Annotated in this window: 55 protein-coding genes (2 of these 55 running past the window's edge); 17 read left to right on the top strand and 38 right to left on the bottom strand. The window is 48.4% G+C overall.

Translation table 11 applies throughout. The annotated features are described in order from the left end of the window. The 4 genes from tsaB to ispD form a co-directional block, all read right to left on the bottom strand. A protein-coding gene (tsaB, locus tag RBH92_RS13360; RefSeq protein ID WP_307932493.1) for a tRNA (adenosine(37)-N6)-threonylcarbamoyltransferase complex dimerization subunit type 1 TsaB crosses the window boundary here: on the bottom strand, positions 1 to 409 show its 5' portion. Its footprint begins 272 nt before the window's first position; the window shows 409 of its 681 coding nt (coding positions 1–409); it begins with the start codon at positions 407 to 409; the stop codon falls past the left edge of the window. A gap of 50 nt (positions 410 to 459) precedes the next feature. After that, on the bottom strand, positions 460 to 939 hold the full coding sequence (thpR, locus tag RBH92_RS13355; protein WP_307932492.1) for an RNA 2',3'-cyclic phosphodiesterase: 480 nt from the start codon (positions 937 to 939) through the stop codon (positions 460 to 462). A gap of 74 nt (positions 940 to 1,013) precedes the next feature. Beyond that, positions 1,014 to 1,499 carry a 2-C-methyl-D-erythritol 2,4-cyclodiphosphate synthase gene (ispF, locus tag RBH92_RS13350; protein WP_307932491.1) on the bottom strand — a complete coding sequence of 162 codons (486 nt, stop codon included), beginning with the start codon at positions 1,497 to 1,499 and terminating at the stop codon, positions 1,014 to 1,016. Then, positions 1,496 to 2,200, bottom strand: a complete 705-nt coding sequence (ispD, locus tag RBH92_RS13345) for a 2-C-methyl-D-erythritol 4-phosphate cytidylyltransferase (protein ID WP_307932490.1) — start codon at positions 2,198 to 2,200, stop codon at positions 1,496 to 1,498. Before ispD ends, ispF begins: the two co-directional genes overlap by 4 nt. A gap of 209 nt (positions 2,201 to 2,409) precedes the next feature. Between ispD and prfB the strand changes: the two genes are divergently transcribed. The 4 genes from prfB (at position 2,410) to RBH92_RS13325 (ending at position 6,751) form a co-directional block, all read left to right on the top strand. Then, a protein-coding gene (gene prfB / locus RBH92_RS13340) for a peptide chain release factor 2 (RefSeq protein ID WP_307932489.1) occupies positions 2,410 to 3,514 on the top strand; the annotation gives its coding sequence in 2 pieces (ribosomal slippage) (positions 2,410 to 2,490 and positions 2,492 to 3,514; 1,104 coding nt in all). Positions 3,515 to 3,637: 123 nt separating this feature from the next. Further along, positions 3,638 to 4,861: a bifunctional glutamate N-acetyltransferase/amino-acid acetyltransferase ArgJ gene (gene argJ, locus RBH92_RS13335; RefSeq protein WP_307932488.1), complete on the top strand. Its 1,224-nt coding sequence runs from the start codon at positions 3,638 to 3,640 to the stop codon at positions 4,859 to 4,861. A gap of 18 nt (positions 4,862 to 4,879) precedes the next feature. Continuing rightward, positions 4,880 to 5,746 (top strand): ATP-binding protein, encoded by an 867-nt coding sequence (locus tag RBH92_RS13330; RefSeq protein ID WP_307932487.1) that lies wholly within the window; start codon positions 4,880 to 4,882, stop codon positions 5,744 to 5,746. 12 nt (positions 5,747 to 5,758) lie between these two features. Then, a complete protein-coding gene (locus RBH92_RS13325) occupies positions 5,759 to 6,751 on the top strand; it encodes a Nudix family hydrolase (protein WP_307932486.1) in 993 nt (330 codons plus the stop codon). A gap of 143 nt (positions 6,752 to 6,894) precedes the next feature. Here RBH92_RS13325 and RBH92_RS13320 read toward each other — a convergent pair whose 3' ends face one another. Continuing rightward, positions 6,895 to 8,019, bottom strand: coding sequence for a DUF484 family protein (locus RBH92_RS13320; RefSeq protein ID WP_307932485.1), 1,125 nt, complete (start codon positions 8,017 to 8,019; stop codon positions 6,895 to 6,897). After that, a complete protein-coding gene (locus RBH92_RS13315) occupies positions 8,016 to 8,204 on the bottom strand; it encodes a DNA gyrase inhibitor YacG (protein WP_307932484.1) in 189 nt (62 codons plus the stop codon). Before RBH92_RS13315 ends, RBH92_RS13320 begins: the two co-directional genes overlap by 4 nt. Positions 8,205 to 8,559: 355 nt before the next feature. Between RBH92_RS13315 and RBH92_RS13310 the strand changes: the two genes are divergently transcribed. From RBH92_RS13310 to RBH92_RS13300, 3 genes are read left to right on the top strand one after another with little or no spacing between them, the layout of a single operon-like run. Continuing rightward, entirely contained in the window at positions 8,560 to 9,126 is a 567-nt protein-coding gene (locus RBH92_RS13310; RefSeq protein ID WP_307933974.1) for an RNA polymerase sigma factor, read from the top strand. Continuing rightward, positions 9,123 to 9,494, top strand: coding sequence for a DUF3619 family protein (locus tag RBH92_RS13305; protein ID WP_307932483.1), 372 nt, complete (start codon positions 9,123 to 9,125; stop codon positions 9,492 to 9,494). The genes RBH92_RS13310 and RBH92_RS13305 overlap by 4 nt, the downstream gene beginning before the upstream one ends. Then, positions 9,476 to 9,847 carry a DUF3106 domain-containing protein gene (locus tag RBH92_RS13300; protein ID WP_307932482.1) on the top strand — a complete coding sequence of 124 codons (372 nt, stop codon included), beginning with the start codon at positions 9,476 to 9,478 and terminating at the stop codon, positions 9,845 to 9,847. Before RBH92_RS13305 ends, RBH92_RS13300 begins: the two co-directional genes overlap by 19 nt. 55 nt (positions 9,848 to 9,902) lie before the next feature. On the opposite strand, the gene mnmE is transcribed toward RBH92_RS13300, so the two are convergent. From mnmE to rpmH, 5 genes are all read right to left on the bottom strand, one after another. Next, positions 9,903 to 11,258: a tRNA uridine-5-carboxymethylaminomethyl(34) synthesis GTPase MnmE gene (gene mnmE, locus RBH92_RS13295; protein WP_307933973.1), complete on the bottom strand. Its 1,356-nt coding sequence runs from the start codon at positions 11,256 to 11,258 to the stop codon at positions 9,903 to 9,905. Positions 11,259 to 11,331: 73 nt separating this feature from the next. Continuing rightward, positions 11,332 to 13,239, bottom strand: coding sequence for a membrane protein insertase YidC (yidC, locus tag RBH92_RS13290; protein WP_307932481.1), 1,908 nt, complete (start codon positions 13,237 to 13,239; stop codon positions 11,332 to 11,334). A gap of 129 nt (positions 13,240 to 13,368) precedes the next feature. Further along, positions 13,369 to 13,578, bottom strand: coding sequence for a membrane protein insertion efficiency factor YidD (yidD, locus tag RBH92_RS13285; protein WP_307932480.1), 210 nt, complete (start codon positions 13,576 to 13,578; stop codon positions 13,369 to 13,371). Further along, entirely contained in the window at positions 13,566 to 13,862 is a 297-nt protein-coding gene (gene rnpA, locus RBH92_RS13280; RefSeq protein WP_307933972.1) for a ribonuclease P protein component, read from the bottom strand. Before rnpA ends, yidD begins: the two co-directional genes overlap by 13 nt. A gap of 92 nt (positions 13,863 to 13,954) precedes the next feature. Further along, complete coding sequence (gene rpmH / locus RBH92_RS13275) at positions 13,955 to 14,089, bottom strand: 50S ribosomal protein L34 (protein ID WP_090721140.1); 135 nt, start codon at positions 14,087 to 14,089, stop codon at positions 13,955 to 13,957. Positions 14,090 to 14,323: 234 nt separating this feature from the next. Between rpmH and RBH92_RS13270 the strand changes: the two genes are divergently transcribed. Continuing rightward, entirely contained in the window at positions 14,324 to 14,800 is a 477-nt protein-coding gene (locus RBH92_RS13270; RefSeq protein ID WP_307932479.1) for a DUF5658 family protein, read from the top strand. A 21-nt stretch (positions 14,801 to 14,821) separates the two neighbouring features. Here the strand turns inward: RBH92_RS13270 and RBH92_RS13265 are convergent, their stop codons facing one another. The 17 genes from RBH92_RS13265 to RBH92_RS13185 form a co-directional block, all read right to left on the bottom strand. Next, the gene (locus RBH92_RS13265; RefSeq protein WP_307932478.1) at positions 14,822 to 16,159 is read right to left on the bottom strand and encodes a TolC family outer membrane protein; all 1,338 of its coding nucleotides are present in this window, start codon (positions 16,157 to 16,159) and stop codon (positions 14,822 to 14,824) included. 5 nt (positions 16,160 to 16,164) lie between these two features. Then, on the bottom strand, positions 16,165 to 17,517 hold the full coding sequence (locus RBH92_RS13260) for an HlyD family type I secretion periplasmic adaptor subunit (protein WP_307932477.1): 1,353 nt from the start codon (positions 17,515 to 17,517) through the stop codon (positions 16,165 to 16,167). A 64-nt stretch (positions 17,518 to 17,581) separates the two neighbouring features. Further along, positions 17,582 to 19,345 carry a type I secretion system permease/ATPase gene (locus RBH92_RS13255; protein WP_307932476.1) on the bottom strand — a complete coding sequence of 588 codons (1,764 nt, stop codon included), beginning with the start codon at positions 19,343 to 19,345 and terminating at the stop codon, positions 17,582 to 17,584. Between the two features lie 72 nt (positions 19,346 to 19,417). Continuing rightward, on the bottom strand, positions 19,418 to 20,308 hold the full coding sequence (locus RBH92_RS13250; RefSeq protein ID WP_307932475.1) for an NAD-dependent epimerase/dehydratase family protein: 891 nt from the start codon (positions 20,306 to 20,308) through the stop codon (positions 19,418 to 19,420). Further along, positions 20,301 to 21,218, bottom strand: a complete 918-nt coding sequence (locus RBH92_RS13245) for a glycosyltransferase family 2 protein (protein WP_307932474.1) — start codon at positions 21,216 to 21,218, stop codon at positions 20,301 to 20,303. The genes RBH92_RS13250 and RBH92_RS13245 overlap by 8 nt, the downstream gene beginning before the upstream one ends. Next, a complete protein-coding gene (locus RBH92_RS13240; protein ID WP_307932473.1) occupies positions 21,208 to 22,161 on the bottom strand; it encodes a glycosyltransferase family 2 protein in 954 nt (317 codons plus the stop codon). The genes RBH92_RS13245 and RBH92_RS13240 overlap by 11 nt, the downstream gene beginning before the upstream one ends. A 37-nt stretch (positions 22,162 to 22,198) precedes the next feature. Next, positions 22,199 to 22,444: a hypothetical protein gene (locus tag RBH92_RS13235; protein ID WP_307932472.1), complete on the bottom strand. Its 246-nt coding sequence runs from the start codon at positions 22,442 to 22,444 to the stop codon at positions 22,199 to 22,201. Further along, positions 22,441 to 24,531: a hypothetical protein gene (locus tag RBH92_RS13230; protein ID WP_307932471.1), complete on the bottom strand. Its 2,091-nt coding sequence runs from the start codon at positions 24,529 to 24,531 to the stop codon at positions 22,441 to 22,443. The genes RBH92_RS13235 and RBH92_RS13230 overlap by 4 nt, the downstream gene beginning before the upstream one ends. Next, positions 24,528 to 25,541: a glycosyltransferase family 2 protein gene (locus RBH92_RS13225; protein ID WP_307932470.1), complete on the bottom strand. Its 1,014-nt coding sequence runs from the start codon at positions 25,539 to 25,541 to the stop codon at positions 24,528 to 24,530. The genes RBH92_RS13230 and RBH92_RS13225 overlap by 4 nt, the downstream gene beginning before the upstream one ends. A 9-nt stretch (positions 25,542 to 25,550) precedes the next feature. After that, positions 25,551 to 27,551, bottom strand: a complete 2,001-nt coding sequence (locus tag RBH92_RS13220) for an HAD family hydrolase (RefSeq protein WP_307932469.1) — start codon at positions 27,549 to 27,551, stop codon at positions 25,551 to 25,553. Next, entirely contained in the window at positions 27,524 to 28,576 is a 1,053-nt protein-coding gene (locus tag RBH92_RS13215) for a glycosyltransferase family 2 protein (protein WP_307932468.1), read from the bottom strand. Before RBH92_RS13215 ends, RBH92_RS13220 begins: the two co-directional genes overlap by 28 nt. 83 nt (positions 28,577 to 28,659) lie before the next feature. Then, positions 28,660 to 29,556 carry a glycosyltransferase family 2 protein gene (locus RBH92_RS13210; protein ID WP_307932467.1) on the bottom strand — a complete coding sequence of 299 codons (897 nt, stop codon included), beginning with the start codon at positions 29,554 to 29,556 and terminating at the stop codon, positions 28,660 to 28,662. 58 nt (positions 29,557 to 29,614) lie between these two features. Further along, positions 29,615 to 30,394 carry a PIG-L deacetylase family protein gene (locus RBH92_RS13205; RefSeq protein WP_307932466.1) on the bottom strand — a complete coding sequence of 260 codons (780 nt, stop codon included), beginning with the start codon at positions 30,392 to 30,394 and terminating at the stop codon, positions 29,615 to 29,617. Next, on the bottom strand, positions 30,360 to 31,541 hold the full coding sequence (locus RBH92_RS13200) for a glycosyltransferase family 4 protein (protein WP_307932465.1): 1,182 nt from the start codon (positions 31,539 to 31,541) through the stop codon (positions 30,360 to 30,362). Before RBH92_RS13200 ends, RBH92_RS13205 begins: the two co-directional genes overlap by 35 nt. A 13-nt stretch (positions 31,542 to 31,554) precedes the next feature. After that, positions 31,555 to 33,384 (bottom strand): GNAT family N-acetyltransferase, encoded by a 1,830-nt coding sequence (locus tag RBH92_RS13195; protein ID WP_307932464.1) that lies wholly within the window; start codon positions 33,382 to 33,384, stop codon positions 31,555 to 31,557. Between the two features lie 3 nt (positions 33,385 to 33,387). Then, positions 33,388 to 34,662 (bottom strand): ABC transporter ATP-binding protein, encoded by a 1,275-nt coding sequence (locus RBH92_RS13190; protein ID WP_307933971.1) that lies wholly within the window; start codon positions 34,660 to 34,662, stop codon positions 33,388 to 33,390. Continuing rightward, a complete protein-coding gene (locus RBH92_RS13185; RefSeq protein WP_307932463.1) occupies positions 34,652 to 35,482 on the bottom strand; it encodes an ABC transporter permease in 831 nt (276 codons plus the stop codon). The genes RBH92_RS13190 and RBH92_RS13185 overlap by 11 nt, the downstream gene beginning before the upstream one ends. A 524-nt stretch (positions 35,483 to 36,006) precedes the next feature. Here RBH92_RS13185 and RBH92_RS13180 point away from each other — a divergent pair. Together RBH92_RS13180 and RBH92_RS13175 are read left to right on the top strand one after the other, a co-directional pair. After that, the gene (locus RBH92_RS13180) at positions 36,007 to 38,391 is read left to right on the top strand and encodes a beta strand repeat-containing protein (RefSeq protein ID WP_307932462.1); all 2,385 of its coding nucleotides are present in this window, start codon (positions 36,007 to 36,009) and stop codon (positions 38,389 to 38,391) included. 188 nt (positions 38,392 to 38,579) lie between these two features. Next, positions 38,580 to 40,115, top strand: coding sequence for a class I SAM-dependent methyltransferase (locus tag RBH92_RS13175; RefSeq protein ID WP_307932461.1), 1,536 nt, complete (start codon positions 38,580 to 38,582; stop codon positions 40,113 to 40,115). Between the two features lie 46 nt (positions 40,116 to 40,161). Here RBH92_RS13175 and pyrF read toward each other — a convergent pair whose 3' ends face one another. From pyrF to aroA, 6 genes are all read right to left on the bottom strand, one after another. Then, entirely contained in the window at positions 40,162 to 40,860 is a 699-nt protein-coding gene (gene pyrF / locus RBH92_RS13170; RefSeq protein WP_307932460.1) for an orotidine-5'-phosphate decarboxylase, read from the bottom strand. Between the two features lie 20 nt (positions 40,861 to 40,880). After that, complete coding sequence (locus RBH92_RS13165) at positions 40,881 to 41,087, bottom strand: LapA family protein (RefSeq protein ID WP_307932459.1); 207 nt, start codon at positions 41,085 to 41,087, stop codon at positions 40,881 to 40,883. Between the two features lie 121 nt (positions 41,088 to 41,208). Next, entirely contained in the window at positions 41,209 to 41,499 is a 291-nt protein-coding gene (locus RBH92_RS13160) for an integration host factor subunit beta (RefSeq protein WP_292924917.1), read from the bottom strand. 8 nt (positions 41,500 to 41,507) lie between these two features. Then, on the bottom strand, positions 41,508 to 43,220 hold the full coding sequence (gene rpsA, locus RBH92_RS13155) for a 30S ribosomal protein S1 (protein WP_307932458.1): 1,713 nt from the start codon (positions 43,218 to 43,220) through the stop codon (positions 41,508 to 41,510). A gap of 109 nt (positions 43,221 to 43,329) precedes the next feature. Continuing rightward, positions 43,330 to 44,010 (bottom strand): (d)CMP kinase, encoded by a 681-nt coding sequence (gene cmk, locus RBH92_RS13150; protein ID WP_307932457.1) that lies wholly within the window; start codon positions 44,008 to 44,010, stop codon positions 43,330 to 43,332. Between the two features lie 37 nt (positions 44,011 to 44,047). Beyond that, on the bottom strand, positions 44,048 to 45,367 hold the full coding sequence (aroA, locus tag RBH92_RS13145; RefSeq protein WP_307932456.1) for a 3-phosphoshikimate 1-carboxyvinyltransferase: 1,320 nt from the start codon (positions 45,365 to 45,367) through the stop codon (positions 44,048 to 44,050). A 272-nt stretch (positions 45,368 to 45,639) separates the two neighbouring features. Here aroA and RBH92_RS13140 point away from each other — a divergent pair, with 272 nt between their 5' ends. Further along, positions 45,640 to 45,885 carry a hypothetical protein gene (locus RBH92_RS13140; protein ID WP_292924920.1) on the top strand — a complete coding sequence of 82 codons (246 nt, stop codon included), beginning with the start codon at positions 45,640 to 45,642 and terminating at the stop codon, positions 45,883 to 45,885. Between the two features lie 117 nt (positions 45,886 to 46,002). On the opposite strand, the gene RBH92_RS13135 is transcribed toward RBH92_RS13140, so the two are convergent. The 4 genes from RBH92_RS13135 to RBH92_RS13120 all read right to left on the bottom strand — a co-directional run bounded on the left by RBH92_RS13135 (position 46,003) and on the right by RBH92_RS13120 (position 51,337). Continuing rightward, positions 46,003 to 48,519: a DNA topoisomerase III gene (locus tag RBH92_RS13135; RefSeq protein WP_307932455.1), complete on the bottom strand. Its 2,517-nt coding sequence runs from the start codon at positions 48,517 to 48,519 to the stop codon at positions 46,003 to 46,005. 153 nt (positions 48,520 to 48,672) lie between these two features. Beyond that, positions 48,673 to 49,131 (bottom strand): Smg family protein, encoded by a 459-nt coding sequence (locus tag RBH92_RS13130; RefSeq protein ID WP_292924922.1) that lies wholly within the window; start codon positions 49,129 to 49,131, stop codon positions 48,673 to 48,675. A 59-nt stretch (positions 49,132 to 49,190) separates the two neighbouring features. Then, on the bottom strand, positions 49,191 to 50,291 hold the full coding sequence (gene dprA / locus RBH92_RS13125; protein WP_307932454.1) for a DNA-processing protein DprA: 1,101 nt from the start codon (positions 50,289 to 50,291) through the stop codon (positions 49,191 to 49,193). 11 nt (positions 50,292 to 50,302) lie between these two features. Next, positions 50,303 to 51,337 carry a LysM peptidoglycan-binding domain-containing protein gene (locus RBH92_RS13120; protein WP_307932453.1) on the bottom strand — a complete coding sequence of 345 codons (1,035 nt, stop codon included), beginning with the start codon at positions 51,335 to 51,337 and terminating at the stop codon, positions 50,303 to 50,305. A gap of 96 nt (positions 51,338 to 51,433) precedes the next feature. On the opposite strand from RBH92_RS13120, the gene def reads away from it, so the two are divergent. The 6 genes from def to RBH92_RS13090 form a co-directional block, all read left to right on the top strand. Further along, positions 51,434 to 51,937 carry a peptide deformylase gene (gene def, locus RBH92_RS13115; RefSeq protein ID WP_307932452.1) on the top strand — a complete coding sequence of 168 codons (504 nt, stop codon included), beginning with the start codon at positions 51,434 to 51,436 and terminating at the stop codon, positions 51,935 to 51,937. A gap of 121 nt (positions 51,938 to 52,058) precedes the next feature. After that, complete coding sequence (gene fmt / locus RBH92_RS13110) at positions 52,059 to 53,015, top strand: methionyl-tRNA formyltransferase (RefSeq protein WP_307932451.1); 957 nt, start codon at positions 52,059 to 52,061, stop codon at positions 53,013 to 53,015. Beyond that, positions 53,008 to 54,285 (top strand): 16S rRNA (cytosine(967)-C(5))-methyltransferase RsmB, encoded by a 1,278-nt coding sequence (gene rsmB / locus RBH92_RS13105; protein ID WP_307932450.1) that lies wholly within the window; start codon positions 53,008 to 53,010, stop codon positions 54,283 to 54,285. The genes fmt and rsmB overlap by 8 nt, the downstream gene beginning before the upstream one ends. A 145-nt stretch (positions 54,286 to 54,430) precedes the next feature. Further along, positions 54,431 to 54,895, top strand: coding sequence for a DUF4390 domain-containing protein (locus RBH92_RS13100; protein ID WP_307932449.1), 465 nt, complete (start codon positions 54,431 to 54,433; stop codon positions 54,893 to 54,895). Then, positions 54,895 to 57,072, top strand: coding sequence for an ATP-binding protein (locus RBH92_RS13095; protein ID WP_307932448.1), 2,178 nt, complete (start codon positions 54,895 to 54,897; stop codon positions 57,070 to 57,072). Before RBH92_RS13100 ends, RBH92_RS13095 begins: the two co-directional genes overlap by 1 nt. 149 nt (positions 57,073 to 57,221) lie before the next feature. Further along, positions 57,222 to 57,671 carry the 5' portion of a sigma-54-dependent transcriptional regulator gene (locus RBH92_RS13090; RefSeq protein ID WP_307932447.1) on the top strand. Its footprint extends 813 nt past the window's final position, so 450 of the gene's 1,263 nt are visible here — the first part of the coding sequence; the start codon lies at positions 57,222 to 57,224; its stop codon lies beyond the right edge, outside the window.

The following is a 57,671-nucleotide window of genomic DNA, read 5'->3' as shown; positions in this document are numbered from 1 at the left end:
GAGGGCTGATAATTTTCCAATTACAGTTGGAAATTTTTTGATACGCGGCATGATAAATTTCTCCCATGCGAGCATCCAGCGCTACGACGGCAAATGGCGCCGCTGTTTTCTGCGCTAGCGCTTCGAGGGTATTAATCCCAATGATGGGCAGATTGGCGGCATATGCTAAACCTTGTGCGACGCCGCAGGCGATGCGCAAGCCGGTAAAGGAGCCTGGGCCGGCGCCAAAAGCGATTCCGTCGATTTGGTGTAAGTTTAACGCCGCATTGGCCAGTAATTCTTGAATCATCTCTAACAGTATTTCGGAATGTCGTTGCCCCGCAAGGATTTCGTTTGCGAGAATTCTGTCATCCGACAGCAATGCAACGGAACAGAATTCCGTCGAGGTTTCAATGGCAAGGAGTTTCAAGGCCAGTGCTCGCTAGAATGGATAAAGTTGCAAAAACGTACATGCGGAAGCTATTTCAGGGGCCAATGTGCGAGAGAGATATAATCGGCTCCCTCCGGGCCGGATTTCGACTGTACCAGGTGCCATTGACCGATAGACCACAAAACCGGTTTCATCGGTTGGTTATCGATGGGGCGAAAGGCTTTTCTGATAAGCGTGATATGCGGTTTGTAGTTACGGTTATCAAATAAAAATCCCGCTTCCGTCAGCGAATTCTTAAGTGATTCCACCAGCACGAACAATTCGTCAGGATAATGCGATGCTCCAGCAAAAACGATTTGGTTGTGTTTCCAATAACTGATTTTATTGAGTTCCAGCTCGAATCTCTTCACAGAAATTTTTTTCATCGTTTCCAGCAATGTATCGATGCGATCCATGTTTGTGTCGCCGAGAAATAGCAGTGTGAGGTGAACGTGATGCGCCTTGATGACTCGTCCGCCGCACATTGCCTGGATTTCCTCGGCTTCCCGGATCAGTTTCTTTTGAGTCATTTTATTTGGAAAGGCGGCAAAGAAAATCCGGCGCGATTGTTTTTCCGGTACGTTGCCATTACCCAGCACGCTGATTATTGTGCCCGAGTGATCAAACAGACAACTTCAACGGCGATACCTTCTTTACGTCCAAGCGCTCCCAAGTTTTCCGCTGTTTTGGCTTTGATGTTGACGTTGCCGGTGTGAGTCTTGAGATCTTGTGCAATGTTGTGCCGCATGGCAGGGATATAAGGCGCCATCTTGGGGGCCTGGGCGATAATGGTCGCATCCAGGTTGCTGAGCGTATAATGATCGTTTTCCAGCAAACGGTATGTTTCGCGAAGCAATAAGCGGCTATCAATGTTTTTGAAGCGGGGATCGGTATCGGAGAAGTGCTGACCGATATCGCCTAGAGCGGCAGCGCCCAGCAGCGCGTCACAAATCGCATGTAAGAGTACATCCGCATCCGAATGACCCAGTAATCCTTTTTCATGCGGAATCGTAACACCGCCGATAATCAGTTGGCGTCCTTCAACCAATTGATGCACATCATAACCTTGTCCTATCCGTATTGCGTTCACTGACTATTCCTTTGCTGTAAAATTAATTCCGCTAATGCCAAATCATTAGGGTAAGTGACTTTGAAATTGTAAGAATCACTCGCAACAAGCTTGGGGCGAAGTCCAATGGCCTCAACCGCGCTGGCATCATCCGTGATTTGTGTATTTGCCGCATTTTGCAATGCCTGGGCCAATAGACCGTAACGGAACATTTGAGGTGTTTGCGCTTGCCACAGATGCTCTCGAGGCTCGGTGCACGCCACCCGGTTTTCTTGATTGCTGCGTTTCAGCGTGTCAGCGACTGGAACGGCGAGTAATCCTCCCACTGCATCATCCGCCAATTCATCAATTAATTTGTCGAGCTGCGATCGCGATAAACATGGACGGGCCGCATCATGCACGAGAATCCAATCCTCTGGACTGATGCCAAGCGCATGCTGCGCGGCGGTCAGGCCATTAAGAACACTGGCTGCCCGCGTATCGCCGCCGCATTTAAACACACGCAATTTACCGGAGAACTCAGACCAATCGTATTTATCCCACTCGGAATCGCGGGGGGCAAGTACAATCAAAACATCAGCGATCGACGGATTCCTGCATAGCGTATTGATTGTATGATAGATCATCGGTTTGCCGCTCAGTGGTAAGTATTGTTTGGGAACATCGTTACCCATCCGGGATCCCGAGCCTGCTGCCGGGATTAGTGCGAGGAACTTCGACATGGCGGAATCTTCAGGGAAAACCGGTTAATGAAATAATTGAGTTATTGGCAATCGAAGGACTTATTATATTTTTTTTTGGTTTGCCATGGTTTGGAATTTATTATGGATGCTCTGGAAAGGTTAAACGGGATTTGTCATGCCGGAAGCGCGGTTGCCATATTGAGAATTTGTAACGGGTATAATGCAGGCCTTTTAGTGAGGTGAATTTTATGGAAGCTGAACGTATTAATGCATTATCGAATCAACTCGCGGATCTCGGTGACCGGACCAAAGAATTACGGAGGTTTCTTTGACTTCGAGAACAAGCAGACAAGACTGAGCGAACTGTCATTATTGCTTGAGGATCCGGCTATCTGGAACGATAGCAAGCGAACCGAGGAGATCGGACGCGAGAAAAAATCATTGGAAGACACCGTGCTTAATCTGGAGTCCATCGATCAGCAATTGCAGGATGCGCGGGAATTGTTTGAGCTGGCCAAGTCGGAAGAAGATGAGCCGGCGCTTGAGAGTATTGCGGTTGATGTCGGGAATGTAGAAAAAGCCGTCGCAGGCTTGGAATTCAGGCGGATGTTTTCCGGCCCGATGGATCCGAGTAATTGTTTTCTCGATATACAATCCGGTTCCGGTGGAACGGAAGCGCAAGACTGGGCGGCAATGCTGGAACGTATGTACCTGCGCTATTGCGAGAGGCAAGGGTTGCAAGTGGAGGTCATGGAAGAATCACCGGGAGATGTCGCCGGCATCAAAAGCGCAACGTTAAAGGTGACTGGCGACTACGCTTACGGATATTTACGCACGGAAACCGGGGTGCACCGTTTGGTGCGAAAATCACCTTTTGATTCCGGTAATCGCCGTCATACCTCGTTTGCGAGTGTGTTTGTGTATCCGGAAGCGGACGATAATATCGAAGTTGAAATTAACCCCGCCGATTTAAGGATCGATACATTCCGTGCTTCGGGAGCAGGGGGGCAGCATATCAACAAGACGGATTCGGCCATTCGTATCACGCACAATCCGACCGGGATCGTAGTTCAATGCCAAAGCGGGCGTTCGCAGCATCGCAATAAGGCGGATGCGCTGGCGATGTTGAAATCACGGTTGTATGAAGCGGAATTGCGTAAACGCAATGAAGAGAAACAAGCGGTGGAAGAATCCAAAACGGATATTGGCTGGGGTCATCAAATTCGATCGTACGTTTTGGATCAATCGCGAATCAAGGACTTGCGCACCAATGTCGAGGTTGGAAATACCCAAAGCGTGCTGGATGGCGATTTAAATGGTTTTATCGAAGCGAGCTTGAAGCAGGGTGTTTGATAAAGTTTGCCTGGATCACTGATAAGTCGCTAGGTGCGAGATAAGCCGCAGTTTATGAAATTCTGAAAATCCGGCAAAGATACGGTAGCATAGCGGCATTCTAAACACCGCAAAGATTTTACTATGCCAGTTAATATTCCCTCTTTATCTCCTGAACAATTGTTGCCCGTTGCGGGTGTAACGCTTGGCATTGCCGAAGCCGGTATCAAGAAACCCGGGCGCAAGGATTTGTTGGTGATGGCATTGGCCGAAGGCGCCCAGGTTGCCGGTGTGTTTACACAGAATCGTTTCTGCGCGGCGCCGGTGATCGTGGCAAAGCGGCATCTGGCGCAATCGGTGCGGGCGTTGGTGATTAATACCGGCAATGCCAATGCCGGTACCGGAGAACCGGGCATGGTTCATGCGCAAACGACCTGCGCGGCATTGGCCAAACTACTCAATCTAGCTCCGCAACAGGTGTTGCCGTTTTCAACCGGCGTGATCATGGAACCGTTGCCGGTGGAACGGATTATCCAAGGATTGCCTGCTGCTGTGAGGGATTGCAAAGCAGATAACTGGTTCCATGCCGCGCATGCGATCATGACCACCGATATCGTGCCGAAGGCGGCGTCAAAGCAAGTGCAAATCAAGGGCAAAACCATCACGGTTACGGGTATTGCTAAGGGTTCCGGCATGATCCGCCCGAACATGGCGACGATGCTCGGCTATGTTGCGACCGATGCGGCGATCACGCAACCGTTGTTGCAGAAGCTGGTGCAGCACGCAGCGGATCGCTCTTTCAATCGCATCACCGTGGATGGCGATACCTCGACCAACGATGCCTTCATCGTTATCGCAACCGGAAAAGCGGGTAATAAAGAAATTTTCAATCCCCATACTGAAGAATTCTGTTTGCTGCAGGATGCGATTACCGAGGTGGCGGCAGAGCTTGCGAGAATGATCGTGCGTGACGGCGAAGGCGCAACCAAATTCATTACCGTGCAAGTCGAAGGCGGCAGAAGCAAGGACGAGTGCGCTAAAGCGGCTTATGCAATCGCGCATTCGCCGCTGGTCAAAACCGCCTTTTTTGCGTCCGATCCGAATTTGGGCAGAATCCTCGCGGCGATCGGTTATGCCGGGATTGATGATTTGAATGTCGACGGTATTCAACTGTATCTGGACGATGTGCTGGTGGCGGAAAAAGGCGGCCGGGCAGCGGATTATCGCGAAGAGGATGGTCAGCGCGTAATGAATCAAGCTGAAATCACCATTCGTGTTGTGCTGAATCGCGGAAATGCTTCGACCACGGTATGGACCTGCGATTTCTCCTATGATTACGTGAAGATTAATGCAAGCTACCGCAGTTGATGGTTGGTAGAAAATACGATGAGTGATTGGGATAAATGGTATCAGCGCGCGAACCAATTATTGGATCGTTTGGAAGCGTTTTTGCCGCAAACGGCTCCGGAACCGGATTGGCAGGCATCGGCGGCTTTTCGCTGGCGGCGCCAGGGGAATTCCGGGTTCATCGAAGCAGTGACGCATCCGCACCGTATTGCGCTCGAAGCATTACGCGGCATTGAACGGCAAAAGCGCCGTATCGACCAGAATACGCGGCAGTTTGTGCAAGGCTTGCCGGCGAATAATGTGCTGCTGACCGGCGCGCGCGGCACCGGTAAGTCATCGTTGATCAAGGCATTATTGAATCAGTACGCGACAGACGGTTTGCGTTTGATCGAGGTGGAGAAGCATCATTTGGTCGATTTGCATGATATCGTGCAAAAGATTTATCAACGTCCGGAGCGGTTCATTTTGTTTTGTGACGACTTGTCGTTTGAAACCGACGAGCCCGGGTACAAAGCGCTGAAAGTGGTATTGGACGGCTCGATTGCGACGGTTTCCGACAATGTGCTGATTTATGCGACATCGAATCGCCGCCACATGGTGCCGGAATTCATGCGTGACAATCTCGACACGAAGCATATCGGCGAGGAAGTGCATCCGAGCGAAGCGATCGAAGAGAAGATTTCACTGTCGGAACGCTTTGGCTTATGGGTGTCGTTTTATCCGTTTAATCAGGATGAATATCTGGATATAGTGCGGTACTGGCTGGGTTATTTCGGCATAGCCAGGATGACCGGACGAGCTCGCACCGAGGCATTGCAATGGTCGATTGAACGCGGTTCGCGCAGCGGGCGGGTAGCTTGGCAATTTGCACGGGATTTCTCCGGGCGGCAAAAAACGCGGCATTAGCGGCGGAAAAGTATGGAAGTTAGTGTTCAGGCGGTTATGCATGCAACTCCGGTCGTTGAAGTTGTTGCCGCAGTGATAATACAAGCGGATGGACAGTTCCTGCTGGCGCAACGGCCGGAAGGAAAGGTTTATGCCGGTTATTGGGAATTTCCCGGCGGTAAGGTAGAACCGAGTGAATCGCCGATGCACGCGCTGGAACGCGAGTTGTGGGAGGAGCTTGCGATCCAGGTCCGGCTTGCTTATCCATGGATCACGAAAGTTTTTGAATACCCGCACGCGACGGTCCGGTTGAATTTTTTTCGCGTGGTGGCGTGGGAAGGCATGATGATACCCAGAGAAAACCAGAGCTTGTGCTGGCAGCTGCCGCAACAAGTGACAGTCGCTCCGGTTTTACCCGCCAACGATCCGATTCTACGGGCGCTGTCACTGCCACCGGTTTATGCCGTTACGAATGCTTCCGGAATAGGTATTCAACCGGCTTTGGACAAGATCGAACGAGCACTGTCGCAAGGCGTACGTTTGTTGCAAATCCGTGAAAAACAGATGGCGAAGGCGGAATTAAAGAAATTTGCGGGGGATGTGTTGTCGATGGCGCATCGTGCGCAAGCAAAAGTTCTGATAAATGGCGATCTGGCGTTGGCGCGCGAGCTTGGCGCGGATGGCGTGCATTTGACTGCATCGCAACTGATGGCTTTGCCGTCTCGCCTCGATCCGGATGATGGATTGTGCGGTGCGTCTTGTCATAATAGTGAAGAGCTTGTTGCTGCAGAACGGCTGGGCTTGGATTTTGCCGTGCTGGGGCCGGTGCAGCCGACTTTGACGCATCCCGGTATGCCGCCCTTGGGTTGGCGCAGGTTTGCTGCCTTGATTCGCGGCTATTCGTTACCGGTTTATGCGCTGGGCGGATTATGTTCAGCCGATCTGGCAATAGCGCAAGAGTTTGGTGCGCACGGGATTGCGATGATGCGCGGAATTGGAGAGTCGAATGAGTCCGCGTTTCCTTAGGGAAGCGCTGATTAATTGGCTATACGAACGAATCACTTCGTTGCGCGGTACTCGCTTTCCCGCCTATCTTGTTGATATGTCTCGGTCGCTTTGTGCCGTGCGCCTCGTGCTTTATCTCGTTCGCCGAATTAATCAGAACTCCCTTAGAGAATGCGGTTGACGTAAACCGCGACCTGGTTTCTGCCGCCTTCCTTGGCTTCATAAAGAGCCTTATCTGCGCTATCGAGCAAGGTTGAGCAGATAAAATCCACATCATGTTGCTGCGCGGTTAACAATCCTCTCAGACTGGCCATTCCGATTGAAATGGATACCTTGAATTGTTTATTCAGAAAACTCATGGGTGTGGAACATATTGCCAGACGCAAGCGTTCCGCGATTTCGTGCGCTGCCTGCAAGGTGGTGGAAGGTAACGCGACAACAAATTCCTCGCCGCCATAGCGCGCTACGATATCGCACGATCTAACTTGTTCTTTGATCAGGCTGACCATTCGCCGCAGTACCAAATCACCGGTTTGATGCCCATAGGTATCGTTTATTTTCTTGAAATAATCGACATCGAGAAACATGCAGATCAGATCGTCGTCCCAGCGTACACATCGGGCGATTTCGTCTTTAAACCGCAGATCAAAGTAGCGCCGGTTGTATGCTTGCGTGAGTACATCCTGATAACTGATTTCCTTCAATCTTTGTTGATTGAGGCAATTCTCTACCGCCACTGCCGTCATCGCCGATAATTTCTGCAGAAACAGTGTCCCAACGCCTTCTTGGTAACGATGCGGATCATGGCTAAGCATTAATAACGCACCGATGACTCGATCGCTGCGCAGCAGAGGCAAAAATGCAGCGCTTCGAATTTGATTCTTGGCTTTCAGATTGGCGATCATCCATGGGTATTTTTTGAGCGCATCCACTCCTAGCAAGGGACGGTTTACCAGCGATTGGATGATTTCCGCGTCTTTTAAGGTATCGAGTATCTGTAGCTTGTTTTCAAGTTGTATGCGCACTTCTTCATCCCGGTCAAAAAATAATCGTTCAGTGTCTTTATGATGATCGATGAGGCATAACACCACATCCAATAGCTGAAAACGGGAAACAATCTGAGACAACAACAAATCGCGCAATTGTTTGGGTGTGCTGGCGCCGATGATTTCAAAACCAAATGTTTCATATAACTCTTGTTTCTTTTCATTGGCTCTGGCCTGCTTCAGCAGTTGATCCAGCTTGCGCTGAAGTTCCCGGTTCTGATCGTAGATTGATTCATTCATCATGTCGACTCAGTGCCTGTGTTATCTTCGGGATTGGTTTGAGAATCCGGAACGCGGTACGATTCTTGTGCCCATTGCGACAGATCGTTTATCTTGCAGCGTTCGGAACAGAATGGCCGGAAAAGGCTGGAAGTTTCCCAAGCGACAGGCTTACCGCATTGCGGGCAGTTAACGATGCGTTGTTGCATGGTAGCAAACCTTTAGGTTGGTTGGTAATCGCGGCTTTTCCTTGGGGAAACACAGATTACTTACCTGCGTCAGCGATTTGCTGCGTTGGGCGGCATCCGGAAGCTCACTGATCTTTATGAAATGTCTCATTTCCTTGATTTGACTTCATCCGACTTGCATCTCGTTTTGGATACCGATTTATTCTGCATTTCCTTGGATTTATTGGAGAAAAACTTTCAAACTAATAGTCATGAACCCTTGGGGTGAAGAAATGACGGGTTTATGAAGTAATTTATCACCCATTTTACAAAAATTTTACATTGATTATTTTAAACTTTTACACATGCGTTTTATACATTCCTAAAGGTTGCTATCCTGGCTACTCGACAAGAACTTTCAGATTTTCTGGCTGCAACCGAGAGGCGCGCCTATAAGCAAGCCATATTTGCGGTTCATGATGAGCAGGCTGCATTGGATATCGTACAGGATTCGATGATGAAACTGACTGCGAACTATGCTGGACGGCCCGCTGAGGAGTTACCGCTGTTGTTTCAACGCATTCTGCAAAATACCATTCGCGATTTCTACCGCCGGCAAAAAATCCGCACGCTTTGGACCACGCTCTTTTCTGCGTTCACGCCCAAGGATCAGGATAAGAATCAGGAAGAGTTCGACATTCTCGAAACGCTGCAAGTTAAACAAGATTCCAATGACCCGGAAGCTCAAATTGAGAAAACACAGCTCATTGCGCTAATTGAGGAGTCGCTTCAAATTCTCCCGCCTCGTCAACGCGAAGCCTTTATATTGCGTTATTGGGAAGAAATGAGTTTAGCGGAAACGGCTATCATTATGAAATGTTCGGAAGGAAGTGTTAAAACACATTGTTCCCGTGCAGCTCATTCTTTAGCTACAATACTCAAAGCAAAAGGAGTGGAATTATGAACGAGCATGAATTTGGGAAGAAAGTTGTCACGCTGTTGGATCAAAGTACCAACGAGACCATAAAGCAAAGTACTTTGTACCGGCTGCAATCCGCTCGCCGGGCTGCATTGGAACAATGTGAACCTGAATCATTGAAGTTAATCAATTCCGGCCGTGGCAATTCGGTATATGGAAGGTCCGGTGGTCATCATGATGCCGGGAAGTTGTTATTATTATTGACCGTCCTGTTTATAATGATGAATGTTTTTCTTACGCAATTTTTTGAACACGATAATAACATGGCTATTGATGTTCAAATCTTGGCTGATGAATTGCCGGTTGATGCCTACATAGACAATGAGTTTGAGGAATGGCTGGATATCGATTAATAGTACTCTGCGGTTTGTATTTGTTTTTTACTTTAGAGGCTGTTGCTGAACCTAGCAGACCGCGGTGGAAAGAGTTAACTATTCAGCAGCAGAAAATTCTGGAACCGCTGGCGGAATTCTGGGACGATATGGAATCCGCCCGGAAGAAAAAGTGGTTAGGCGTTGCAAGGCGCTATCCTAATATGAATCCGATTGAACAACAGCGCGCTCAATCACAGATGCAAAGCTGGTATTTATTAACCGCTGAGCAGCGAAAACAGGCAAGAGAACGATTCAGGAAGTTGGAGCAATTGCCTGTTCAAAAACGTCAAGAGATCAAGCAGCGCTGGTACGAGCAATTACAGCATAATTAAAAGAATACTCTAAATCCCGGTATCGCAGGGAACGGTTTTGTGCAAAGGCTTTTTTCTATTTTCCTATGCAAAAGCGGGAAAAAATTTCACCCAATAAATCGTCGGCAGTAAATTCTCCGGTAATGGATGATAAGGCACCTTGCGCGAGCCGTAATTCTTCTGCAAGGATTTCCAGTTGATTTTCCCGCATAGTCACTGATTGTGCATTCGTAACATGTGTTTGGGCCAGCTTCAAAGCTTCGAGATGACGCTGTCTGGCCATGAATAAACCTTCTCCCGCATGATTGAATTGCCACCCCGCCAGATCCAGTATTTTCTCGCGCAGCAGGTCGATTCCTGCTCCGGTTTTCGCGGAAAGATAAATAATGAGTCCATTTTTCAGTTCATTAACTTCAGGCTGCTGGTGAATTAAGTCAATTTTATTGAATATCGTGATTTGCGGTTTACCGCTTGGAAGAAACTGCTGAATCGGATCCGCGGAATTGATCGGACGCTGATTAATGTCGATCAAGTAAAGCACCATATTGGCACTGTGAATTGCGGCATGCGTGCGTTCGATACCCTTTTGTTCGACAATATCATGGGTTTCTCTGAGTCCGGCTGTATCAATGATATGAATCGGGATTCCGGCGATGCTAATGGTGCGCTGAATGGAATCACGGGTCGTGCCGGGAATGTCGGTGACTATGGCTGCTTCTTCTTGCACTAACTGATTAAGCAAACTCGATTTTCCTGCATTCGGGGCTCCCACAAGCGCGATCCGGATACCTTCCTGCAACATGTTTCCTTGCTGTGCTGACAGCGTTATCTGCTCCAGTTTTTGATGAATTTGCACCAGTTTTTCGTCAATTCCCAGGGCATCCAAGTTCTCGGTCTCATCTTCGGGGAAATCCAGAGTTGCTTCAATGAGCATGCGCAGCGTAATCAGTGCGTTGACTAGCTCGTGTATCTTGGTTGAGAAATTACCTTGTAAAGAGCCCATCGCACACCGGGCGGCTTCGTTTGTGCTGGCCTCGATAATGGCCGCAACACTTTCAGCTTGAACTAAATCAATTTTATGATTGAGATAAGCCCGGAGCGTAAATTCGCCGGGTTGCGCTAAACGCGCTCCGGCTGCAAGACAATTTGCAAGCAGTAAATTCATCACAGCGGGGCCGCCATGACCTTGCAGTTCCAGCACATCTTCACCGGTATATGAATGGGGCGCCGGGAAGTAGAGCGCAATGCCTTGATCAACGATGTGGCCTTCAGTATCCAGAAAATTGCTGAAACTGGCGAAGCGTGGTTTTGGAAGCTTACCGAGTATTACTTTGGCAAGTGTTGTTAGATCCTTGCCAGAAATGCGAATTACCCCGATTCCACCGCGGCCGGGTGGAGTTGCAATGGCGGCAATGATTTCAGTGCTAACGATTAAATGACTCCGGAGACTGCATCCGCAAAAAATAAGGCCGGTTATTCAGAAGATCAACCGGCCATGCAGAGTGCTATTTTTTTCTGGTTTTCCTGGCCGGAGTCCCGCTTTTAGCTTTTGCCGGTGCTTTGGTTTTTGTGGAAGCTGCTGCCGGTTGAGGTTGTTGCTCCACTTTTTGTTCGGTGCTGACAGCCGTAGTTGTTTCCGCAGAACCTTCCTTTTCCACAGTAGCAGTCAAAAGAGGCTTCTCGGAAACCGGTTCAGGCTTACCCTTGCCTTTCTTCTTATCTTTATCCTTGCTGGCATCACTTTCTGCTTTATTTTCATACATGCGGGTGATTTGCCATTGCTGGGTGATCGATAGAATATTGTTACACAGTGAATAAAGTACTAATCCTGCTGGAAAGAAGAAAAAGAAAATACTGAAAGCAAACGGCATGATTTGCATGACTTTCGCTTGTATCGGATCGGTCGGAGTGGGGCTGAGTTTCGATTGTACCCACATTGAGATCCCCATGATTACCGGTAAAACATAATAGGGATCCGGTACCGACATGTCGGTTATCCACAGCGCAAGCGGTGCGTAGCGTAGCTCAACAGCTGCCATGAGTGTCCAGAACAACGCGATGAATACCGGTATTTGCACTAGAATCGGTAAACAACCTCCCATGGGATTAATTTTCTCTTCTTTGTAGAATTCCATCATGGCCTGATGCATGCGTTGCCGGTCACTGGCGTATTGCTCGCGAATGCGTTGCAATTTGGGTGTTACAACCCGCAGTTTTGCCATCGAGCGATAACCGGCGGCGGATAATGGAAAGAACAGGAGTTTGACAGTAACGGTCAAGAGGATAATTGCCGCCCCCCAGTTATCTGTCCATGAATGATAAAAAGACAGTAACCAAAATAGCGGTTTAGCCAGTACGGTTAACCAACCGTAGTCCACAGTCAATTCAAGGCCCGGCGATAACTCAGCCAGTTTGTCTTGTTCTTGTGGACCCGCATAAAACGGTATCGAGATATTCTTGACCTGATCCGTTTCAATTACGCCAACGGGTACAATCACACCCGCTGTGTATTGGTTGGGCGCCAGTCGCTTGGCAAAATATTCACGGGGTGTATTAGGCGTCGGCAGCCAGGCTGTCAGAAAATAATGTTCCAACATGGCAATCCAGCCATTATCGTCATTATTCGGATACTCCGCTTTTCCTTTATCCAAATCGGAAAATTTAATTTTCAGGAATTTTTCGGAATCCGTATACATTGCGGGACCAGTGTAAGAGTGAACCAATGCACCGGCTCCCGCTGGTTCGTTTGCGTCCCTAAGCATTTGGAAGTAGGAAAATGGAATAATCGCAGATCCGCTATGGTTGGCAATTTCAAATTCAACATCAATGACATAGCTGCCGCGATGAAAGGTATATAGCTTCGTTACTTGGATGCCATTTTCTTCAGGTGCCTTCAGGCGCACTACGATTTTATCTTGGCCAGGTTCCAACTGATAGCTGTCAGATTCTGCCGAGTATTTGGTTTTATGATTAGGTAATCCATCGCCGATTAACCCCGATTGGGAAACCTGGAATCGTGCTGTTTTGTCTAGCAATAACTCATAGGGCTTATTGATGTCTTCCCTGGAGGGATGCAAGATCAAGCCGAGCTGACGGATATCGCCACCCGCTGTATCAATTTCAGCGACAACCATATCGGTTTGTACTTTAATTTTCTCGCCGATACTAAACAGATTGGGTGTTACTGACGGATTGACGCCTTCCACTTTGGAAGCCGCGCCGGATTCTGCCGTTGCAGAAGTTAGTTCATCACCTGGCACGGGTAATGGATCATGATGCTGGTTAGTAGCACTCGAGGTTGCTCCAGGCATTGCTTGCGAGGCTGGAGGATAAACTTCTTTCTGCCATGAGTCCCACAAAAAAAGTAGTGACGTAGAGAAGATGATAATTAATATAAGTTTTCTTGTTTCCATTATTTCTAATCAAGTTGTTTTTCTAGCACAAACATCATATAAAGTGATTGTTTCAGCATCGAGAAAATGAATATTTTTTATTGTCCAGATTTTATCTCAATAATTTTGATGGCGTGATCGGGGAAATCGTTATGGTACAGGTTCGTAACCGCCTTTACTCCAAGGATTACATCGCAGGATGCGCCATACGCTTAAACGTGTTCCTCGCAAGAAACCATATTTCTTGTATGCCTCCCGAGCATATTGGGAACAAGTTGGACTAAAGCGGCATGAGGGTGCGAAGAAAGGACTGATGCAGTACTGATAGAATTTAATCAAGGCAATAACTAATCGTGACATCGCTGTAATTGAAACATTAATAATTGCATTTCGGAGACCAATTCCATGGATTCATTTTTGCTTAATGAACGCCTTATTCGGATTACCCAATCCAGTGTTTGACTGCCTGACTCAGACCGGTGCTTCCGGAAAGTTTCGCGTAATATTCGCTTAATCCGGTTTCTTTTGACCGCATGCCGTTCAATTTTCTTAGAAACTATTAATCCAAACCTCGCGTAGCCCAATCCGTTCGGTTTTGCGTAAATTTGAATTAAATTCCCGTTGACTTGATGCTTAAAATTAATGACCGCAGCAAATTCCGTTGCACGGCGTAGTTTGCATCGCTTTAACAGAAAGTGATTCTTAATAAAAAAATATAAAAAAATTTAACAAGCAATTAAACACTGAGGCGAGCACGCCCTTTTGCCCGGCGAGCGCGAATCACCGCAGCGCCGCCACGCGTTTTCATGCGAACTAGGAATCCGTGTGTACGCTTTCTTTTTGTAACTGACGGTTGATAAGTACGTTTCATTTTTTTCTCATAATTTAGTCAATATAGAACCGCATATTAGAACTTGTTATAGCGTTCGATGTCAATTTTTTTGTTGAAAAGACAGTAAAAAGTTTGTTGCAATGCTCAACATGCAGTTTTACACTGACACCTTTCATATTACGCTGTATTATTTATATATTGTTTCTTAATTAAAAACAACGTTTTGATATATATGAGATGCATATAAGTTCGAGATGTTAAAAGGAGTGATACATGGCAGATTCGATTGCAGTTTTAAATATTCGAGGGCAGGATCGGCGTCAAGAGATGCCTTTTTTTTGTGCCTATCATTTGGGGATCAGGAGCGGCCGGAGGACTGGCGAGCGCCGGATAACTACAAGGGGGAAACCGGTATATGTCGATCGTTATGCCAGCCATTTAATGCTGTGCGCCATTGCGGTACTTTTCTTGAGCGCCATGGATGCATTCCTTACACTCAATATTCTTGCTAATGGCGGTAAAGAACTGAATTGGTTTATGGAAGTTTTAATCGAAGATAGTACAGAAAAGTTTGTGGCCTTTAAGCTTGCACTCACGTCATTGGCGCTTGTCATGCTGATAATTCATCATGAAGTCCATTTGTTCAAGGGTATTCGAGTGCGGCATATTAATTATTCGGTTCTGGCCGGTTATGCGATTCTGATTGGCTATGAATTGCATCTGATTGTACTGGCAATGAGTGGTTATTAAAAGAATCATCATGTTGATCGCTCAATTCCCGCCGGTTTTAAAGTAATTTGCAATGTTTCGTAAATCTTCCGGCGCCAGTGTACCGGCAGCGAGTTGCAAACGAAGGTAAGTGAGTAAGTAACCATATTTTGCCTGAGCGAGATCGCGCCGTGTGGTGTGTAATTGCTGTTGAGCTTCCAGTAGATTCAAATTGATGCGGATGCCGCCGCGGATGCTTTTTTGCGTGGCCTCTACCAATAGCTCCGCGGATTTAACCGCAAGTTCCAGCGATTCAATCCTTTTAACTCCGCTTATCAATAGATTGTATTGCTTGCGAAGTTCGACGAGAACCTTATCGGTCATCGCATCAAGATCAGCCTCGGCGCGTGCATGATTTGCGGTAGCTTGGGTCGTAAGGGCGCTGACGCGGCCTCCCGCATAAAGCGGCATATTAACTTCGATGCCCACCGTACCGAATTCTGCGTCCAGACCACGATTAATAAAAGAACCTCGTTGATTTTTCGTAAGGCTGGCGACAAAATCGAGACGAGGCATATGCCCTGCGCGATTTTTCTTGATTTCTTCTTTGCCGGATGTGACCGTATGCCGCTGCGTGATTAATTCCGCATTTTGTTCAAGTGCCAGGGTGTGCCAATTATCATAATCCGGTAATTGAATCGACTGGGTGCTGAAGGATGGCGAGAGCCGATCCAATTTTGTTATTTCTTGTCCGACAATCGCTTCGAGTTTAAGCTTTGCGATTTCCAGCTCGTCTTTGGTTTCAATTAATTTGGCTTGCGCGATCGCATGTTTTGATAGTGTTTCCAGTACATCGGTGGTCGTGCCTTCACCTTTCTGCAACATCCGCTCGTTGACGCGTTTCAGCTCTTCGAGTGCTTCCAGTTGCGCCTCGGCGATTGTCACATGATCCTGCGCCAATAATGTTTCTACATAAGCTTCAACCAGACGGACAACGAGTTGTTGGCTATTACTGACAAATTTAGCGCGGCTCGAATCCGCTTTCGCTTTTCCTTGCTGATAGCCTGCGATGGCTTCCATGTTGAACAAAGGTTGGCGGAGCGTCAGCGTGCTGACCTGGCCGTCGAAATTGAGAGGCTCGGTGACATTACCTTGTGTCAAGGTACCTGCATTCTTATTTTGCGCATGGGTGACGTTCAAGCTTGGTAAAAGCCCAGCGCGACCGATAGCTTCGGCTTGCTGTCCCGCTTCGTTTTCGTGTACCGCCGCGCGAAAAGCCGGATCATGATTCACTGCTGCTTCGTAAGCATCCAATAAACTCAAGGCGACAGCTTGCGTCGTGGTATTTAGAAAGATCAAAAAACCAACGATCGGCAGCAGCTTTTGAAAATCAGGTTTCATTATGATTATTCTTCGCTCAGTGCTGAATGGGCGCGATCAAGGATTGGTTTGAACAAATAGCTCATCAATGAACGCTCGCCGGTTTTGATGAATACTTCTACCGGCATGCCTGCACGGATCTGCTGATCCGCCAATTGCTTCATACCTTCCTGGGTGACTTTGGCTTTAATGTTAAAAAATGGCAGGCCGGTGCGCTCGTCGATCAGCCGGTCAGCCGATACTTGCGTCACGATGCCGGGTATTTGCGGCGTCTTTTTTTGATTAAGCGCTGTAAAAATGAGATCGACCGGAAGATCGACGTAAATCTTGTCGATCAAATGAACCGGAACTTGGCCGGTAACAACGAGCACGTCATCGCTCGGGACGATGTCCATTAATTTGAATCCGGGGCCGATAACGCCGCTTTCGGTAAATACATTCATTCCGACCACGGTGCCTTCAACCGGGGCCTTGACTTCGACATTCGCCAATTCGAATTCTTGTGCCTGCAAGTGGCTGCTGAGTGCATCCGCTTCTTTTTTAATATCGGACAACTGTTGGCGTACTTCCTTTTGATATTCCTGCAGCCGGTGAATGCGACGTTGCTCAAGTTCGGCTATTTGGCGTTGAATGCGGCCGGCATTGCCGGTATCCGAAGAAATCTCGCCTTGTAGCTGCGTGTAAGTGCGTTCTGTTTCCAAAACACGGTTTCGTGGCACAAAACCATCTTGCGCTAAATCTCTCAGATTATCCAATTGTTCTTTCAAAAGCGCTAATTGCTGGTTTTTGCTGCTGCGCGTGGCTTCAAGGCCGCGCAATTGAAATTTAAAACCGGAAATGCTTTCGTCAAGGGCTGCCAATTCATGTTGCAAAGCCAGTTTGCGTGCTGTAAATAACTGATTCTGGATGAGCACGTTATTGGCGATGCGGTTATCACTATGCAGCACCAGCAATTCATCGGGGAAAATAATCTCATTGCTGCCGTCGCGTTCAGCCAATAACCGCGCTTCAACAGCGCGCGCTGTATAAAGCTGATTTCTGGTTATTTCCGCTTTGGTTTTGATTTGTACATCATTCATGCGAACCAGTACTTGGCCGACTTTCACATGATCGCCTTCCCTGACCAGGATGCTGTCGATAATTCCACCGGTCTGATGTTGCACGGCTTGCAGGTGGCTGGAAACCGTTACGGTGCCGGAAATTGGAACCCCTTTATCCAGCGGTGCAAAAGTTGCCCACAAAATAAAACCGCCAAAACCGGCTAAGACGATCCACCAGCCGAGTTTAGTATAAGCGGTATCGTCTGTTTGTACCTGATTGGGCAGATGGGCCGGAGCGTTTTCAATCACCGTATCTTTTTTTTCGGCAACAAGTTTCATGAAAATTCCCGGTCGATTATTGGTATGTTTCCAAAGGTATAAAAAGCCGCCATATTTCGTGTCGTTAAGGATTGTTGGTTGCTTGGGGTGCTTGGTTCTGCGTTGCCGGATCGTCGGCCTTTTTCTGAGCCAACTGCGCTTGCTGTTGTTTGGTCAGTGCTTCAATGACTTGTTGCGTAGGGCCATAAATCTTCGCGGTACCATCGTGCAAAAGCAGCAGTTTGTTGGTTGCGCTCAGAATACTGGTGCGATGCGTAATCAACACAATGGTTTTGCCCCGTTTGCGTAAATCAATGATGGCAGCCAGAAGCGCCTGTTCGCCGGTGTCATCGAGATTTGAATTGGGTTCGTCGAGAACGATCAAAGAAGGATCGTCGTACATCGCCCGGGCCAAACCAAGGCGCTGTTTTTGTCCGCCGGATAGTCCGGCGCCGCCGTCGCCCAGGTGCGTATCGTAGCCTTCCGGCATGTTGAGAATCATTTCGTGAACGCCGGCGCGCTTGGCAGCCAGGATTACCTTTTCCGCATCAATCTGGCCAAAGCGCGCGATATTTTCTGATACGGATCCAGCAAATAATTCGATATCTTGGGGCAAATAACCCACATGCGGGCCTAACTCATCTTTGTTCCAAAGATACACATCGGCGCCGTCGAGCCGTACCTTCCCGGCGGCGGCCGGCCATACGCCGACCAGCAGGCGCGCTAAGGTTGATTTTCCGGAACCGCTTGGGCCAATGATACCCAGGACTTCGCCCGCAGGAAGAGAAAAAGTTAATCCCTTGATCACCGGGATTTTACTGCCGGGGGGCGCCGCTGTGACATTCTCGACGGTAATCAGTCCTTGAGGCTTGGGCAGCGCCATTCCGGCTTTGCGTGCCGGGTTGTCGTCAAGCAATTTGACCAATCGGTCATAAGCACTGCGAGTACCGCCGATTTGCCGCCATACACTGATTAACAACTGAACCGGAGCGATCGCTCTGCCCAGCAGGATCGATCCGGCAATCATCATGCCGGGTGTAATGCTGTTATCCAGCACCAATAAAGCGCCAAGACCCAGCATCATGGATTGCAATGCGACGGTGGAAGATTTGGATAGCGCCGTGACAATGCCGGATTTCTCGCTGGCTTCCGCTTGCAAATTAAGAAAACGGCTGTGCAACTGGTACCAGCGGGATTGAAGATTCGGCAACATTCCCATTGCCTCGATGACTTCAGCGTTGCGCAGATTGTTTGTGGCCAAATTGGTGGAAGCGACCGCAACCGAATTGGCGTCGGCCAGCGGTTGATGTGAAATTTTTTCGTTGATATAAGCCAGTATGATCAATAGGGTGGTGCCGCATAGTGCAAATGCACCCAATACCGGATGAAACATGAAGATCACGAATATATAGATCGGAAACCAGGGCGCATCAAAAAAAGCGAATAACGCATTCCCGGTAAGAAATTGCCGGATGTTGGTTAAATCTTTCAAAGCCTGACCGGCGTTGGTATCGCCATGTTTTAAACTGGCTTCAAAGGCGGCGGTGTAGACGCGCCTGTTCAGTTTCATGTCAAGCTGTGCGCCCACGCGGATCAAAACAAAGGTGCGCACATATTCGAGCGCGCCCATAAAAACGTAGGCGCCGAGCATGATCAGCGTCAGCATCAACAGCGTCATCTCATTGCGGCTGGTCAATACGCTGTCATAAAGCTGGAGCATATAGATGGCGGGCATGAGCATCAACATATTGATCACCGCGCTAAAAACTCCGATGTTCCGGAAAGTTTTCTTGAAGCTGGTTAATGCAAGCGCAACTTCATTCTGCGGTGCTTTCAGTTTGATTTTCATCGGTCAATAATCGTCATGAAGGTGTGCTTTTTGTGATTGCTTGCAAAAATAAATGGGTTTGGTATGAGTTGTCTACTGTCTGGACTGATAAGGTAAATCCATAGCCGTAAGCTTAAACGGTCTGGGAACCAGTTTAAGATCCCGCTGCGCTTCCGAACTATCGAATTTTAAATCCTGATTCATTCTTTCGGCCATTGCCGGTGACCAACTGCGATAACGAGGCAGCCGCTTTAATCCCCAGAGTGCGATTTTAAATAGCCACATGGGCACCGTGAACATTCTTGTGGGAAGATTTTGTGCTTCGAATACCCGCCGGACCATTTCACGAAACGATAAGACTTCTCCACCGGTAAGATTATAAGAACGATTGGCCAAATTTAAAGTATCAAGTGCATTACAACAAGCCAAAGCAACATCTTCGACATGAATAGGTTGCCGCAATCCTTGCGCGGCGCCAAACAAAGGGAAAAAACCAAACCGGCGGATGAACGCTGCTATTTCACTGATATTCTTATCGCGACCGTGCCCGTAAATCAAGGTGGGCCGCAAGATAATCCAATCAATTCGATGCGCGGTTGCCCAGGTTTGTAATTTGTCTTCGCTTGCTATCAATCGCTGCACAATTTTTTTTTCCAAAGGATCGGATGAAATTTCCTTGGTAAAGCGACTGGTGGAAGATAATACTACAACTCGTTGCGCGCCGTAGGCTATTAGCAAATCAAAGTATTCGGGTAAAACCCAGATGGGAGCCGCGCATAACCAGTAAGGAATCGGATTGTCACTGCTGTCAAAGTCTGCCGGCTGGGTTGGATGAATCCGCCTCCAGGTTATTTTCGGGTGGTGGTCAATAATTGCCTGCCGGGAAAATGCATGCACATGCCAGCCCTGTTGCACCAATTGCCGCAGGATGCACTCACCGGTCAAGCTTGTCGCGCCCAGCACGCCTACTTGTTTTTCAATCATGACCGGGTACCAATTTGCGATAGCCGTTTCTGAGGACGTAATAAATGACGGTGGCGCTGAAGCGCAGCCATACAGCGCAAGTAATCAATCCCATCAATACCCTCGGGTATTCCTGGCGGAAAAATTTGCGGTAGAAACGCAACATGCCTTTGTGTTTGTGCCAAGCGACAAAGAAAGGCCGGGCGCGGCTGCAAGTTCCTTGATAATGGATAACCGGCGCATCCGGCACAAAAACAATTTTCCAGTTTTTTTGTTGGAATCGCATGCACCAATCCAGATCTTCACAATGCAGAAAATATTGCTCATCCCAGGAACCTGCATCATCAATCGCTTGACGCCGCACCAGCATCAATGCGCCGGATATCGCCTCAACTTCGACAGGTTCTTGGGGGAGAGGCTGTTGATCCAGATGAAAATCAAAAAACACTTTTGGCCAGTATTTTGCCAAGCGATATAAGCCGAAAGCGCGTACAAAAGCCCGCCACGGCGTAGGAATCGCCCGCCGCCCGCCGCCCTGTTCGGAACCGTCGGGGTTAACAAGATAACCGCCAACCATGCCGATCCGCGGGTCTGATTCTAGTACTTGTACCATGCGCTGTAATGAATTTTCCTGCAGGATGCAATCCGGGTTCAGAAAAAGAATATAAGGTTGCGTTGATGCGCTAAGGCCGGTATTACAACCGGCAGCGAAACCGCGATTATGGGGCAAGCGAATGGTTTGGAAGCGCTCGTTGGAGGAAAAGCGCTGTTCGAGTTCTGTCAAACTGGAATCAGACGAGGCATTGTCGACAATAATCACTTCCCGTGCTTGCTCAAGCGCAGCATGCACGCATTGATTCAGCAGCGAGCCGCCGTTGTAGTTGACAGTGACGATGGATACTGGCTGCCAGCGATGTGTTTTAATTTCCATCTGAATTTTTCGAAGCGCTCAATAATTTTCCGCTGCGGTTGTTGAATCCGTGCCACAAGCCTTTCAACATCATTGCAAGATTGGCAAGGCGATTGGATGAAAATATCGTGAAAAAAATCAAAGCCGACAAGGTGCGGAATTTATCGGCGCGTTTCCAAGCACTGGGCATGTAGGAGCGCTTCCAGAGCAGCACACTGTTCCGGAACATATAGTAATAGCGGAAAGGCTGGTGGAATGCGATGGTCCGCCACCGGCCCAACCAGACACGAACCTGGCGGTCTCCCAATGCATGCCGCATGACGGCATGACAGGCGCCGAATACTTTGTATCCTTTGGATTGCGCACGGAAACACCACTCAGTATCGATGTGATCGATAAAAAGATCTTCATCCATGCCGCCGATTTGATCCAATGCTTGGATCGAAATCAGTGTCCCGGACGATATCAGAAAATCGGTTTGCACAAAATCTGTGCGGCCCTCGCAATGAATCTTTGCAAGACCGAATTGTGTCAACCGGGTAAAAGGCGCCAGTCCTTCATGTGTCTGATTTCGATAGCTCGCGCCGACTGCGGCAACTGGTTTTTCCTGATGAGACAATCGAGTATGAATACGACGCAATTCTTGCAACATATCCGGTTCCGGAATGCTGTCCTGATCCATCAGCAGTACAAATGCCGCATGCATATTCCGGGCAATAGCAATACCGGCATTAAAAGCTTTCCCAAGCCCGAAATTTTGGTTCAATGCCAGAAAACATAGTGCATCGGGTTGTGGCAGTTGCAATTGCTGCAGTAATGAGCCAACGTCATTATCCGAGCCATTGTCGACGATGACGATGATTTTAACCTGTTCGAGTAATGCGCTAATACTGGCAATCAGCGTGACTTTGTCAGGGTTGTAGGTGACGATAACCGGTATGATGTCCTCACACAATGGTTTCAATGCACAGGTTCCTATGGATGGCTTCCGGAGATTGTATTTATGGGCGTTTCATCAGCTTGGAAATGATCGAGCGTGAGTGGCGTAAGAACCGGAATACCGGATAGCCATAGTGAATCAGCAGAATTGACACGAAGTCACGCCATTGCGGTGTTACGGGCAAGTGTTTTTTTTGATTGCCGGCGGCAAGGTTAGAGATTTTATGGATCAAAAAAATTTTGAGTAACTGCCCGCTGGTACAAGCATTAAGATCGAATTGGTTGTTAAAGTGCAATTTCTTTATCATTTTGATTTCAATAAATCGAACAGCCGTAAAACACTATTTAAACCCGGAATACCCAGCGATGAGACAGTGCCGTATTTCCAGTTGGCGCTCTTTAACATCCGGTAGAGATTGCCGGGTTTCAACAAGGCATTCCAGCCATGAAGCTTTTCTTGCTGAAAATTCATGGTATTTTCCGTGCCGAAATCTTCCGAATGGTTCAATTGCATGAGCTGGTTGCATTCTTCAGTAGTTGGAAATGCAACGGCTCTTTCGGCCAAGGTTAGTATAAAAGGCTTGATATCATTAAGGCGATAGCCGGTCAAATCAATTGCGCGCGCAAATTCGCTGGTAAAATCCAGGACCCCGGTTTGAATCTCGTTAATGTATTGATTGGTGAACGATTCTGTGTTTTTAGTATCACCGGATAGCGGTTTGAAAATGGGTACTATCCTATCGTTTTGCTGATCGAATTGATAGCCGATCGTGGTGGGGTGAAGCGCACGCGCACCTTCTTCAAAAATCTCTTCGAACCGGCTAAAAATATCTCCCGGCCTGGTTTTGTTCCGTTCATCGCACAGGATTCCCAGCAAGGTATTTTTTTTAGAGTCAAATTGGTATTTTCTGCCGCCAATAAATCCGAAGTAAAGTCCCATTACATGCGGGTAATTTTCATCTTGCCCAAAAGCTTCTTGCAAGAATTTCTGGGTCGTGCCATTCCAGCCGATATCCACGATCGCTACTTGTTTTTCAGTGAAGAAATGCTGTTGTTCCAGATAGCGATGCAGTAGATGCCAGTTTTTTCCAGCATGTTGCTGAGCAATCTTCTGAAAATCGGGATCGTTCAGCATTTCCCTAAATTGAACCGACTCCCAATCGGCAATAGGCTGCCGGATTTCGGGATAGCCGTGATTCCGGCAAATTGCGGAAAATGCTTCAGGCGGTAAATCAAATGCTTGAAAAATCGAGTACCAGCCTTGTTGTTTGGGATTGAACAACGGCGTGATGGCAATTTCATGACTCAATCCGCGGTGCGCTGCTGCGGAAGCAGTCGATCGACGGGATACAAACAGATAATGCGCGGATGGTATCTGATCCGGTTCGAAGCAATCCGGGCAAAGCATATTGAATAGCTTCATGAACAATTCGCCTTCCCTGGCGAGGAAGAACACTTGCTTGATATGGTGCTTTTTTACTGCTTCGATAACGCCAAGGATAAATGTTGCATATATCGGGCCTAATATTTCATAGCCGTAGTTATAGTGAAAGGATCGGGCTGCTGCCGGACGGATGAGCTGCAATAAATGACGGCCGCGCCAAAAGGCGTTTTTTTGAGCAAGCTGATGATACCAATGCGCGGTTTGCGTTTGCCTGTTATCTGCAGCGTCGTCAAATAGAATAGTAGTGATGCCTAATTCCGTCAATGGCCGCTGATTGAATCGCTGATCGCTATCGATGTGAATGACTTCATGCGGGTGTAAGCCTTCCTGTTGCAACAGGGATTCGAAAAATTGTTTGCGCGGTATTGCAGCATTGCATTCCGGATAAACATAAATGCGTCCGGCATGCGCGATAAGTCCTTTATCTTCCAGAAAGCTTTGGAAATGCGCCGGATCGATGACCCTATCGGATATTGCGATAATGCGAAGATTTTGATGAGTTAGCCACTCCAATATAGACGCCGTGCCGGTTTTGACCAGCAAAACTTCCGTTTCAACCGCGCGCATGTGCGCAATGATCCTGCCGGTTAATGTGGCTGAGTCAACGGTATTGTTTTTGATTAGAGCGCGCGCCAACGCTTCCGCAAAGTCTGCGAACCGGTAGGGGGTATCGCCGGGCGTGTTTGCTGGATTGTTTCTCAGCGCATTTTCTATGGTTTTGATTAATTGCTGCAAGTTCTGAACGGTGCAGGCAATGCCGAAACGATCGAACATCGTGCGGACGATCCGCCGAGCCAGCATTTTTTGGCAGTCTTCGATCGTAACGGCGTCTCGTTCCAGCACGGTATTAAAAATATCAATCGAGACGGCTTTAATCCGCGGGATGTGACGTTCAATTTCCGAGCGTAAGTCTGCTGCGGTACGAATCACTTGCGAGTTCTTGAGTGTCACTTCCCTGGCCACTTAGACGCGAACCAGCGATAAGGCGCGGTAATCATGCGGCCGATTCGATAACTTTTGGAATTTTCGAATAACGCCAACTGCCGGATCAACCGCTCGCAGCGATCGTGCAACTGATGGTGCTGATGTTGCAGTTGATCATTCTGTTGGCGTAATGCATGAATGGATTGGTTAAAGTTATGTTGCTGAATTTTCTTGATGTAATTGTCAATTTTGCTTAGATAAGCGACCGGTGCGCGTAATTCATCGCCGAAGTATTTGCTGATCGATTGCTTGATGAAATAACGGGTTTCAATATTGGCGAGGAGCCGGTTTTCCATGATGGTATTGCTCGAATGCAAACGATAGTTGAGCAGCTTTTGGCCAATAAGAAAAGAAAAGGTCCGCGGGGTGATCAGCGCCGCACGGAAAACGTAGTCATAATCGAGAATATAGCGAAACGGCCGGAAGCCGCCGAGCTTATTTGCCAAACTCGCACGAAAGAAAAAATTGGACGATGAAATCGCATAATTCCCGGCAAGTAATGTGGCGGCCGGCGATGGTGTTTGCTGATATCTTTGCTTGACATCCTCATACCATGTCAACCACCAATGGGAAGAATCAACGATAATTTCAGAATACTCGTTAATCAGATTGATATCCGAAATGACAAAATCCAAATTGCTTTGCTGTAAAGCGTCGAACATGATTTCCAGCCGGTTGGGGAGAAACACGTCATCGGAATTGATAATAGCGAGATACTCGCCTTGCGCCAGCGCGATACCGCGATTGAGCGCATGATGGGCGCCTTGGTTGGATTGCGTAAAATAGCGGATGCGCGAATCTGCAAATTCCAGAATCACCTTTTCGGTATTGTCGGTGGAACCATCATTGATAATGATCAACTCGATGTCTTGCAACGTTTGTGTCAGCACGCTGCGGATCGCCTCAGCCACGAATGCTTGGTGGTTGTAAGCCGGCATGACAACGCTGATGAGCGGTTTATTCAGTGAAGTATTCATAGCGTGGCTTCATGCATTACGCAGGTCGAATGCTTTTTTCCAGTAAGCGCGCTGCCGCGCCTCGCGATATTCCTGGCCGCGTTTGCGGATAATAGTGTCGGGCAGCTTTTCCGCGATATATAAGCGTTTACTGGTATCCGATGCGGTATCGGAGTGCGTCAACTCGCCGAGCAGGTTGGCTTCCTCCCGGGATGGATTGTTGACCAAACGGAAGAATGGGTCGGCCCATCGCTGGGAAACAAAACTATCGATGCCGATTGCCAGAACCTGTGGCAACACTTGATCGATGAAATCCAATGCGCCGCTTTGCACGCGCTGGGACAATTCCTGAATCGCTTGATCCGCTTTGTTGTTTTCCAGCACCGGAACAATTTGGTCATCTTGCTCGCGGTAACCGAGAGTCGTGCCGTGAGGCGCCATCAAAGCAAACTCGAGCAGTTCCACGCCACCGTTGATCAGGCTGTCGGATAATTTCAATGGCTCATTCTCGTTGACCAGGTAGCCTTGATATACATTTCTCGGCAAATAGTTTTGATTCAACATTTCGAATGTTCCCAGATAATAGCCATTAATTTGAAAATCCGTCCGCATAAGCTGCAGCAGCCGTGAAAATCCTCCTTGCATGTTGCCGGTCCAACCGATGTCGACAATGCCTAGACGCGTGACTCCTTGCGCCAATCCGGCAACATAGCGCTGTGGCAGCGATCGCTTTCTTTTGGCTTCGAGCAAAATATGCGGCCATAGTGAATTTAACAGATTAAACATGCGCGTGTCGCCATTCGGGACCATTTCATCGATCGAGCGGAAACCGGATCGCTGGATTTGAGCCATGAATAAATGCGGGTTAATGCCCAGCTTGTTGAGATGATACCCGACCGTACGCGTGGCCCGGCCGCTGAACAGATGCCGGACACGATCGACCGGCATGTCGACAAAGCTGGGAAGCAGTAATGCAGCCCGGGAGAAATAACAGTATTTCAGCTCGACTTGCGGACCGAGCAGTTCCGGGTAGCGCTGAAAGACATTGTGCAGCAAGAACGCATCGCGGGCGAAAAACAGCATGCGTTCGATGCGATGCCGGCGCGCCAATTGTGTCATCCATAAGATTTTTCCAAGAATGAGCGGGCCGAATACTTGTAGTCCGATGTCTTCCCAGAAGCCGTATGTCTTATCCATGAGCTGCCGGCGGATCGAACCCGTCATCAGCGACCATACATGGCTATCCGCCGCGGGTTTCTGCAGCGGGACCCGGAGCCGGGGCTCGACACGGTCTTGCAGATAATTGAAAAACTCGGGTTGAATACCGATTTTTTTGGCAATCTTAACATCCGCATGGGCATTGTCACCGAAGTGAATCACATCAGGCGGTTGCACGGAAAAATGCTTCAGCACTTCGTGATACATGGATCCTTCGTGCTTGCTTTTGCGCTGATCTCCGGAAACCAGCAAGGTGTAGGGCTTAATATAACCGCACTTGGTCAGTAGCTTTTCGATGAAATCAGGCGGAAGATACATATCCGAGCACAACGCGACGTGTCGGCCGTTTTGCCCGGCCAATGGGAAAAGCAGTTGCATGACCGGATTCGGGTGGCACAATTGTTCTTCCAGTGCCAGTTCCTGCTCGATCAGATATTGCCGTTGCTCAGGTGATAATTCGAGATGCTCCGCAAGGACGTCATAGATTTCCTGTAATCCGACTTCCGGTGTGCCCTGTGCTGCTACTAACCGTTCCCGCGCTTCGGTTTCCGCTGCGATTCTCTTATGTGCAAAATTGCTCGCTATTTCCGGATTCATTAAGCCGAATTCATTGTGCCGCAATCTGGCTGCAACGGTGTCGAATAGATCTGTTGGCCGATGGACGGTACGGTGGATCAGCGTGTCGAAGATATCGAACGAAACGATCTTGAATTCCGTTAATCTGGCCGAGTAATGTCTGAGTAATTCGTCATTATCCATGCGCGATCGATCCTTGGAAAACACCATTAATTGCCGCCCCGGCTGAGATACCACGCCTTGATATGCTGAATTGTATTGCGGATACCGCCGGAAAGCAGGATTTGGAAAAACTTTTTAATGGTGGCGATTTTTTGGCCGGATGACAACCACAATCTGATCAGCTTGAAGATGCGCAGCAGCCGCACAGCAGGGCTGGATACAATAGGCTGAGGGTGTGGTTGTGAGGTATTCGCGGTGGCGTGCATTGTTTGCTGCAAGGCGATCATCATCCCGATACCAAATCGCCGGTCCTGGATGTCTTGCCGCAACCATTCGTTTTTAAGCATCTTGGCGTACAATTCATGCTGACTCTTACCAGCGTGGATGGTGTTGCCGTATCCGCTCTGATCCGTAATCCGGTGATGATAAAACGCCAGAAATTGCGGGATGATGAAAATGTCATGGCGCGATAACAAACGAATGTTGAAATCCCAATCACCGAGGACGGGCAAATCCGCTCGAAAAAAGCCGATTGCTTCTGCTGCATCATAGCGGAACAGTAATTGAATTGGCGCAAACTGATTGTCAGCCAGTAACTCGCTCAAAGATACGAAACCGCGTTTTGCGGAAGTCCAATAGGGTTCGGTTCTGTCGATGTGAACAATATTGCCCTCGACACGCTCGTAAATTGCATTTGCCAGGGCTATGACACCGGCGACTTGCGGAAATTTTTGGCGGATTTGTTCGATTTCCGCAACCGCGATGGTCAGAAATTCCGGCGCCCAGCTGTCGTCATCGTCATGGATCGCCAAGTAACGGGTTCTAACCGATTGTATGCCTTTGTTACTGGCGGCCTCCATGCCGAGAGAAACCGGGTTGTGAATGATCGATACCCGGCCGCGGAATTGTGGCGCATAGTGATTTACAAGCCGGTCAACCGTTGCAGGATCGCCGCCATCGTTGACGATTACCAATCGCCAGTCTTCGTAACTTTGATGGATAACGCTTTCCAAGGCGCGTTTTAATAGTACAGGCCGGTCTTTTGTGCGTGTGATGATGCCGACGGTTGCGTCTAAGTTGAGTACTTCGGTGTCTATCATGGTTCCTTTATCAATTGCGGAGAGTCGTTTGGAAGCATGTTGAAAGAATCGGTTTTATTTTCGCGGATAGCATCATAATCGGATCATAGGTTTTTGAAGAATGCGCTGATAGCGCGCATCGGCTGGGTGATACGCCAGCTGGTGGAGTTCCTCAATGCCGCAATTTGATGATCGCGCTCGGCGATTGTCTGCTGGAGTTGCAATAGTGCATGTTCTTTGGCAATAGCGATTTTATGGTAACGCGCGTATTCCAGGACTGACCCTAATGTGCCATCGCTCCAGCGCGGGATCCATTTTCTGTAAATAGCAATCATCACTTGCCGGGTATGAACCTTGTTGTCTCGTATACCGGAACCTTCACCCTTCTGGAAGCGATAAACCGCGCCGATTTCCGGAACAAACTGAAAATCCCCCAGCTCCGCTAATTGTAGCCAGAAGTCCCAATCTTCGCATAGATCCAGAGCAACATCAAAGTGAGCGCCGTTGTCCAGAGCCTGGCGTTTGAATAGGACGGCATGAATGGGAATGAAATTTTCAATTCTTAATTGGACCGGATCAAATTGCTCGGCGTAACGGCGGACTTCTTCACCAATTTCATTGACACACTGTATTCCGGCGTAAGCGGCAATGGCAGCTTCATGAGCAGAAAGGGTTTGCTGTAATTTTTCAATATGATGCGGCAAAAACCAATCGTCATCGTCGAGAAAAATCAGGTAATCGCCTCTAGCGGCGTGCAATCCGATGTTGGCAGCCTGGCAGCGATTCATCGATTCCTGATTACCCGCTATCCGTATCGGGTGATTGCCGCATTCAGTATTCAACGCGCGATGATTCTTGCCTTTGGCATTGACAATCACAACTTCAATATTCGGATAGGTTTGCGCAGCGACAGAATCGACCGCTTCGGTCAATGTCGGGCGATCCATGCTGCGGATGATGACACTTACAAGCGGGTACACAGCACTGTTTTCTACAGGCATCCTGGAATTCCGGAATCAGTTTGGATAGAAAAACTTAAACTCAAGAAGTAAGTCAAGTTTAACGCTTCAATAGGTTTTCAAGATAGAGCCGCAAGTTTAGCATTTTTTGCAACAAGCCTCCAAAAGCGGCATGCTTTTCCACTTCGGTAAAAGCTTCGGCATAATTACCGTCTCGCTTGCCAGGCAAATAAAGACCCCGGTAGCTGGCTAATCCCAAACTGGCGGAGAGATAATCGCAATGCGCCAGCGGTAAGGCGTAGCAGGAAATCGCTTGTTTCTTGATGTCGATTACGCTGCCGATGTCGATGACATGGGTGGCGGGAAGCGGGCACCAGATTTCGTAAATGAACGCGCGACCCGGCATCTTCCGGTTCTGCCAGCAAGAAAGAACGGCTTGGCCGATGGCGACATGGTCGCGGTGGTAATCCAATACCGAAGGCACGAACAGCCAATCCGGTTGGAATTGCTGCAACAATTGCCCGACTTTTTTCTCAAAACCGGATGAATTGCGGAAGCTGCCATCCGGTTCATCGAGGAATTCAATGTCGTCGATTCCAAGCACTGACAAGGCGGCAATGGCCTCCTTGCGGCGGATGGCGGGAGCATCGGCACTAAGGCTGCCGGCGCCAGCGCCGTCGGTGACGAAAACAACTTTTATCTTACATTGTTTCTGCCGTAGCAATGCCAGAGTGCCGCCGCAACCCAGCGTTTCATCATCCGGATGCGGTGCGAAAACAAGCACAGCGCCATGCTCAATCGGGGTGAGCGGGGCCGGCAAGGGGCAGAGATCCAAACGGGCGATTTTAGCCTGCTGCAGCTTGGCGATAAATTGTTTCATAGTGATCGGTGATTTTAGCGATATCGGGCCACGCCTCAGCTCTTGCCCGGCCTTTTTGAACAATTCTTTGACGCAGTTGAGCATCATTTAACATGCGCTGCATCGCTTCTGCAAGCGCGCCGGTATCGGGTGCGGATAATAATGCGCCATCACCGGTAACTTCCGGTACACCGCCAACGGCTGTGCACACTGCGGCAGCGCCTGCGGTCAATGCTTCCAGATTGGCCAGGCCGAACGATTCCGACGCCGAAGCGCTGACATACAAGTCGGCGGCGCAAAGATATAAACCGATATCGCCGGTAACCGCGAACAGGATTTCACGCTGGAATCGCAGTTGCCGCGCTTGCTGCTGCAATAGGCGGTGATCGCCTTCGCCGAGGATGACCAGTTGCAAATCTTTTTCCAGAATCAATTGGGAGCACGCTTCGATGAGCATGGGAAATTGTTTCACCGGCGCGATACGGCCAACGCTGAGAATGTAAATAGCCGTGTCGTTCCAGCCCAGCCGCTGCCGCGCTTCCTGGCGGCTATAGAGATTAAGCGAAGGACGTGCATGAACGATGGAGTGCCAGTTTTCAGGAAGCGGGGTAATTTTCAAGTCACCGGCGATCTGATTCAGACACCGGCGGGTCGGCGCGATCACCCAGGATGCGGCGAGCAATGTGCATGCTTCCCAGCGGCGCATGATGCGCATGATTGGCCGGCTCATGTGAACGCCGTCTTCGTGGATTGCTTGCGCATAGCAGCCGAAGCCATGCTCGGTGACGCCCCAGGCGATGGAGCGGTTGCGGTGAAAATGCAAAAAAAAACGCAAGCCTGCGGCGATCAAAGGGTCGTGACAATGCACATGCGTATATTGCTGCGAAACCGAAAGCTTGGCGGCGAGGCGGCCCATGTTGAGCCGCTCCAGCAGCACTTGCAGCAACGCTGAGAAATTAGTGCGGGCAGGCCATTTACTCAGCAGGAATGAACCAATGGAATGGCAACGGTGCTGCCAAAATAAGGCGCGTTGCCCTAAATCGGCCTGGCAAAGATAGTCGGCGGCAATACCGCGGCGGCGGAGTTCTTCAAGCAGCGGCGCAAGGCTGCGGCCAAGGCCGTAACGCTGATCGGCCCGTGTTTCGCGGGTAACCATGAGAATTTTCATGAAGATGGATTATTTAACGGAAATCCATATCGCCGGACATCAGCCACCAGCGGTCGCGCAGCAATTCGATGGCCGGCGCGCAATCCCAGATGCTGGCCGGAATACGGAAATCCAGCGCTTGCTGGATGCCGCCGGTAGCAGCGAAATGCGCTGCAAAATTTTCGGTTATTTTGCAATAAAGCCGCTGATGGCCGTTAATGCCTGCCAGCCGCCTGGCGTGCAGAATCAATTCGGGGATTTCTCGGAGCGCTGCCACCAGATCGACCACTTCGCAGCCATTGGAATCATGACGCAACACGATAATTCCACGCGCTTTGCCGCCAAAGCGGCTTTTTACCAGTACGATTTGGTAGTGATTCGAGGGGTGATTCAGGTAACGGTGCTGCAAGTAAGACCAATCGCGAATGCCGACGAGGGATCCGGATAAATCTTGCGCCATTTTCCGCCAGCAGTGACCGGCAGCGGCAGCGGCGTAGTCATCGCCGGTCCGGTCAACCGCATATAACCGGGATTTGATGCGTGGCCATTTGGGCAGCGGATCCCAGGAGAATTCGACCATTCTTCCGACTTCCGCGTACAGTCCATAGCGCTCCGCAACTTTCATCGCCCGTTCGTTTGGAAAACCGAATCCCAATAGATAAGGTTTGTTGTAACCAATGTAACGTTCCAGGAAAGTTGCGGCCATCAGAAAGAAGGGCCCTTTTTTCGTCAATGTGCCGCGTTCACTGCTATCCACCATGACATCGCCGATTTGCACAGCAGTTTGCGGTTGACCGAAAAAAAGAATCTTTCTTGCGATGCCGCCATAATGCGCGATTAATTGATGTTCCCGCCAGACCCCGATCTCCCGTCCTGGGAGAGTGTTGTATTTCCAATGCCAGACTGCCGGTGTCATGTCGTGATTGAAGGTTTTTCTGAACAGATCAAACAGTGCCGGGAGCTGATTTTTTTTCAGCAGTTGCAGGCGCCATTTGGGTTGGGTTTTCTTTCTGAACAGCAGCAGCGCATAACCGGCTTGCTGGTTGCGGTACAGGTCGCGGAAAACCCGGTTGGATTGTTCGAGTTGCGCAAGTTGTTCGTGACTCAGCGACAGATCCTTGATTAGCCGTTGCCGGTGCGTGGCGATGATTTGCAGACGGTAATCCACTGCCGGTGCGGCTAAAGCGGATAGATCCGTGTGTTCGATAAGCTCGAAACCGAACCGGCCAGCCAACGTGATCATATGATCCAGGTAGTGAAGATTCGCGGGGTTGCGTAAGGTTGCATCGTTCTTCAGCAGGAACTCATCCATCAAAAGCAAGTGCCCGGATGGCGCCAGTAAATCTTGTGCTTTGTTGAAAATTGCCAGTGGTTCGATGGTTTGTGCCGAGTCCTTAAGCAGAATGGCCATGAAGCTTTCCGGTTCGGCTCTATAAGTTTCCAGTTCGTGGTTGGTGACGAGGTTGTCCGCGCTTGATGCATCTTGAACATAAGCCATCGCCCGGGTAGCGGCAGTGATGCTTTGAACGGTGTAACCGCGTTGGCTTAACCATGAAAGAGCGGCGTCTGAACTGCTGCTACCGATTTCCAGAATCTGTCCGGGAGGCGGCGGAAGTTTGGTCAAAATCAAGTCCGCGAATTCCCGTTGCGTAACTGGAGAAAAGCGTGTGCCATCCGGGAACGGGGCGTGATGAAAACCGGCGGATTCACCTTCCTGCAGCATCCGGGCGTGCGCATAAACGTTAAACGGAAAAGCAAGATTCCTGTGCGGCGGCGGAGCTGCGCTTGCGGATACCCGGTGATCCGCGTGCCGGTATAGTTGCATATCCGGTTTCATGAGCTGGTGTTCTAGAGATTTCGTCATACTTTAGCCATCAAGCGTATTTTCCCATCGGTGCGGGATCGAGAAATAACCCTGTAAGCGGCCTGATTGTTTGATCTGAAGCGTGGCTGCCGCAACCGCTGTATCATAAATGTGCAAACCGCGTTCACACATCAGATAGATATTAATCAGATAATCACCTTTAAGTAACGGTATTTTGTCTAGTTTAAGGCTGACTTCGCCCTTTCCTTCCGCTGTCCGTTGCAGGATGAATTGATCTTCCCACGTTGCCGCGCTGGTAATCGTGCGCCCATCCGGCGTTTGCAGCGTCATTGCGACATTGGGGCAAGGCAACAGCGGATCGGAAGCAAAGGCAACCGATACCCGAACGCTGGATTCGCCGCTCATGATAATAGCATGCTGCACATTCGCATTATTCTCTTGCAGTTTTACTTTTAACAGCCGGGCGGTGCCGGAAGGATGTTCATGACTTTCCGGCGCAACAGTTTGATTGGTATTGGTAATAGTATCAGGCACTGTATTCGTTGCATTGCTGTTCTTGTCAAGAAATGCTTGATAGGCGGTTACGACTCCGGCTGATTCTCCGTCCATCATCATGCGGCCGTGATTAATCCAGATCGTCCGGGAGCACAACGATTCCACCTGGAATAACGAATGCGAGCAAAACAAGATGGTTTTTCCTGCGTCGCGCATTTGCATGATACGCGCAAATGATTTGCGGGCGAAGGCGCCGTCGCCGACGGATAAGGCTTCATCAATCACCAGAATGTCGGGGTCAACGTTAATCGCGACGGAAAAAGCCAGGCGCACATACATGCCGCTGGAATAGGTTTTGACCGGCTGGTCGATAAAGTCCCGGACACCCGAGAAATCAATGATGTCATCGATGCGGGCGGCAATTTCCGCTTGACTCAATCCCATAATCGCCGAGCTCATCAGAATGTTTTCACGTCCGCTAAATTCCGGATTGAAGCCGGCGCCAAGCTCCAATAGCGCGGCAATCCGGCCATTGACCCGGACTTCGCCGCTGGTGGGCGTTAAAGTGCCGCAAACCAATTGCAGCAAAGTGGACTTGCCGGAGCCGTTCTGCCCGACGATACCGACCACTTCACCCGGCATAATGGTTAAATCGATTCCATGCAGTGCCCGCAATTCCCGGAAAAACAGCCGCGGCCCTAACCACTGGTGAGGCCATAAAAATTGTTTCAACCGGTCTTTCGGGTGCTGATACAGTTGATAGCACTTCGATAAGTTGACGGCTTTTATCGCCGGTTCGGAATTAATGGCATCAAAGGACATCTGCAAAACCTTTCCGGGTTTTATGAAACCAGGTTAATCCCATCCATGCAATGAATGCAGCCAGCGCGTAATATACGATCAGACCCATCCAATCCGGCATTTGACCGTAGAGAATGACGCTTCTCGCTTGCTCGATAATAAATGTCAATGGATTGAGAAATAAATAATCGCGGATGGATTCCGGCAGTGCCGATGCAGGATAAAAGATCGGACTCAGAAATAACAGCATGGTTAAAAGCAAGCCGATAAATTGACCAATATCGCGTACAAATACACCAATGGAGGTGAGCATCCAGGATAATCCCAGCGTGAGTAAAACAAACGGCAGCACAATGATGGGTAGCAGCAGCATGGTTAAATGAAGCGGGTGATTGATGATCAATAAAAAGCTAATCAATACCAGAAAGCTGATACCGGCATGAAACAAGGCTGATCCTAGCGCTACCAGCGGCAGAATTTCCAGCGGAAAAATGACTTTCTTCACATAGTTTACGTTGGCGAGTATCAATCCGGGTGCGCGCGACAAGCATTCCGAAAATAAGTTAAAGAGAATCAGACCGGTGAATAAAAGAAGCGCAAAGGTGAATTTATCTTCGTAAAAATCATTGTTCTGGGGGTCAAGCCGCACCTTAAATACAACACCAAAAACAAACGTGTAAATAGCGAGCATCAAAATGGGATTGATGAATGACCATAATATTCCCAGAAAAGAACCCCGGTACCGGGCAACGATCTCCCGTTTGATCATTTGCGCGATCAACGGGCTGTGCTGCCACAGGTTGGAGAAATTACTCGGATAGTTGAGTTTGGACGGATGCAAGAAATTGAATAAGGAAAATAACAGTGTGCTTTCTAAGACTAAGACCTAAGCGAAAAATAATAATCGATAAACGTTCACGAGTTGAGTTCGCTGATAATGGTCAAGCTATAAGTATTATATTGTATAATGCCTGACCAATTATGAAACGCGAATGTTGTCAGCAATAGCGCCTTTGATGTTGTTATCTACCATATTTTAATAAGTGCCGGTAGCAGGGATTTGCAATTCAAGTTGAAAAAATTATCCGCGTTACTGGCTTTTTAGATTAATGACCTAAAATCATGGCTGTTATTATTCACGAGAAATGTTGCAAATAAGCAACAATCCTAGAGAAAACTTCCGTAGCAGACTTGCATTGAAAGATTGTTTTGGGCAGAATGCACTTTAACTTGGCTTTTGTGGTAATTTCTGCTAGGCAAATTGCTGGTTTTCACAGAGGTTACAAAGAGACATAGTGAAAAGTGAAAAACTTGCAAGTAATTTACTTTCGTAATTATTTTTAATTTTTTATCAAGGGAGCTCCCATGGCTATTACGAGTGCACAACAAACCGAAATTCTGAAAATTGTTGCAGGCTTATTCAATGCAGCACCGGGCGGTAGCAATCTGTCCGAGCTGGCAAATTTTGTTTCAAACGGTGGCACAACCCAGCAATTATCAAATGCATATGCTGCTCTGCCATTGTTTACCACAGGCATTCTGGCCGGTAAAGTGACTGTTGAAGATCAAGTTGATGTTCTGATGAAAAATTTCGGTCTGACCGATAGCGATGATGCGGCAAGCGCAGGCGCCCAAGCGCATGATTATTTTCATGATCGTATCGAAGCTGGGGATGGCTTCGGTGCTATCGTTTATGATGCGGTGACTTTCCTGTCGACAACTACCGATACGGCTTTTACTGAAGCTAAAACGTTGCTGGATAACAAAGCATTAGTTTCTGCAGCTTATTCAAAAACCAGTTCAGCATCTGATCTGGATACGTTGCAAAAGGTTTTGAGCAATGTAACCGGCACGGCGCCTTATACCGATGAAGATGTGGCAAATATTCTGGAAGGCAGCGGCTCAACCGTTGGCAAAACATTCACGCTGACAAACACAACCGATGCATTCACAGGCTCTTCCGGTAACGATGTGTTTATTGGCGATAACGTTTCAGCATCCGCAGGCGATACCTTGGTTGGCGGAACGGGAACCGACATACTGAAAATCTACGGAACTGCTACTGTTCCTAATATTTCAGGCATTGAAAACGTTTACTACAATGCGCCGGGCGGTAACATCGATTTTTCAGCTAAATCGGATGTGACCTCGATTGAAGTCGATGGTTTCGGTACCCAAACCTTAACGGTTGGTGCAAGCCAGGCGATCAAGCTGACCAATCAAGCAGGCGGTACGACAGCGACTATCGCAGGCAACGATCCAACCACCTTGGCAGTGACGCTAGATAAAGCAGGTAGTAAAACGACTGACGCAACTGTTGCACTGACAGGAACCGCAGTAACTCAATTGGACCTAACGGCTTCCGGAAACGACAGTTATGTGACATTGACCGATGCAGGTGGAAAACTGGCAACCATCAATATTGCTGGCAGTAAAGCGCTGGATTTGCAGCATGCATTGACGACGGTTAAAACCATTAACGCAGGAACTGCTACCGGTGACGTGACAATCAGCGGTTTGGGCGCGTCTGATCTGACCTTTACCGGCGGTAAAGGTAATGACAAGATTGTAATGGGTGCAACAATCGATGCGAAAGATGTTCTGACCGGCGGTGACGGCACCGACACATTGAGCGTGTCTGACGCGGATACCGTGGATACCGCGGCTGAAGTGGTTGGTATCACCGGCTTCGAAATATTCGAGGTGGCCGGAGCCGATGCGACAACTTACAATCTGTCAATCATTGGCGCTAAAAACACCATTACAGGCTTGGTGATTAGCGAAACTGGCGGTGCAGCAACTGTTTCAAATATCAATGCTGCTACTACCGGTAATATCACTATCAACGGTGATGCACCAACGACATTGACACTGACCGCAAGCGATTTCGTATCGGGCGGTACCAGCGATACCACAACCATTTCACTGGATAACAGTGTAACAAAAGCCGCTGACGGTATCGATGTAACCTCGCTGGTATTTGCAAATGCTGACGTGATTAATCTGAAATCGATCGGTGACGGTTCTTCGACCAAAACCGTGGGTGGCGCGGAAGAGAATTCGGTGACACTGACTGCAACTGATTCTGAAAAAGTTGTGATCACAGGTAACGAGGCATTAAGATTAGTAACAGCGGCCAGTACCAATCCGACTGAAATTGATGCGTCTGGTTTGACTAACGACGCGGCTGTATTTATCGATACTAGTTTATCAACGATGACTTCTCTGCTGGTAAAAACTACCGGTGGTGATGATACTATCGACATCGATAATGCTGCTACCATCACTTCAACTTTGTATCTAGGTGGTGGCTCGGATACCGTCACAGTCGCTGGTGGTGGTACTTCCGCGCATACTCTGAAGTACGGTGCAACCGCATTGAATGCCGGTGATATTAAAGCAGGCGATTCTTCAACACTGACTTTGACCGGCGTAGCGGCAGGCGATACCGTAACGATCGACTTCACCGCTGCATTGGAAGCATTGTTGAAGAGCGGCGGAACGGTGCTGTCAGCAACTAGTGCAAATGTCAATGTTTATGATGGAATTACAGCTACAACGCTTAGTGCTACCACCAATATCGCTGCTTCACAAGCGGGTGGTACATTGACCCTTCAAATTGACTTGAACGGTGACGGTTCGTATGCAGCAGCAGATGACTATCAATTGACGATTACCGGTACAGGTACCAATGATACGTTAATCTACAACGCATCTACTGATCAGCTGGTATTCACAGTAGTAGCGTAAGGGAAAAAAACGAACTTAGCAGTTTTAAGTTTGTAACTACAAAGGCCAAATCAATTTTGATTTGGCCTTTGTTTTTTTTTTGCGCGAAGAAATCGTGATGCTCAAAGGTGCGGAAGTACTGAACCAAGGAATTTCGAGTGCATCAATTCGACGTGAGAATCAAATATCAATTTTCAGAATAAAGCGTTATGAATGACTGGACCGGTGGCTATGTAGCAGATATAGGTTATACCTATGGATATTATTCCGAACTTAATCCATTGCGCATCAAGCAACTATTCACTCATGCAGGACTTAAGTTCCCAAAAATTAATACTGCATGCGAGCTAGGGTTTGGGCAAGGATTAAGTATTAACGCCCATGCGGCTGCTTCCCAGATCGAGTGGTATGGCACCGATTTCAATCCATCCCAGGTTGTATTTGCCAAAGAATTGGGAGAGGTTTCAGGAGCCGGTGTAAGACTTTATGATGACAGTTTTAGTGAATTCGCTGTGCGCACAGATCTGCCGGAATTCGATTTCATAGGGGTGCACGGTATCTGGAGTTGGATCAATGACGAAAACAGGACGATAATCGTCGATTTTATTAAAAGAAAATTAAAGGTCGGCGGCGTGTTATACATCAGCTATAACACTTTGCCCGGCTGGTCGCCGTTTTTGCCAGTTCGTCACTTATGGACTGAGCATGCAAAAACACTGGGTGCTGAAGGTCACGGGATTGTCAATCGCATCAATGGTGCGCTGGATTTTTCTGAAAGGTTATTAGCGGTAAATCCGATATATTCGAAAATTAATCCGCAAATTGCTGAGAGAGTGAAGAAAGTAAAGGCGCAGAACCGGCATTATCTGGCTCATGAGTATTTTAATCGCGATTGGCACCCGATTCACTTCGCAACCATGATGGAATGGCTTGCACCGGCAAAATTAAACTTTGCATGCTCCGTAAACCCAATCGACCATATCGATATCATCAATTTGACCGAGGCGCAGCAGAATTTATTAAAGGAAATTCCTGATGCGATGTTTCGGGAGAGTGTAAGAGATTTTATTGTTAATCAGCAATTCCGCCGGGATTACTGGGTGAAAGGCAGCTGTAGTATTTCAAAACTAGAGCAGATCGAAAGGAATCGCGAGCTTCGGATAGTATTAACGGTTCATCGCTCAGAAGCGGAAATGAAAGTAACGGGCGCACTGGGTCAGGCAACGCTCAGCGAAGCTGTATATGGTCCCATTCTGGATGTGCTAGCAGACTATAAGATTAAAACGGTTGGTCAACTGGAACAGACCTTGCAAGGCCGGCAAATCACGCTTGCGCAGATCGTTCAAGCTGTCATGATATTGACTGGCTCCGGACAATTGTCATTAGTTCAGGAAGACAGTGAAATCAGCCGGGCAAAGAAACAAACCGATAAATTGAATCAATTCCTTTTGAAGAAATCCGCAAGTTCAGGTGATATCGCATGTTTAGCGAGTCCGGTGACTGGCGGCGGTGTCGCGATAGGGCGATTTCAGCAGTTATTTCTGCTTGCGATGAGTAAAGGCAAGAAAAATGCCGATGACTGCGTGCAATTTGCTTGGCAGATACTGGCGGGACAAGGTCAGAAAATTATCAAGCAAGGAAAAACACTTGAAACGGATCATGACAATATCCAAGAATTGAAAGAACAAGCAGAGAAATTTCTAGAGAAACAATTACCGATATTGAGAGTGTTGCAAATAGTGTGATCAGATCAGCTTGAAGTTTGTGGCAATAATGCAGCAGATACAGATATTACGATTGTAAAATAGCGATTTCAGCATTCAATCGCTCACATGTGAGCACCGGGTCTTGCGCTTGCGTGATTGGCCGGCCGATTACCAAGTAATGTGCGCCATTGATAATGGCCTGAGCGGGGGTTGTGATACGTTTCTGATCGCCGGAATGAGCATCCGCAGGCCGTATTCCAGGTGTAACCAAGCAAAAACTATGTCCCAATGTTTGCCGAAGCTGAATGGCCTCTTGAGCAGAGCAAACAACGCCATCCATTCCGCAGTCATACGCTAAGTGCGCCAAGCGTTGAACGATATCGGCTGGCTGGCCCGGCAAGCCGATTTCTGCAAGGTCTTCCTTATCCAGACTTGTCAGTAAAGTGACCGCGATTAATTTCGTTGAAGTAGTCTGGATCGCATCACGTGCCGCCAGCATCATTTTCCGCCCGCCTAGGGCATGAACATTGAGCATCCATACGCCGAGACCCGCGGCAGCTTTGCATGCCTGCGCAACAGTATTGGGGATATCGTGGAATTTCAAATCAAGGAAAACGTCGTACCCTGTGGATACGAGTTTTTCAACAAAGCGCGGACCTGCAATCGTGAACAGTTCCTTGCCGACTTTTAACCGGCACAGTTGCGGCTCTAATTTGTTGATTAAGTGCCACGCATCGGTTTCATTCGAATAATCCAGTGCAACAATGATGCGTGATTCAGGCATGCAAGAGTAGGAGAATGTTTTTAATCAGTATGGCAACGGCATCGAACCACAACCGCCGCAATGAGCGCACCCGCAGCAAAGAAGATCAGCAAAGCAACACTTAAAGGAAGTTCTATTGATTTGTCGAAGTAGTATTGCAACGTAATAAGCTGCGTGTTATTAGAAGCAAAGACCGCAAGCGCTACAAAAATAAAAATGCGTGAAAGCCATGTGATTAGTTTCATCATGATAAGAATAATCCATACAAGTTATTGATTATGATAAAAAACTAAAAGCAGTTTATACAAGTAACTAATCACGAGGGATTGCAAGCGAAATCAAGCAATTTCTCGTGATTAGAAAGTAAATCTACTTCTTATCTTTAAAATCAACACGTTCGCGCATTTCTTTGCCAGCTTTGAAATGCGGAACATATTTTTCCGGTACTTTAACTTTCTCGCCTGACTTAGGATTACGGCCGACGCGTGGCGGCCGGTAATTCAGATCAAAGCTTCCAAAACCCCGGATCTCGATTCGCTCGCCCTTGGCCAAGCTTCTGGCCATGGCATCGATAATCGTTTTAACGGAAAGTTCGGCATCTTTAGTCACAAGCTGCGGAAAACGTGCCGCAAGTCGAGAAATCAATTCAGATTTTGTCATAAAATTCCTTATTGCTCAGTACTTTTGCTATCCATTTTAGCTTTTAGAAGCGCACCCAGGCTGGTTGTTCCAGCGTTAGTCGGCGCTTTAATTTTTTGCATAGCGCTGGTTTCGTCTGACTTATCTTTTGCTTTGATCGAGAGATTGATCGTCCGATTCTTGCGGTCGACGTTGATAATCATGGTTTCAACCTTATCGCCTTCCTTCAAATGGGTGCGGATATCTTCAACGCGATCGCGCGAGACTTCGGAAGCGCGCAAGTATCCTTCCACTTCATCGGTTAAAGCAATGACAGCGCCTTTCGCATCAATGGATTTTACCGTGCCTTCAATGATGCTGTTTTTGTCATGTTCCGCGACAAAACTGGTAAATGGATCACCTTCCATCTGTTTGATACCCAGTGAGATCCGCTCTCTTTCGACGTCGATGGATAGGATAATCGCTTCAACCTCATCGCCTTTCTTGTAGTTTAGAACCGTTTCTTCGCCAGGTTGATTCCAGGATAAATCGGATAAATGCACCAGACCGTCAATATTGCCGGGGAGTCCGATAAATACGCCGAAATCGGTAATCGATTTAATCTGTCCGCGAACCTTGTCGCCTTTTTCATGCGCAGCAGCAAACTCTTCCCATGGATTTTGCTGGCATTGTTTCATACCCAGGGAGATACGGCGCCGTTCTTCATCAATCTCAAGGATCATGACCTCGACTTCGTCTCCGAGCTGCACAATCTTGGATGGGTAGACATTTTTGTTGGTCCAATCCATTTCGGAAACGTGAACCAAACCTTCGATGCCCTGTTCAATTTCGATGAATGCACCGTAGTCGGTCAGATTGGTAACTTTTCCAAACAGGCGGGTGCGTGCTGGGTAACGGCGTGATAATCCAACCCAAGGGTCCTCGGTGAGTTGCTTCATGCCCAAGGATACGCGGTTCTTTTCTTGATCGAATTTAAGAACTTTGGCGGTGACTTCATCGCCGATAGTAACAACCTCGGAAGGATGTTTGACGCGGCGCCATGCTAAATCGGTAATATGCAATAGACCGTCAATACCGCCCAAATCGACAAATGCACCGTAATCCGTAATATTCTTGACGATTCCATGAACAATGGCGCCTTCTTGCAGATTCGATAGCAAGGTTTCACGATCGGCGCCCTGTGTTGCTTCCAAGACTGCGCGGCGTGACACGACCACGTTGTTACGTTTACGGTCTAGCTTGATAACCTTGAATTCCATTTCCTTATTTTCATAAGGCGTAGTGTCTTTTACCGGACGTATATCGACTAGCGAGCCTGGCAAAAATGCGCGGATACCGTTAATCATCGCTGTCAGGCCGCCCTTCACCTTGCCATTGACCATTCCGGTCACGATTTTTCCGCTTTCCATGGCTTCTTCCAAATCATGCCACGCGGTGAGGCGTTTTGCCTTGTCGCGGGAAAGGCGTGTTTCTCCAAAACCATCTTCGAGCGATTCGATGGCGACACTGATAAAATCGCCGGGTTTTACTTCAATTTCGCCGCGGTCATTTTTGAATTCTTCGACCGGAATAAAACTTTCTGATTTAAGGCCTGCATTGACAACAACAATATTGTAATCAACGCGAACCACCTCGGCGGTGATAACTTCGCCGATGCGCATTTCCTGGCGTGTGAGACTTTCTTCAAAGAGTTGAGCAAAACTTTCGGGGGATTTCTGGGTAGCAGGGGAAGCATTAGTCATTCGTAAAATACCTAGTTAAACAGTCCTGCCGGAAAAATATCCAGCGGGCTGGGTTAGTTAATAGATGCTTGATATAAAAATTTCGTAAAGAATAATTGAATGTTTTAATTCAAGCGCTGGTTTTCGCACAGATTGCATTATACCAGGCGAGAACAGTGTCTTGCGCCTGGGATATGGTTAGCGATGAGGTATCCAGTAATCGTGCGTCACTACATTGCTGTAAAGGTGCAATACTACGATTGCTGTCGCGTTCATCCCGTTTCTCGATATCTTGCAAAAGGTCGGCAATATTAGCACTTATTCCTTTCTCTATCAACTGGTTATGGCGTCTTTGCGCACGGATTTCAGCACTTGCAGTTAGAAAGATTTTAAGAATTGCATCCGGAAAGATGACCGATCCCATGTCCCGGCCATCGGTCACCAGCCCGGGAGGTTGACGAAATGCGCGCTGGCGCTCAGTCAGCGCGGCACGGACTTGCGGGTGGGCTGCTAATTTTGATGCTAAGTTTCCGCACTGCTCGGAGCGAATCTCATCGGTAACGATTTTTCCGTCCAGGCAAATTTGGTTATCCTTAAAAACCGTATCCAATTTTCTGGCTAAGCCGGCAAGTTGCACAGTATCGTCAATATCAATGCGGGATTGCAGCGATTTTAATGCAACTAATCGATACAGCGCGCCGCTGTCCAGATAATGAAATCCGAGTTTATTGGCAACCAGCTGGGCGATGGTGCCTTTTCCGGATGCTGATGGACCATCGATGGTAATGACGGGGATCGTATGAATGTTCATTTGGATGTTTCGCGTATTAAATAAGTTACCAAGCGAGTTATATTTTTGGAGAGTGAACGAGTTGCGAAAATAACTCAAAATAATCGGGAAAAGTTTTTGCAACACAACCGGGATCGTTGATGCGAACCGGCGTTCCCAAGGAAACAAGCGAGAAGCACATCGCCATGCGATGGTCATCATAGGTATCGATGGCGATATCCGGCGTTAACCCGTGAGCGGGTGGCGTGATGCGTAAGTAATCCGCTCCTTCTTCGACTTGCGCGCCTAACTTTCGTAGTTCGGTAGCCATAGCCGCCAACCGGTCGGTTTCTTTTAATCGCCAGCTGGCGATATTGTAAAGCACGGTAGTGCCTTCCGCGAACAAGGCAGTAACCGCCAGTGTCATGGCGGCATCCGGAATGTGGTTGCAGTCAAGCTCAATGGCATGCAGCGGTTTTTTTCCATTGGCTGCAGTACTGCTTGCTTCGATCCAGTGGTCTCCCATCGAAATTTTAGCGCCCATCATTTCAAGCGCCGCTGCAAACCGGGTATCGCCTTGCACGCTGTCACGACCCACCCCATGAACGCGAACCGGTCCATGTCCAATTGCACCGGCAGCGAGGAAATAAGAGGCGGAAGAAGCATCGCCTTCAACGCTGATTTGGCCGGGACTGCGATATGCTTGCTGCGGCGGAATAATAAATTGCTGCCAATCACGCTGTTCGACTTCAACACGGAATCGCCGCATTTGGGCAAGCGTCAGTTCAATATAAGGTTTTGAAATTAAATTACCGGATACATGAATGATGGATTGTTTCCCGGTTAGCGGTAGAGCCATCAAAAGACCGGTTAAGAACTGACTGGAAACATTACCCTTCACGTTAACCGTCAACGATTCATCCCGGTTTTGCATATCGGCTGGTCCGATTTCCAGGGGAGGATAACCGGGATTGCCCAAGTATGTGATGTTTGCACCGATTTGCCGCAACGCATCGACCAAATTAGCAATCGGGCGCTCGTGCATGCGCGGCACGCCGGATAAACGGTAATGCCCTTGCATCAGTGATAGTACAGCAACCAAGGGACGGAATGCAGTGCCGGCATTTCCGAGAAATAAGTCGGCTTCAGCTACTGGAAACTTGCCGCTAGCTCCTGTTACGCAATAATCATGCTCGGATGATTGCGAAATCGTAATTCCTAATTTGGTGAGGGCTTCGAGCATGCGCGCAGTATCATCAGACGCCAATAAATCTTGAATATGCGTGGTGCCTTCCGATAGTGCGGCGAGTAACAGAATCCGGTTGGAGATACTTTTGGAACCGGGCAGCTTCACATTGCCGCGCGCTTCTTTTGAGAATGGAAGATCAAGCCATTTCATAGTGTCTTGAGTGTGGAAATTGGTAAATGATATCCCATAAAAAAATTTTTTAGCGCAATTTTATTGATGTATCAGAAACGTAATTTTGTGGAGATCATTCGAACCCGGGAAAAAATCTTTATTAGACGATGCAGTTTAAGGTAATCTATCGTCATTGATTTTTGATGATCGATGAGTGAACGGGTGAGTATGGTCTGGAGACGTCATGTGAAGCTCGTTGCTTGTGTGTAATAATAAATTTTAAAAATAGTTTTTGTGAAAGAGGTTAATGAATGGAAGATGCAGAAATTGCTTTGATGTTTTCTTTGCTGATTATTCCGGTTGCGATCTGGTTGCAGTTATGGGTAAAACGGCGCAGAGAAGACCGGAAAAATGCGCAGGGAGAAGAGGAGTTTGATAATGCGGCGCGTGCTTTTGTTTCTATTATCCTGGAAGGTGCTGCTATTGTTGGCGGGCTAATCATGATTATCATGGGTTCGAGCGGCGTCATCAAATACATCCTGAAATTTTATAGTTAATGTTGTATTGCTTGATTGAATGGCAATAACCGGGAGTGGTTGTTTGATTGCTCCCGGTTATTCCTTAAAAAAATCAAGGATGGCAACAAGCCGAAAGCAATCTTCCTAGTTTTTTCGCTAAGTCGCGGTCTGGCGCGAAGTCTTGGTTTTCGTTGTCTTGGATTTGGGTTTGGTATCCGCTGTTTTTTTGGGAGTTCTCGGTTCAAATTCAAATCCAATTTTTCCATCCGCGGTTCTGATCAAATAGGCAGAGAATGGTCTGCCCTTTTTGGAAATGAATCGTGTCAATAAATCAGTTTTTCCTGTTTCCAATAGTTTCGAGATTTGCTCGCGTTCGATGGGGCGTTCCAAAATAATTTTTCCGGTTTTAAAGCTGCAGCTCTTGTTTGCACCCACTGCTTTTTCGCAAACATAATGCAACCCGTGCTCATAAACCGCGTGCCCGCATTTGGGGCATTTCCCTAAGGAAATTTGATTGCTGAAGTCGATTTCTTCCTGGTTTTCATCTTCATTGCCAAAATCAAACTTCATTTCGAAATTATCAGTCAATCGGATGATTGCGTTGAACGGTTGTCCCATTTTGCTCCGGAAACCTTGAAGTGGTCCCACTGCATGCTGGGTAATCAGGGTTTCCATTTCGGCAACCTCAAATTGCCGGCCTGCCAGTATTTTCCAGAGTGCAAAATCACAGGATTGGCATTGGAATTTTTTATAGGTTTCGTGCACAACGTTGCCACATTTGGGACAAGGCGTTTTTAGCACCGCGAAATCCCCTGAAATGGTTTCGCCGCGATGGTTTTTGGCTTGTTCAACAATATGCCGGGTCATCTCGGCAATTTTTTCCATGAATGAGCCGCGTTTCAGATGACCTTGCTCAATCTGGCGCAACTGAAATTCCCAATTTCCGGTTAATTCGGGAGAGATCAACTCCGGAATCTTCAAACCGCGCAATAATGTGATAAGCGAAAAGGCTTTAGCGGTGGGATGCAATTCCCGGCCTTCACGCTGGATGTAGTTTTCCAGGACCAGCCCTTCGATAATGGAGGCCCGCGTAGCCGGCGTTCCCAATCCTTTTGCGCTCATAGCCGCGCGCAATTCTTCGTCTTCAACGAATTTTCCCGCGCTTTCCATGGCTGAAAGCAACGTGGCTTCAGTAAAGCGTGCGGGGGGGCGGGTCTGGTGATTGGCAATCTCGATGTCTTCGGTAACGACAGTTTCGCCTGGCTTTATCGCAACCAGTGAAACCGTTTCTTCCTGCTCATCGGATTTGGCCATTTTTCCATAAACCGCTTGCCAGCCAGGATTGACCAATACCTTTCCATCGGTTTTGAAAGGCTCGGCTTCAACTCGTGTGATGCGTGTGGTTATCAGATACTCGGCAGCGGGGAAGAAAATAGCCAAAAAGCGCTTCATGACCAGATCATAGAGTTTTGTTTCCGCTTCGTTTAACTTGGCTGAAGTCAGTGCGGTCGGAATAATCGCGAAGTGATCGGAGATCTTGCTGTTGTTAAAGATCCGTTTATTAGGTATTACCCAATTGGATCCGAGAATCTGCTGGGAAAACCTCCCATATTCGGTATTGACAAGGTTCTGCAGGATATCTTTAACTGTAGCGATATAATCTTCAGGCAGCGCGCGTGAATCTGTCCGCGGATATGTCAATACTTTATGTTTTTCGTATAAAGCTTGTGCTAATCCAAGCGTTGTTTTAGCGGAGAATCCGAAGCGGCCGTTGGCTTCCCGTTGCAAGCTTGTCAGGTCATAAAGTAATGGACATATTTCTTTGCTGGGTTTGCTTTCCTCGCTAACTATCCCTGGTTTACCTAAACATTTGCCGCGAATGGTTTCCGCTTTGGATTGTTCCCACAACCGCTCGGGTTTCAGCTCCTGATTCGCTGCATTCTTGCCGAATTTCTCGTCAAACCACCTGCCTGTGTATTGGCCGGTCGCCGCTTCAAAAGTGGCATGAACTTCCCAGTATTTTTGCGGCAGGAATTTCTTGATTTTTTCTTCACGCTCTACAAGGATCGCCAATGTTGGGGTTTGTACGCGCCCGACCGTGGTTTTATGAAATCCGCCTTCCTGGGAATTAAAAGCCGTCATGGCGCGTGTGCCATTGATACCGACCAGCCAGTCTGATTCTGAACGGCTGACCGCTGCTTCCGCCAGCGATTGCACGGCGGTATTATCCAATAACTTGGTAAATCCTTCACGAATCGCATCCGGTGTCATCGATTGCAACCATAATCGCTTGACGGGCTTGCTTGATCCGACATGGCGCAAGATATAGTAAAAAATCAGTTCGCCTTCACGTCCCGCATCACAAGCATTGATGAGCATATCCACATCTTTGCGTTTAATCAGCTTATTTAATAGCGTCAAACGGGATGATGTTTTCTCGATCGGGTTTAAGGCGAAGTGGGGCGGGATGACCGGGAGATTTGCAAAACTCCACTTGCCGCGTTTGACTTCGTATTCCTCAGGAACGGCCAATTCGAGCAGATGCCCGATTGCCGAAGATACGACATATTGATCATTTTCGAAGTAATCCGTATGTTTGGTGAAACCGCCCAGCGCTTTTGCAATATCCGCTGCAACCGAAGGTTTTTCAGCAATAATTAATGTTTTACCCATGAATAATCTGGAGAAAAATGTTTACTAATCCTGATCGATTGTAACGATCGGACCAGGCGGCTTGATATGCGTGTCTATTTAGGATTGCAAGCATGCTCATGCGCGAATTGATTTTTATTAACCCTCGGGCGGTAAGGGCGATTTCCCGGATTTTTAGTGCCGGTAATGAGAGTCGCTTACAATCAGTAGTTTCTCCAATATGGCATCGTCTGTGAGCTGATTCTGAATCCACAGTTCAGTTAAGACAATCAGCTTGATTTTTTCCAGACTGGAAGAATCTTCATCCATCGCCAGCACCCGGTCAATCAGCAACTCGCGTTGTAACGGATTGATAATACCGGCCTGCTCGAGGAAAAAGATAAATCCTCGTCCTTCCGTGTCGATTCGCTCGATTTCATAAGCTGTGTAGCAACGGAACGAATCGTTTTTAGCGAAACTTGCAGGATAATTGCCAATATCATGGCGTTCCAGCTCTGAGAGCCAATTCAGGGTTTCGCTAATATCTTCATCGGCGAATCCGGCCATGGCAAGCTTCCGCGTTAATGTGGCGGAATCAGGATAACTTCCTGAGTCAAAATAATTTTCAAATAAATAGACAAGTATGTCGAACATAATAGTACTTTGTAATTGCTGGAATTTTTTTAAATCTATGCAGCGAGTTGCCAGCAGTTTTATTGAACCCGCTGGTAGCACCCTCCTGGCAAACTGCTAACCCGGCCATCAAGCTCAAGCGTTAATAGCATGGCTGATACAACTTCCGCCGTCAAGCCGCTACGCGCGCACAAGGTGTCAATGTCAACGCTATCATAACCGAGGTGTTCAAGTAATACGGTATCCTCAGACGGTTCTACCGGATCGGTTTGTTTTTTTTCAGTGTTATTTCCAGGGTGGAATAAAGGCAGAAAATTTAATTCATCCAGGATGTCCTGGGTATTTTCAACCAGCTTCGCGCCTTGTTTAATTAATGCATGACATCCTTTCGATAGCGGTGAATGAATGGAACCGGGGATGGCCATTACTTCCCGGCCTTGTTCCAACGCTTGACGGGCTGTAATCAGAGATCCGCTTTGCAAGGCTGCTTCAACCACAAGACAGCCTTGGCTCATGCCGCTGATGATACGGTTCCGCCGTGGAAAATTCCTGCCTATCGCAGGGGTGCCCAGCGGAAACTCTGAGATCAAGGCGCCTTCCTTTGCCAATTTGTGAGCGAGTGGATGGTTTCTTGCGGGATAAACAATATCCAACCCTGTGCCGATGATCGCGATGCTGGCTGCCGCACCGCGTAAACCGCCATGATGGGCGGCGGTGTCGATACCCAAGGCCATGCCGCTGATAATGCAAAGTCCGGCGTTGCTGCTCGCTTCAGAAAAAGCTTCCGCGTTCAATAGACCCTGCGGTGTTGCATTGCGGCTGCCCACGACCGCTAAGGCCGGGAGCTGCAATAATTCCCGCCTGCCTTTAAAGTAAAGTACGGGAGGCGGATCGGCGATGTTCAATAATTGAGCCGGATAATCCGTATCGGCGAGCGTGATGATTGCATTGGCGGGATCTTCCAGCCATTTCATGGCATTGGTTATTTTGTTGCGATCGGCGCCCTGCTTGATACGTGCGGCGATGGGTTTTTTCACCAGGCGTTCCAGTGCAATCATCGGTGCTGCAAGAATCGCGGCAGGATTACCAAAAGCAATCAGGAGCCGCCGGATGGATTCTCCGCCTAATCCGTCAATCAAAGTCAGATTTAACCATGATTCGATATCCGTTGCTTGCTTCATGGTACTCAAATTCAGGGTGTTCTAACGGCATCCAGCGTTCTGATGGGTTGTGTGCTTTGTACAACTAAGGCATAAGCGACTTTATCAAAGACACGGAAGACAAAGACCAGTCCGGCTCTTTCATCAGGCAGCTGGAGCGTCTCGCCTTTAAGCGATTTAACCTGGTTTCTCCGGTAGATGGCAAGTACATGCCCCATTTCCAGGCCATGCGATTCACCTTTGTTCAGGGTTACGATGTCACCTCGCCCGATTTCGGTAACACCGCCGTATACCGAAATAATTCTTCCCTTAATCTGAAAGTCGGGAGCGTGGGGCGCATAATTGTTGTATAGGGTATCGGGTGCAGGAACCAGGCGATCGCCTTTGAGGATTTCTTCCGCGGCACGCGTGATCGTCATCGTACTGATCGCGTCGAAAACTTCGGCTTTGGCATTTCCCAGGTAGGTCGCTTCATATCCCAGAATCAGCCCTTTCTGATCAGGGTCTTTTAGCGCTTTTCCGGGGCGGAAAATTTGCCAGGTCATACCTTTGTCTTTCGGAAGTCCATGGATATAAGCTTTACTGCCTGCCGTTAAAATAAAACGGCCTTCACTGGAACCCAACACATACGGTGCGTTGGCCAGACTGTCTTTTTCTATGACTAATGGCTGTCTTAAGAAAGGTTCAATGGCGGTAGCCGGAATACTCGGGATCGCCGCTGTACTTGACTGCTCGTCACGTATTTTCGGGGAGAGCTTTACAATCCTGGTGCCTTCCTCGTCCCCCGCAAGCCTAAGCCGCGTGCCCGAAAGTGTTTTTTCTAAGAGAATGATGTCGCCGGGATAGATTTTGTGCGGATTTTTTACTTGTTCACGATTGAAGCCCCAAACTTCCGGCCATCGCCAAGGGTCTTTCAGAAACTTTGAGGCGATGCCCCACAAAGTATCGCCAGGTACAACGACATAGCGGCTGGGCGAATCGCTACGCAGAATGCTATCGTTTGCGTTTGCAGTAGCGATATTAAGCAAGTTTAGAAAAAAAATCGTAGCTATAATAAGCTTTTGCATGGATGATCCCGGTGACTGGTTGGAAAGGGTGAAGAATAACCTGCAAATGATACGATCTAAATCGGTAACTGAGTTTACTAAACTATACAATTTTTTATGGCTATTCTTAAAATATTACAATATCCGGACGAAAGGCTGCATAAAAAAGCGCTTCCCGTTGCTCAAATAACCGACAAAACGCGCGCACTGATTCACGATATGGCGGAGACAATGTACGCTGCGCCCGGCATAGGGCTGGCGGCGACACAAGTGGACGTGCATGAGCGTGTCATTGTCATAGACGTTTCCGAAACCAAAGATCAGTTATTGGTGCTGATTAACCCTGAAATTGTTGCAAGCAGCGGCTTTTCGGATTATGAGGAAGGCTGTTTGTCGGTTCCGGGGATTTATGGCAAAGTGAATCGCGCTGAGTCAGTGACTGTTAAAGCCTTGAATGCGCAAAACGAATCGTTCGTTCTGGAAGCGCATGGATTGCTGGCTGTCTGTATTCAACATGAGATGGATCATCTGGAAGGAAAAGTGTTTGTTGAATATTGGTCAAAACTGAGGCAGACCCGGACGCTGGCGAAGCTGAAGAAAAAACAGCGTAGTACAATGTAGCAAGGATACTCGTATACTCATAGAAAAATAAATCGAAGTTTCTTGTTGAATGTGATTGGTTTTGCCGGTTTTCAGCAACAACGCAACTCCGCCTATCTCATTATCAATTTTTTCCATAAATATGAAAATCATCTTTGCCGGAACTCCGGCATTTGCTGCAACGGCATTGGATGCGTTGGTACAAACCGGTCACGATATTGTGATGGTGCTAACACAACCCGACCGGCCCGCGGGACGAGGCATGCAAATGACCGCAAGCGCTGTCAAGCTGCTGGCGCAGCAACGTCAACTTCCAATCTTGCAACCGCTATCGCTCAAGAGCGGCGGCATACCGTTGCAATTGCAATCGTTGAACGCCGATGTCATGGTAGTGGCTGCCTATGGATTGATTTTGCCGCAAGCGGTACTTGCGATTCCCCGACTGGGTTGCCTGAATATCCATGCTTCCTTATTGCCGCGCTGGCGAGGCGCTGCGCCGATTCAACGCGCTATCTTAGCGGGCGATCATGAGACCGGCATTACCATTATGCAAATGGATGCCGGATTAGATACCGGCGCTATGTTGTTAAAGCACGCTATTGCCATTGCACCGGACGATACCACCCAGTCGCTGCACGACAAACTCAGTTTATTGGGCGGACAAAGTATTGTTGAAGCTTTACGGTTACTGCAACAATGCCAGTTGACGCCTATTCCTCAAGATGAGAGCCAAGCGAGCTATGCCGCTAAAATTACCAAAGCGGAAGCGGAAATCGATTGGCGGCAGACTGCGCAACAGATCAGCCGGATGGTGCGCGCGTTTAATCCAAGCCCCGGTGCTTATTCTTTTTTTCGTAATCATTTGTTAAAGATCTGGCAAGCGTCGGCCATTCATGGCGGTGAAGGTAAACCGGGTGAGATTGTCGCATTGAGTGCGGATGGGATCGTGGTGGCTTGCGGTTCCGGTGCGCTGCAGATAGAAATGCTGCAAAAATCCGGCGGCAAAAGAATGACTGCCGCAGATTTTCTGGCTGGCAATCAGGGAATTCTTGGCGAGTTTCTGGAAGCCATCGAGGGTTCGGCATCCGCGCATGATTAAAACACAATTGGCTGCAGCATCCATAGTCGGGAAAGTAATGGCCGGGGCGAGTTTGACCGAAGTTTTGGTGAATCTCTGGCGCGCAGATCCGGCGTTATCCAAGCAACAAAAAGGCGCCATTCAGGATTTTAGTTATGGTGTGTTGCGCTTTTACGGGCAACTGGAAGCCATTTTGAATGCTTTGCTAACAAAACCACTTCATGATAAATGTTTAACCCGCCTTTTGTTGGTAAGCTTATATCAGTTGCTTTACAGCAAGACTCAGCCCCATGTCATCGTTGATCAGGCTGTTTCGGCATCCCGGCTATTGGCCGGTGGAAAGGGAATGCAAGGGTTGGTGAATGCGGTATTGCGCAATTTCATCCGGCAGCGCGAATCCCTGGTGGAGCAAGCGGCAGCTGGAGATACCGGACGTTATTCTCACCCGCAATGGTGGATCGGCAAATTACGTCAGCAATATCCGCACAACTTTCAAACTATTTTGGAAGCAAGCAATCAACGTCCGCCCATGACCTTGCGAGTGAATCAGCGCAAGATTCCGGTAGACGATTATTGCCGGCTGCTGGCCGGGAATGCGATACAAGCGCAATGGCTTGGATCCAATACCGTGCAATTGGAGCGGCCGCTTGTGGTGGAGCAATTACCCGGTTTCACCGAAGGTTGGGTCAGCGTGCAAGATGCCGGTGCTCAGCGGGCGGCGCCGCTTCTGGATGTGCGGGATGGAATGCGGGTGCTGGATGCTTGCGCTGCGCCCGGCGGAAAGAGCATGCATTTACTGGAATCCGCCAGTGTATCGCTGACGATATTGGATAATGACGCATCGAGGCTCGAACAGGTCCGGCAGAATCTTGAACGCTTGCAGTTGACTGCTGAACATTTAGTCTGCGGAGATGCTGAAAAAACCAGTGACTGGTGGGATGGGCGGTGCTACGACCGGATCTTGGCGGATGTGCCGTGTTCCGCATCCGGTGTGGTGCGCCGTCATCCCGATATCAAATGGTTGCGCCGCGAGAGTGATTTGGTCAAGTTTGTAAAAACGCAGCGATCAATTTTGAATGCATTGTGGAAAATTTTAAATAAGGATGGTAAGTTGCTTTATGTGACTTGCTCAATTTTTGCTGAAGAAAATATCAACCAGATCGAGAAGTTCCTTAAATCACATCCTGATGCGCGCTTGTTGCCGTTAGGTGGGGAAATCCCGGTCGATGGCCAACTGTTACCGAATACTCAACATGATGGTTTTTTTTATGCCTTGCTGCAAAAAAACTGACTCTTGTCAAAAGGGAGGGCTGTCGCAGATCGTACGGCTGCTTGTGCAATTGCTGGTACTGTTGCTGCTTCCGATGGCTATTGCTCAAGCAGAAAGCATTCAAATCAGATCCTTCAGTTTGTCGGCGACTGATAGGGGTTATGAAATGAGCCTGGACTCTGAAATCACGCTGAATGCGACTTTGGAGCAAGCGCTCGAGAAAGGCATCGTGCTTTATTTTGTAACGAAATTCAGTTTGATTGATTCACGCTGGTATTGGTTGAACGAGGAAGTCGCGCGCAGTAAATACCGTGTCGGGCTTCGCTACTATGCGCTTACACGGCAATATCATTTAAATCATCCTTCATTCGCACAAAGCTATAACTCTTTGAGAGAAGCTTTACAGGCATTGGGGCAATTGCGGGACTATCCGGTGACTGTCAAAGCCGAGTTGAAACAGGATGCTGATTATATTGCGTCGATACGAATTTGGCTCGACCTGACGCGTATGCCTAAACCATTCCAGATCGAAGCGCTTGGTTCCAGTCAATGGAATTTGCGCTCGGAGAAACTGGAATGGCGCATGAAGCTGCCGGTGCCGGAACAGCCGTTCGACTATAAGGACCGGTAATGAAATACGTGCTGATTGTGGGAGCAGGGCTGGGAGCCGTGATGCTTTTCCTGCTAGCCACAGCCGGTGCCAATACCGAGTTCTTCGAGCGGAAATACCGCTTGCTGCTCGTTATTAATATTGCCTTTGTATTGTTTCTCATGGTGATCGTGGGATTTTTGATGTGGCGGTTCAGGCGGCGGCTGAAGTCGGGTGTATTCGGTTCCAGGCTGGCGCTTCGCTTAATGCTGATTTTCTCATTGATGGCGATATTGCCCGGAGCTTTGGTTTATGCCGTGTCGGTGCAATTTCTCGAAAAGAGCATTGAGTCTTGGTTCGACGTGAAAGTCGACCGGGCGCTGGAAGGCGGCTTGAATCTCGGGCATACCATGCTCGAGAATTTATTGGCCGAGCTGCAAAAGAAAGCGCAGACAACCGCGCTGATTCTGACGGAATCCTCTAATCCGCCGTTGCTGGTACTGAACGAGCTATTATTGCAATCGCAAGTGGAAGAGGCAACGCTGTTCAATCAGGATGGCAAGGTAATCGCTTTTTCCAGCGACAGCAATTCGGCATTGTTTCCGGATGCGCCTAATGCAGCGGCCATGCGTCATATCAGAATTCAAAAGGCTTATAGCGCAATCGAGTCGGTTCCCGATAAAGGCCTGTATCTGCGGGTGGTTTCTCCGGTTAATGTATTGAGCCTGGAGGAAGATATCCGCATGTTGCAGCTATTGCAGCCGGTCCCGCGGCAATTGGCCAAGGATGCTGAACGCGTGCAGGCAGGTTATCAGGATTATCAAGAGCTTTCTTTGTCCCGGCAAGGATTAACCCGGTTATACAGCGTTACGCTGACATTGGCATTGTTGCTATCGCTATTTTCGGCGTTAGCATCCGCTTCGCTGTTGAGTGAAAGATTGAGCGCGCCGCTCGGCATGTTGGCGGAAGGCACGCGTGCGATCGCGCAAGGTGACTACAGCCGCCGTCATTTGGTTCAGAGCAGGGACGAATTGGGTGTGCTGACGGAGTCGTTTAACTTGATGACGCAGCAGCTTGAAGAAGCGCGCGCGGCGGCTCAGCATAATCAACAGGCGGTCGAAAGCGCGCGCGCGCATTTGGAGAGTATTCTGGCCAATCTTTCATCCGGTGTGCTGGTGTTTGATGGACAGTTGGTTTTGTCTAAAGCGAATCGAAGCGCGGAAAAAATTTTGCAGGTGCCATTAATCAGTCTGGATGGTTCAATTATTGAAGGATGCGTGGGCAAAGAGCCGCGGCTCGATGCGTTGGTTGCGGAAATCCGGGAGGGATTTAATTCCGAAGAACTTGGTGTTTGGCAGCGCCAATTGACGCGCTCAGAGGATGGTCACAATCAGGTTTTGCTTTTGAGAGGTACGCGATTACCCAAACTATCGGGCGGCGGCGGCGTGGTGGTTTTTGATGACATTACCAATCTTTTGCAAGTTCAGCGTGCTGTAGCTTGGGGAGAGGTGGCGCGCCGGCTTGCGCACGAAATAAAAAATCCTTTAACGCCCATTCAACTTTCCGCCGAGCGGGTACAACATAAATTGATCAATAAACTCGGTGAGGAAGATGCGAAGATATTGAGGCGTTCCACCGAAACGATTGTCAATCAGGTGGAAGCGCTTAAAAGGATGGTCAATGAATTTAGCCAGTATGCGCGCGTTCCGGAACTGGAGTTGCGCCAGCTTGATTTCAACCGGCTGGTGCGGGAAGTTTTGTCACTGTACGAAACCGCGAGCATGGCTTCGGAGACAAGCAAGCATATCCAAATCCGGCAAGAATTGACCGAAGATTTGCCGGCGGTTAAAGGGGATTCAGCGCAGTTGCGGCAAGTGCTGCACAATTTGCTGCAAAATGCGCAAGATGCGCTGCTTGATGAACCAGAGCCATTAATTACGGTGAAAACTGAAGCGGTCCATGGCGGCGTGCAATTGAGTGTGCGTGATAACGGTTGCGGTTTTTCCGACGAAATCAAAGCCCGGGTGTTTGAGCCCTATGTGACCACAAAGCTTAAGGGAACCGGTCTGGGGTTGCCGATCGTCAAAAAAATCGTTGAGGAACATGAAGGATTGATTCATATTGAAAACGTCAAGCCGCACGGCGCGCAAATTTCGATTATTCTGCCGGCGATCGAAAAAAACCATGCAATCGGAAACAGTAAATTGACACATAGTTAGAAACGGAAATAACTCGCTAAAAATAGAAACGGTCAATGAAATCATCGCATCCGGGAATCTTTAGTGCTGAAAATGTGAATTTGCGAGTGATCGTGAAATTTGACAGTTGGAGATAAGCTGATTAGATTTCGGATGCGGAGAAACTGTAAATGATAACTAACAATACTATTTTGATTGTTGACGACGAAATTGGCATACGCGAACTGCTATCTGAAATTTTGCGCGATGAAGGATACCGGGTGGCACTGGCGGAAAATGCCGAGCAAGCCCGGGTATGGAGAAGCCAGACTCGTCCGGATCTGGTGCTGTTGGATATATGGATGCCCGACACCGATGGCATTACCTTGTTAAAAGAATGGGCGAGCAACGGTATGCTGACGATGCCGGTGATCATGATGTCGGGACATGGAACCATTGATACCGCGGTTGAGGCTACCCGCATCGGTGCATTTGGTTATTTGGAAAAACCGATTCCGCTGCAGAAATTGCTCAGCACTGTCAGTAAAGCATTACGAGGCGGGCAGAATAAGCATCAGTCGGCGCTTTCTCTTGCCAGTTTAGGTAAAGGACCTTTGATTGCCGACCTTAGAAGAAGGCTG

Origin of the sequence: Nitrosomonas sp. sh817 (assembly GCF_030908545.1) — a bacterium.
Classification (GTDB): domain Bacteria; phylum Pseudomonadota; class Gammaproteobacteria; order Burkholderiales; family Nitrosomonadaceae; genus Nitrosomonas.
Note: the sequence above shows the minus strand (reverse complement) of the source record. Positions and strands in the feature narration are given on the sequence as shown.

Excerpts from the sequence above, each read along its gene's own strand:
- thpR (WP_307932492.1), bottom strand. The coding sequence starts at position 939 with ATGACTCAAAAGAAACTGATCCGGGAAGCCGAGGAAATCCAGGCAATG.
- ispD (WP_307932490.1), bottom strand. The coding sequence starts at position 2,200 with ATGTCGAAGTTCCTCGCACTAATCCCGGCAGCAGGCTCGGGATCCCGG.
- argJ (WP_307932488.1), top strand. The coding sequence starts at position 3,638 with ATGCCAGTTAATATTCCCTCTTTATCTCCTGAACAATTGTTGCCCGTT.
- RBH92_RS13330 (WP_307932487.1), top strand. The coding sequence starts at position 4,880 with ATGAGTGATTGGGATAAATGGTATCAGCGCGCGAACCAATTATTGGAT.
- RBH92_RS13325 (WP_307932486.1), top strand. The coding sequence starts at position 5,759 with ATGGAAGTTAGTGTTCAGGCGGTTATGCATGCAACTCCGGTCGTTGAA.
- RBH92_RS13320 (WP_307932485.1), bottom strand. The coding sequence starts at position 8,019 with ATGATGAATGAATCAATCTACGATCAGAACCGGGAACTTCAGCGCAAG.
- RBH92_RS13315 (WP_307932484.1), bottom strand. The coding sequence starts at position 8,204 with ATGCAACAACGCATCGTTAACTGCCCGCAATGCGGTAAGCCTGTCGCT.
- RBH92_RS13305 (WP_307932483.1), top strand. The coding sequence starts at position 9,123 with ATGAACGAGCATGAATTTGGGAAGAAAGTTGTCACGCTGTTGGATCAA.
- RBH92_RS13300 (WP_307932482.1), top strand. The coding sequence starts at position 9,476 with ATGGCTGGATATCGATTAATAGTACTCTGCGGTTTGTATTTGTTTTTT.
- yidC (WP_307932481.1), bottom strand. The coding sequence starts at position 13,239 with ATGGAAACAAGAAAACTTATATTAATTATCATCTTCTCTACGTCACTA.
- yidD (WP_307932480.1), bottom strand. The coding sequence starts at position 13,578 with ATGTCACGATTAGTTATTGCCTTGATTAAATTCTATCAGTACTGCATC.
- rpmH (WP_090721140.1), bottom strand. The coding sequence starts at position 14,089 with ATGAAACGTACTTATCAACCGTCAGTTACAAAAAGAAAGCGTACACAC.
- RBH92_RS13270 (WP_307932479.1), top strand. The coding sequence starts at position 14,324 with ATGGCAGATTCGATTGCAGTTTTAAATATTCGAGGGCAGGATCGGCGT.
- RBH92_RS13265 (WP_307932478.1), bottom strand. The coding sequence starts at position 16,159 with ATGAAACCTGATTTTCAAAAGCTGCTGCCGATCGTTGGTTTTTTGATC.
- RBH92_RS13260 (WP_307932477.1), bottom strand. The coding sequence starts at position 17,517 with ATGAAACTTGTTGCCGAAAAAAAAGATACGGTGATTGAAAACGCTCCG.
- RBH92_RS13255 (WP_307932476.1), bottom strand. The coding sequence starts at position 19,345 with ATGAAAATCAAACTGAAAGCACCGCAGAATGAAGTTGCGCTTGCATTA.
- RBH92_RS13250 (WP_307932475.1), bottom strand. The coding sequence starts at position 20,308 with ATGATTGAAAAACAAGTAGGCGTGCTGGGCGCGACAAGCTTGACCGGT.
- RBH92_RS13245 (WP_307932474.1), bottom strand. The coding sequence starts at position 21,218 with ATGGAAATTAAAACACATCGCTGGCAGCCAGTATCCATCGTCACTGTC.
- RBH92_RS13235 (WP_307932472.1), bottom strand. The coding sequence starts at position 22,444 with ATGATAAAGAAATTGCACTTTAACAACCAATTCGATCTTAATGCTTGT.
- RBH92_RS13225 (WP_307932470.1), bottom strand. The coding sequence starts at position 25,541 with ATGAATACTTCACTGAATAAACCGCTCATCAGCGTTGTCATGCCGGCT.
- RBH92_RS13215 (WP_307932468.1), bottom strand. The coding sequence starts at position 28,576 with ATGATAGACACCGAAGTACTCAACTTAGACGCAACCGTCGGCATCATC.
- RBH92_RS13210 (WP_307932467.1), bottom strand. The coding sequence starts at position 29,556 with ATGCCTGTAGAAAACAGTGCTGTGTACCCGCTTGTAAGTGTCATCATC.
- RBH92_RS13205 (WP_307932466.1), bottom strand. The coding sequence starts at position 30,394 with ATGAAACAATTTATCGCCAAGCTGCAGCAGGCTAAAATCGCCCGTTTG.
- RBH92_RS13200 (WP_307932465.1), bottom strand. The coding sequence starts at position 31,541 with ATGAAAATTCTCATGGTTACCCGCGAAACACGGGCCGATCAGCGTTAC.
- RBH92_RS13195 (WP_307932464.1), bottom strand. The coding sequence starts at position 33,384 with ATGACGAAATCTCTAGAACACCAGCTCATGAAACCGGATATGCAACTA.
- RBH92_RS13190 (WP_307933971.1), bottom strand. The coding sequence starts at position 34,662 with ATGTCCTTTGATGCCATTAATTCCGAACCGGCGATAAAAGCCGTCAAC.
- RBH92_RS13180 (WP_307932462.1), top strand. The coding sequence starts at position 36,007 with ATGGCTATTACGAGTGCACAACAAACCGAAATTCTGAAAATTGTTGCA.
- RBH92_RS13175 (WP_307932461.1), top strand. The coding sequence starts at position 38,580 with ATGAATGACTGGACCGGTGGCTATGTAGCAGATATAGGTTATACCTAT.
- pyrF (WP_307932460.1), bottom strand. The coding sequence starts at position 40,860 with ATGCCTGAATCACGCATCATTGTTGCACTGGATTATTCGAATGAAACC.
- RBH92_RS13165 (WP_307932459.1), bottom strand. The coding sequence starts at position 41,087 with ATGATGAAACTAATCACATGGCTTTCACGCATTTTTATTTTTGTAGCG.
- RBH92_RS13160 (WP_292924917.1), bottom strand. The coding sequence starts at position 41,499 with ATGACAAAATCTGAATTGATTTCTCGACTTGCGGCACGTTTTCCGCAG.
- rpsA (WP_307932458.1), bottom strand. The coding sequence starts at position 43,220 with ATGACTAATGCTTCCCCTGCTACCCAGAAATCCCCCGAAAGTTTTGCT.
- cmk (WP_307932457.1), bottom strand. The coding sequence starts at position 44,010 with ATGAACATTCATACGATCCCCGTCATTACCATCGATGGTCCATCAGCA.
- aroA (WP_307932456.1), bottom strand. The coding sequence starts at position 45,367 with ATGAAATGGCTTGATCTTCCATTCTCAAAAGAAGCGCGCGGCAATGTG.
- RBH92_RS13140 (WP_292924920.1), top strand. The coding sequence starts at position 45,640 with ATGGAAGATGCAGAAATTGCTTTGATGTTTTCTTTGCTGATTATTCCG.
- RBH92_RS13135 (WP_307932455.1), bottom strand. The coding sequence starts at position 48,519 with ATGGGTAAAACATTAATTATTGCTGAAAAACCTTCGGTTGCAGCGGAT.
- RBH92_RS13130 (WP_292924922.1), bottom strand. The coding sequence starts at position 49,131 with ATGTTCGACATACTTGTCTATTTATTTGAAAATTATTTTGACTCAGGA.
- dprA (WP_307932454.1), bottom strand. The coding sequence starts at position 50,291 with ATGAAGCAAGCAACGGATATCGAATCATGGTTAAATCTGACTTTGATT.
- RBH92_RS13120 (WP_307932453.1), bottom strand. The coding sequence starts at position 51,337 with ATGCAAAAGCTTATTATAGCTACGATTTTTTTTCTAAACTTGCTTAAT.
- def (WP_307932452.1), top strand. The coding sequence starts at position 51,434 with ATGGCTATTCTTAAAATATTACAATATCCGGACGAAAGGCTGCATAAA.
- fmt (WP_307932451.1), top strand. The coding sequence starts at position 52,059 with ATGAAAATCATCTTTGCCGGAACTCCGGCATTTGCTGCAACGGCATTG.
- rsmB (WP_307932450.1), top strand. The coding sequence starts at position 53,008 with ATGATTAAAACACAATTGGCTGCAGCATCCATAGTCGGGAAAGTAATG.
- RBH92_RS13100 (WP_307932449.1), top strand. The coding sequence starts at position 54,431 with ATGAGCCTGGACTCTGAAATCACGCTGAATGCGACTTTGGAGCAAGCG.
- RBH92_RS13095 (WP_307932448.1), top strand. The coding sequence starts at position 54,895 with ATGAAATACGTGCTGATTGTGGGAGCAGGGCTGGGAGCCGTGATGCTT.